This window comes from Pseudomonas sp. SDO524_S393, assembly GCF_054071875.1.
Genome location: NZ_JBSVVZ010000063.1, coordinates 1 through 41,159, shown reverse-complemented (window position 1 = coordinate 41,159; position 41,159 = coordinate 1). Strand labels below are relative to the sequence as shown.

The 41,159-nt window shown below is 61.9% G+C and carries 41 protein-coding genes; 18 read left to right on the top strand and 23 right to left on the bottom strand.

Translation table 11 applies throughout. From position 1 onward, the window contains the following. Positions 1-77: 77 nt before the first annotated feature. The 4 genes from ACW9IB_RS23395 to ACW9IB_RS23380 all read right to left on the bottom strand — a co-directional run bounded on the left by ACW9IB_RS23395 (position 78) and on the right by ACW9IB_RS23380 (position 3,297). A complete protein-coding gene (locus ACW9IB_RS23395) occupies positions 78-599 on the bottom strand; it encodes a DUF3299 domain-containing protein (RefSeq protein WP_457415677.1) in 522 nt (173 codons plus the stop codon). Positions 600-610: 11 nt separating this feature from the next. Further along, entirely contained in the window at positions 611-1,876 is a 1,266-nt protein-coding gene (locus ACW9IB_RS23390) for an ABC transporter permease (RefSeq protein WP_457415676.1), read from the bottom strand. A gap of 1 nt (position 1,877) precedes the next feature. After that, the gene (locus ACW9IB_RS23385; protein ID WP_457415675.1) at positions 1,878-2,588 is read right to left on the bottom strand and encodes an ABC transporter ATP-binding protein; all 711 of its coding nucleotides are present in this window, start codon (positions 2,586-2,588) and stop codon (positions 1,878-1,880) included. 97 nt (positions 2,589-2,685) lie between these two features. Beyond that, the gene (locus tag ACW9IB_RS23380) at positions 2,686-3,297 is read right to left on the bottom strand and encodes a DUF2796 domain-containing protein (RefSeq protein ID WP_457415674.1); all 612 of its coding nucleotides are present in this window, start codon (positions 3,295-3,297) and stop codon (positions 2,686-2,688) included. Between the two features lie 133 nt (positions 3,298-3,430). On the opposite strand from ACW9IB_RS23380, the gene ACW9IB_RS23375 reads away from it, so the two are divergent. Further along, on the top strand, positions 3,431-3,772 hold the full coding sequence (locus ACW9IB_RS23375) for a hypothetical protein (RefSeq protein WP_457415673.1): 342 nt from the start codon (positions 3,431-3,433) through the stop codon (positions 3,770-3,772). On the opposite strand, the gene trxA is transcribed toward ACW9IB_RS23375, so the two are convergent. The 3 genes from trxA to ACW9IB_RS23360 all read right to left on the bottom strand — a co-directional run bounded on the left by trxA (position 3,769) and on the right by ACW9IB_RS23360 (position 5,854). Next, the gene (gene trxA / locus ACW9IB_RS23370) at positions 3,769-4,641 is read right to left on the bottom strand and encodes a thioredoxin (protein WP_457415672.1); all 873 of its coding nucleotides are present in this window, start codon (positions 4,639-4,641) and stop codon (positions 3,769-3,771) included. The genes ACW9IB_RS23375 and trxA overlap by 4 nt on opposite strands. Before the next feature lie 104 nt (positions 4,642-4,745). Next, the gene (locus ACW9IB_RS23365) at positions 4,746-5,402 is read right to left on the bottom strand and encodes a class I SAM-dependent methyltransferase (protein WP_457415671.1); all 657 of its coding nucleotides are present in this window, start codon (positions 5,400-5,402) and stop codon (positions 4,746-4,748) included. Further along, on the bottom strand, positions 5,399-5,854 hold the full coding sequence (locus ACW9IB_RS23360; RefSeq protein ID WP_457367457.1) for a YbaY family lipoprotein: 456 nt from the start codon (positions 5,852-5,854) through the stop codon (positions 5,399-5,401). The genes ACW9IB_RS23365 and ACW9IB_RS23360 overlap by 4 nt, the downstream gene beginning before the upstream one ends. Positions 5,855-5,994: 140 nt before the next feature. On the opposite strand from ACW9IB_RS23360, the gene nrdR reads away from it, so the two are divergent. From nrdR to ACW9IB_RS23305, 11 genes are all read left to right on the top strand, one after another. Continuing rightward, positions 5,995-6,459 (top strand): transcriptional regulator NrdR, encoded by a 465-nt coding sequence (gene nrdR / locus ACW9IB_RS23355; RefSeq protein ID WP_016978538.1) that lies wholly within the window; start codon positions 5,995-5,997, stop codon positions 6,457-6,459. Beyond that, the gene (ribD, locus tag ACW9IB_RS23350) at positions 6,456-7,592 is read left to right on the top strand and encodes a bifunctional diaminohydroxyphosphoribosylaminopyrimidine deaminase/5-amino-6-(5-phosphoribosylamino)uracil reductase RibD (RefSeq protein WP_457367458.1); all 1,137 of its coding nucleotides are present in this window, start codon (positions 6,456-6,458) and stop codon (positions 7,590-7,592) included. The genes nrdR and ribD overlap by 4 nt, the downstream gene beginning before the upstream one ends. 47 nt (positions 7,593-7,639) lie before the next feature. Continuing rightward, positions 7,640-8,302, top strand: a complete 663-nt coding sequence (locus ACW9IB_RS23345) for a riboflavin synthase (protein WP_457367459.1) — start codon at positions 7,640-7,642, stop codon at positions 8,300-8,302. Positions 8,303-8,318: 16 nt separating this feature from the next. Further along, positions 8,319-9,410 carry a bifunctional 3,4-dihydroxy-2-butanone-4-phosphate synthase/GTP cyclohydrolase II gene (gene ribBA / locus ACW9IB_RS23340; RefSeq protein ID WP_457367460.1) on the top strand — a complete coding sequence of 364 codons (1,092 nt, stop codon included), beginning with the start codon at positions 8,319-8,321 and terminating at the stop codon, positions 9,408-9,410. Between the two features lie 91 nt (positions 9,411-9,501). Beyond that, entirely contained in the window at positions 9,502-9,978 is a 477-nt protein-coding gene (gene ribH / locus ACW9IB_RS23335) for a 6,7-dimethyl-8-ribityllumazine synthase (RefSeq protein WP_457367461.1), read from the top strand. Then, the gene (gene nusB, locus ACW9IB_RS23330) at positions 9,975-10,475 is read left to right on the top strand and encodes a transcription antitermination factor NusB (protein WP_457367462.1); all 501 of its coding nucleotides are present in this window, start codon (positions 9,975-9,977) and stop codon (positions 10,473-10,475) included. Before ribH ends, nusB begins: the two co-directional genes overlap by 4 nt. 18 nt (positions 10,476-10,493) lie before the next feature. After that, positions 10,494-11,459 (top strand): thiamine-phosphate kinase, encoded by a 966-nt coding sequence (thiL, locus tag ACW9IB_RS23325; RefSeq protein WP_457367463.1) that lies wholly within the window; start codon positions 10,494-10,496, stop codon positions 11,457-11,459. 66 nt (positions 11,460-11,525) lie between these two features. Further along, entirely contained in the window at positions 11,526-12,254 is a 729-nt protein-coding gene (locus ACW9IB_RS23320) for a substrate-binding periplasmic protein (RefSeq protein WP_457415670.1), read from the top strand. Between the two features lie 129 nt (positions 12,255-12,383). Continuing rightward, the gene (ribA, locus tag ACW9IB_RS23315) at positions 12,384-13,001 is read left to right on the top strand and encodes a GTP cyclohydrolase II (RefSeq protein WP_457367465.1); all 618 of its coding nucleotides are present in this window, start codon (positions 12,384-12,386) and stop codon (positions 12,999-13,001) included. Continuing rightward, a complete protein-coding gene (locus ACW9IB_RS23310; RefSeq protein WP_457367466.1) occupies positions 12,998-13,417 on the top strand; it encodes an MFS transporter in 420 nt (139 codons plus the stop codon). Before ribA ends, ACW9IB_RS23310 begins: the two co-directional genes overlap by 4 nt. After that, positions 13,414-14,202 carry a cobalamin-binding protein gene (locus ACW9IB_RS23305; protein WP_457415669.1) on the top strand — a complete coding sequence of 263 codons (789 nt, stop codon included), beginning with the start codon at positions 13,414-13,416 and terminating at the stop codon, positions 14,200-14,202. The genes ACW9IB_RS23310 and ACW9IB_RS23305 overlap by 4 nt, the downstream gene beginning before the upstream one ends. A gap of 91 nt (positions 14,203-14,293) precedes the next feature. On the opposite strand, the gene ACW9IB_RS23300 is transcribed toward ACW9IB_RS23305, so the two are convergent. From ACW9IB_RS23300 to ycaC, 7 genes are all read right to left on the bottom strand, one after another. Next, positions 14,294-16,180 carry a TonB-dependent receptor domain-containing protein gene (locus ACW9IB_RS23300; RefSeq protein WP_457415668.1) on the bottom strand — a complete coding sequence of 629 codons (1,887 nt, stop codon included), beginning with the start codon at positions 16,178-16,180 and terminating at the stop codon, positions 14,294-14,296. A 158-nt stretch (positions 16,181-16,338) separates the two neighbouring features. After that, on the bottom strand, positions 16,339-18,237 hold the full coding sequence (gene dxs, locus ACW9IB_RS23295) for a 1-deoxy-D-xylulose-5-phosphate synthase (RefSeq protein WP_457415667.1): 1,899 nt from the start codon (positions 18,235-18,237) through the stop codon (positions 16,339-16,341). A gap of 111 nt (positions 18,238-18,348) precedes the next feature. Further along, positions 18,349-19,236, bottom strand: a complete 888-nt coding sequence (gene ispA, locus ACW9IB_RS23290; RefSeq protein ID WP_457415666.1) for a (2E,6E)-farnesyl diphosphate synthase — start codon at positions 19,234-19,236, stop codon at positions 18,349-18,351. Further along, positions 19,233-19,475: an exodeoxyribonuclease VII small subunit gene (locus ACW9IB_RS23285; protein WP_003176346.1), complete on the bottom strand. Its 243-nt coding sequence runs from the start codon at positions 19,473-19,475 to the stop codon at positions 19,233-19,235. Before ACW9IB_RS23285 ends, ispA begins: the two co-directional genes overlap by 4 nt. A gap of 74 nt (positions 19,476-19,549) precedes the next feature. Further along, positions 19,550-20,689: a Fic family protein gene (locus ACW9IB_RS23280; protein WP_457415665.1), complete on the bottom strand. Its 1,140-nt coding sequence runs from the start codon at positions 20,687-20,689 to the stop codon at positions 19,550-19,552. Positions 20,690-20,779: 90 nt separating this feature from the next. Continuing rightward, positions 20,780-23,971, bottom strand: coding sequence for a hypothetical protein (locus ACW9IB_RS23275; RefSeq protein WP_457415664.1), 3,192 nt, complete (start codon positions 23,969-23,971; stop codon positions 20,780-20,782). Positions 23,972-24,304: 333 nt separating this feature from the next. Continuing rightward, positions 24,305-24,937, bottom strand: coding sequence for an isochorismate family cysteine hydrolase YcaC (gene ycaC / locus ACW9IB_RS23270; RefSeq protein ID WP_457368495.1), 633 nt, complete (start codon positions 24,935-24,937; stop codon positions 24,305-24,307). Between the two features lie 241 nt (positions 24,938-25,178). On the opposite strand from ycaC, the gene ACW9IB_RS23265 reads away from it, so the two are divergent. After that, positions 25,179-25,586: a hypothetical protein gene (locus tag ACW9IB_RS23265; protein WP_457368494.1), complete on the top strand. Its 408-nt coding sequence runs from the start codon at positions 25,179-25,181 to the stop codon at positions 25,584-25,586. 350 nt (positions 25,587-25,936) lie between these two features. Here the strand turns inward: ACW9IB_RS23265 and ACW9IB_RS23260 are convergent, their stop codons facing one another. The 9 genes from ACW9IB_RS23260 to exaC all read right to left on the bottom strand — a co-directional run bounded on the left by ACW9IB_RS23260 (position 25,937) and on the right by exaC (position 35,352). Beyond that, the gene (locus ACW9IB_RS23260; RefSeq protein ID WP_457368493.1) at positions 25,937-26,713 is read right to left on the bottom strand and encodes a LexA family transcriptional regulator; all 777 of its coding nucleotides are present in this window, start codon (positions 26,711-26,713) and stop codon (positions 25,937-25,939) included. A gap of 211 nt (positions 26,714-26,924) precedes the next feature. After that, the gene (gene ppa, locus ACW9IB_RS23255) at positions 26,925-27,452 is read right to left on the bottom strand and encodes an inorganic diphosphatase (RefSeq protein ID WP_011063696.1); all 528 of its coding nucleotides are present in this window, start codon (positions 27,450-27,452) and stop codon (positions 26,925-26,927) included. A gap of 109 nt (positions 27,453-27,561) precedes the next feature. Next, the gene (locus tag ACW9IB_RS23250) at positions 27,562-28,377 is read right to left on the bottom strand and encodes a M90 family metallopeptidase (protein ID WP_457415663.1); all 816 of its coding nucleotides are present in this window, start codon (positions 28,375-28,377) and stop codon (positions 27,562-27,564) included. Between the two features lie 6 nt (positions 28,378-28,383). After that, positions 28,384-29,040, bottom strand: a complete 657-nt coding sequence (locus ACW9IB_RS23245) for a DedA family protein (protein WP_457368491.1) — start codon at positions 29,038-29,040, stop codon at positions 28,384-28,386. 304 nt (positions 29,041-29,344) lie between these two features. Beyond that, complete coding sequence (locus ACW9IB_RS23240; RefSeq protein WP_038846327.1) at positions 29,345-29,803, bottom strand: GNAT family N-acetyltransferase; 459 nt, start codon at positions 29,801-29,803, stop codon at positions 29,345-29,347. A gap of 92 nt (positions 29,804-29,895) precedes the next feature. Then, positions 29,896-30,729 carry an ethanolamine ammonia-lyase subunit EutC gene (gene eutC, locus ACW9IB_RS23235; RefSeq protein WP_457415662.1) on the bottom strand — a complete coding sequence of 278 codons (834 nt, stop codon included), beginning with the start codon at positions 30,727-30,729 and terminating at the stop codon, positions 29,896-29,898. Continuing rightward, entirely contained in the window at positions 30,726-32,120 is a 1,395-nt protein-coding gene (locus tag ACW9IB_RS23230) for an ethanolamine ammonia-lyase subunit EutB (protein ID WP_457368489.1), read from the bottom strand. The genes eutC and ACW9IB_RS23230 overlap by 4 nt, the downstream gene beginning before the upstream one ends. A gap of 60 nt (positions 32,121-32,180) precedes the next feature. Next, positions 32,181-33,614 carry an ethanolamine permease gene (gene eat, locus ACW9IB_RS23225; RefSeq protein WP_457415661.1) on the bottom strand — a complete coding sequence of 478 codons (1,434 nt, stop codon included), beginning with the start codon at positions 33,612-33,614 and terminating at the stop codon, positions 32,181-32,183. 217 nt (positions 33,615-33,831) lie between these two features. After that, positions 33,832-35,352, bottom strand: coding sequence for an acetaldehyde dehydrogenase ExaC (exaC, locus tag ACW9IB_RS23220; RefSeq protein WP_457368487.1), 1,521 nt, complete (start codon positions 35,350-35,352; stop codon positions 33,832-33,834). 273 nt (positions 35,353-35,625) lie between these two features. Here exaC and ACW9IB_RS23215 point away from each other — a divergent pair, with 273 nt between their 5' ends. The 5 genes from ACW9IB_RS23215 (at position 35,626) to ACW9IB_RS23195 (ending at position 41,076) form a co-directional block, all read left to right on the top strand. Next, entirely contained in the window at positions 35,626-37,524 is a 1,899-nt protein-coding gene (locus ACW9IB_RS23215) for a sigma-54-dependent Fis family transcriptional regulator (RefSeq protein WP_457415660.1), read from the top strand. A 128-nt stretch (positions 37,525-37,652) separates the two neighbouring features. Further along, the gene (locus ACW9IB_RS23210; protein ID WP_457415659.1) at positions 37,653-38,726 is read left to right on the top strand and encodes a hypothetical protein; all 1,074 of its coding nucleotides are present in this window, start codon (positions 37,653-37,655) and stop codon (positions 38,724-38,726) included. Positions 38,727-38,823: 97 nt separating this feature from the next. Beyond that, positions 38,824-40,173, top strand: a complete 1,350-nt coding sequence (mpl, locus tag ACW9IB_RS23205; RefSeq protein WP_457415658.1) for a UDP-N-acetylmuramate:L-alanyl-gamma-D-glutamyl-meso-diaminopimelate ligase — start codon at positions 38,824-38,826, stop codon at positions 40,171-40,173. Further along, positions 40,170-40,799: a flavin prenyltransferase UbiX gene (gene ubiX, locus ACW9IB_RS23200; protein WP_457368483.1), complete on the top strand. Its 630-nt coding sequence runs from the start codon at positions 40,170-40,172 to the stop codon at positions 40,797-40,799. The genes mpl and ubiX overlap by 4 nt, the downstream gene beginning before the upstream one ends. Beyond that, positions 40,792-41,076 carry a YceK/YidQ family lipoprotein gene (locus ACW9IB_RS23195; RefSeq protein ID WP_457415657.1) on the top strand — a complete coding sequence of 95 codons (285 nt, stop codon included), beginning with the start codon at positions 40,792-40,794 and terminating at the stop codon, positions 41,074-41,076. The genes ubiX and ACW9IB_RS23195 overlap by 8 nt, the downstream gene beginning before the upstream one ends. The last annotated feature ends 83 nt before the right edge of the window (positions 41,077-41,159 follow it).

Below are 41,159 nucleotides of genomic sequence, written 5' to 3'. Positions count from 1 at the left end.
CTGATGAGCAGACTGATACTCCGCATTCGCGAGCAAGCCCGCTCCCACATCTGATGCTCAGTGTTCTTGAGTAAGGATTATTCCTGCAATTCGTAGATATAAATCTTCTCGGCATCCATCTGGTAACCGGCATCGGCCAGTTCGCTGGTGGACGGTTTGACCTGCATCGAACCCTCGATCCAGTACGGCTGATACAGCTCATCGAGTTTCACCCCGACTTCGCTTCTGACATGCACGATCTGGTTCGACGGCGGTGGTGGCACATGGATGCAGGCGCCGAAATACGGCACCAACAGGAACTCGGTGGTGCGACCTTCTTCGCTGACTTCCAGCGGCACGATATAGCCCGGCAAACGGATGTGCTGGCCGTCGAGGCTTTGCACCACCGGTGCGTTGGGCAAGTCCTGCTTGGCCGCGGGCGCCGACTCCACCGACAACGCATCGGCCATGCCCGACAAGTTGTGCAGCGGGGTCATGTTGGGGATTTCCGGCGGCGCGTCCGGCGGAATCATTTCCTGCCAGGACAGATCCTTGGGTTGTTCATCCGCCCAGGCGGGCACGACCGCCAGCAGTAACAGGGCAAACAGGGCACGGCGCATCGGAGCCTTCCTCATAAACGTATGGACAGGCCGTCGGCCAGGGATTGTCGATAGGCGCGCCAGGCGGGCACGCTGCCCATCAACAGCGCGGCGGCCAGGATAGCGGCGAGCAGTGTCCATTCATATTCACTGGGCCAGGCCATCGGCAGGTCCAGGCCATAGTTGGCCTGCAAGTAACCGCGCGATGCGGCGATGCAGATGTACAGCAGGCCCAGGCCCGCCACCACGCCGGACAGCGCCAGGGTGAAAGCTTCGAAGATCAGCAGGCTTGCGATATGCCAGGGGCGAGCGCCCACCGAGCGCAAGATCGCCATCTCGCGGCGGCGTTCGTTGAGGCTGGTGAGGATCGCCGTGAGCATGCCGATCAACCCGGTCAGCACCACGAACAGCGAGATCACGAACAGCGCTTTTTCGGCGGTGCCCATCATGCTCCACAGCTCTTGCAGGGCTACGCCCGGCAGGATCGCCAGCATCGGCTCGCCACGAAAATCATTGATCTCCCGTTGCAGGGCAAAGGTGGAAATCTTGTTGTTCAGGCCGAGCATGAACGCGGTGATGGCCTGCGGAGTGAGGTCCATGTTGCGTGCCTGGTCGGCGCTGATCCGGCCCTTGCCCTGGGCCGGTACGCCGTTGTGCCAGTCGATATGGATGGCTTCCATACCGCCGAGGCTGATGTGCAGCGTGCGGTCCACCGGTGTGCCGGTACGCTTGAGAATGCCGACCACGGTGAAGGGCTTGTCATCGTGCTTGACCAGGCTGACCACCGCCACGCCGTGGGCCAGCACCAGTTTGTCGCCCAGTTTGTAATGCAGCGCATCGGCCACTTCGGCGCCGAGCACCACTTCGAACGGGTCGCTGGCAAAGGCACGGCCGCTGGCCAGTTCGAGGTTTTGCTTGCGACCGTACTGGTAATGCGCGAAGTAGGCGTCGTTGGTGCCCATCACGCGGTAGCCGCGATGGGAGTCGCCGAGGGAAATCGGGATCGCCCATTTCACCTGGGGGTTGGCGGCGAAGTGCTCGAAGCTGTCCCAGCGAATGTCGTTGGTGGCGTTGCCGATGCGAAACACCGAATACAGCAGCAGGTTCACCGAGCCGGAGCGGGCGCCGACGATCAGGTCGGTGCCGCTGATGGTGCTGGCAAAACTGTTGCGCGCTTCGGTGCGCACCCGCTCCACCGCAAGCAACAAGCACACGGACAGTGCGATGGCGAACGCGGTGAGGATCGCGGTAAAGCGGCGGTTAGCCAGGCTGGCCATGGCTAGACGAAACAGATACATCTCAAACCTCTGCGGGCGCGGCGGCGCGATTGAGTTCGGCCAGCGACAGGTTGCGGTCGAACAACGGCGCCAGGCTCTGGTCATGGCTGACAAACAACAGGCTGGCGCCTGCATCACGGCATTCGGCGAACAGCAGTTGCAGGAAGGCTTCGCGGGCGTCGTAGTCCAGGGCCGAGGTGGGTTCGTCGGCGATCACCAGTTCCGGTTGGCCGATCAGCGCGCGGGCGGCAGCCACCCGCTGTTGCTGGCCGATGGACAGCGAATCGGCGCGGCGTTCCAGGATGTCCTTGTCCTTCAAGCCCAGGTGCGCGAGCAATGCGGCGGCGGCTTGATCGACACTGCCGTGGCGCTGCCTGGCCCGTTGCGCGCGCAGTGAGGAAAAGTGGCAAGGCAGCTCGACGTTCTCGCGCACCGACAGAAACGGCAGCAGGTTGAACTGCTGGAAGATGTAGCCGGTGTGGTCGACACGAAAGCGGTCGCGGGCGCCGGCCGAGAGTTCGGTCAGCTCCTGGCCGAGCAGGCGAATGCTGCCCCGGGTCGGCTTTTGCACACCGCCGAGCAGGCCCAGCAGGGTGGTCTTGCCACTGCCGCTCGGGCCTTTCAGAAACAGGGTTTCCCCCGCTTCCAGGCGGAACGCGGGGATGTCCAGCAACTGGGGGTGACCGGGCCAGTTGAAGCCCAGGTCGTGCAGTTCGATTAACGCTTGGGTCATTGGAAATCACAGATATCAAAAAATGGCGCAAAACCCGGTGGGAGCTGGCCCACCGCTATCGCAGGCAAGCCAGCTCCCACATTGACCGCATTTCAAATCAGAACTTGAGGGTCGCGGCCTGTGCGGTGGCTTCTACGCCTTGCTGGCCGCTCGGGCCGATCAGTTGTACCTGAATTTTCTGGGTGGCGGGGAAGGTCTTGAACACCTGGCTCAGATCCAGGTTGCTCAACGCTGTCGGTGTGGCGCAGGTGAACTGGTAGTGGGCGTGGATTTCACTGTGGTCGTGATGATGTTCGTGGGCAGCGTCTTTTGCGTCGTGATCGTGGTCGTCATCATCATCGTCGTCGTGGTCGGCTTCAGGCTTGTCGCCGAACAGTGGACTGTTCAGTTCCTGACTGCTCACGACGCAACCTGCGCCCTTGGGCAGGTTGAACAGCGCCAGAGGGCTCTCCAGTTGCTTGCGTGCGGCGGCCACCTTGGCTTTGTCGGCCGGGGTGGTGGCCAAGTGTTCGAAGCCCACCAGGTTCATCGCCGGGCTGTCGAGCTCAAGCTCCAGCGCCTGGCCGTCGAGCACTGCGTTGAGGCGCCCGACTCCGTGTTCATGGGCGCCGAGGCTACCGTGTTCATGGGCGTGATCATGATCATCATGGGCGTGGGCAACCGCCAGTGGCAGCAGGGCGATCGGCAAGGCAAGCAACAGACGGCGCATTGAGCAGACTCCGAAACATGAAGGTTTTGTTATGTGATCTTATAACAATAGTGCCGAGAGTTTGACCGCCCGCTTGGCGTTGCGCAAGCCGCGTGGGAGCATGCCCGTCAGAAAAAGTGCAGGAGTAAGGACGATGTTGCGAATTCGTGGAACCGTCGGCGACTTGACGGTGGACTTGACCCTGGAACTGGACGACGGCGATTGGGCACGCCTGGGGGCGCAGTTGCAGGCTGCCCCGGTGCCCGCCGCAGAGGCTGCGGCACCGGTGAGGCAGAACGACGAGCTGTGGCAGAGCGCTCAGGATTTATTGCGCAAGGCCGGGCAACTCAGTGGCCTGGAATTGCTCGACCAACTGGAAGGACTGGCCGGCGATGCCGCGTCCGGCAAGCGCCTGTTGGTGCGCCTGCGCCACAGTTCAAACGTGAAGGTGGCCAGCGGCGCCGATACGCCGCTGTACAGCTGGATCGGCGATTAGTACAGCGCGGCAAACAGCTTGCGACGGTACACGCTCACCAGCGGGTGGTCATTGCCCAGCAGTTCGAACACTTGCAGCAAGGTCTTGTGCGGCAGGCCTTCGCTGTAACTGCGGTTGCGGGTAAACAGCTTGAGCAGCCCTTCCAGCGCGGCATCGTACTGCTGGCGCGCCAGTTGCTGGATGGCCAGTTGGTAGGCGGCTTCATCGTCCTGCGGGTTTTGCGCCAGGCGGCTTTTCAGGTCGGCGGCGTCGGGCAGGTCGGCGGCCTGGCGCAGGAAGGTGATCTGCGCCTTGGCGCCCGCAAGGGCGGCCTTGTGCTCGTCGCTTTTCACGGCGTCCAGCACGGTTTGCGCCTCACCCAGCTCGCCGCGCTCGGCCAGGCAACGTGCGTACAGGATCAGCGCGCCGGCGTTGGTATTGTCCTCGCCCAGCAGCGCGACCAGCACCGCCTCGGCGTCGCTGATACGACCGTCGGCAAACAGCGCCTGGGCCTGCTCCAGCGGATCCGCCACCGCCGGTGGCGGCATCTGCACATGGGGTTCCAGCATCGCCCGCACCGCCGACTCCGGCTGCGCCCCGGCAAAGCCGTCCACCGGCTGGCCATCCTTGAACAGCACCACCGTCGGCAGGCTGCGAATACCAAACCGCGCGACGATATCCTGCTCCGCGTCGCAATCGACCTTGGCCAGCAGCAACGCCCCCTGATAACTCTCGGCGATCTGCGCCAGCATCGGCATCAGCGCCTTGCAGGGCGCGCACCATTCAGCCCAGAAATCCACCAGCACGGGTTTGTGGAACGAGTTTTCGATCACCGCCTGGTCGAAGGTGGCGGTGGTTGCATCGAAGATGTACGGCGTGGGCTCACTCATGGGGCGTCTCGAACAAAGCGGGAATGGGGGGAACTATAAGGGCTGGGGCGATTGGCTGAAAGCTCTCCAGGTCAAGTGTGGGAGCGGGCTTGCCCGCGATGGCCTCAAGGCCGCCGCGAATGGTACAGACTCACCTTGCGAAACTCCCAGGGCTCGGCCAGGTCCGGCAGGGTCAGGGCTTCAAGGATTTCCAGCCGTCGATAATCCGGGTGCTGAAAGTCCCGCACCCGTGAGTCCGCCACCAGTGTTTCACGGCCTCGGCTCAGGAACTGGTCCAGCAACGGCAGGTTGGCGCGGTCGTAGAGCACGTCGGCTACCAGGATCAGGTCGAAGCGGTCGGTTTCGGCGAAAAAGTCGCTTGAATAATTAAGCGCCACACCGTTGAGCGCGGCATTCACCCGGCACGCAGCCAAGGCCAGCGGGTCTAGGTCACAAACCACCACTTCCAGTGCGCCGGCCTTCGCGGCCGCAATGCCTGCCACGCCGGAGCCGGCACCAAAATCCAGCACGCGTCTGCCCGCGACCCACGCCGGGTTCGCCGCCAGGTAGCGGGCCAACGCCAGGCCGCTGGCCCAGCAAAAGCTCCAGTAGGGCGGTTCATGCAGGATGCGCCGGGTTTCCTCGGGGCTGAAGGCGCGGTCCATGTTGTCGGCGTCGAGCAGCCATAACGACAACTCGGTGCCTGGCAAGGGGCGCGGTATCAGCCGAGCGTCGCCGATCAGCTCGCTCAGCGCCCGTTGCAGGTCCAGCGGTGGCGTCATGGTGCCTTGACGAGTTGCAGGGGGCCGGTGGTCTGGGTGATCGCCTGGGTGATGCGCACGGCGGGCAGGTGCAGGATCAATTGTCCGGACTGGCTGGCACGCCCACGCAACTCCACGCGCGCGCCGGCGGGGAAGGCATCGGGGTTGAAGCGCAGGCGGAAGGCCACGGGCTGGCCGTTGCCGGTCAACACGCTGCTGGCGAGCAATTGTTGCGGGCGCGAGCGGTCGTCGATCACCAGCAGGGCCAGCTCGACTTCGGCGCCGGCCGGCACGCCGTTGAGGGTGCCGCTGATTTCACGCTGATAGGCCGGCAAGGGACCGAGGTCCTCGATGCCCGGGACTTTTTTCTCTTGCACCGGCGTGGGCTGAGGAGCCGCCGGCTTGGGGGCTTCGCTGCTGCAGGCGACCAGGAAACTGAACAAGGTGACTAAAACAAAGGGTCGAAACTGCATGTACGGCTCCAGAAAGGACAACATCCGTGGCTTAAAAAATATGAAACATAATAGTCAGCCTATATACCGCAAAGGCTATGGCTTGTCTTGCCACGGGGATGCGCTACCATGGCCCTCCCATTTTTTGTTGCCTGCCAACCATGCACTGTCCCTTCTGCGGTGCCAACGACACCAAGGTCATTGACTCGCGTCTGGTCGCCGAGGGCGATCAAGTGCGTCGCCGGCGCGAATGCCTGGCCTGCGGTGAACGTTTCACCACCTTCGAAACCGCCGAACTGGTGTTGCCGCGCCTGATCAAATCCGACGGCAGCCGCCAGCCCTTCGACGAAGAAAAACTGCGCGCCGGTATGCAGCGCGCCCTGGAAAAACGCCCGGTGAGTGTCGAGCGGCTGGAGGCGGCGCTGGTGCATATCAAGCACAAGCTGCGAGCGACCGGCGAACGCGAGGTCAAGAGCCTGGTGGTGGGAGAGCTGGTGATGGGCGAGCTGCAAAAGCTCGACGAAGTCGCCTATATCCGTTTCGCCTCGGTGTATCGACGCTTCCAGGACCTCAACGAGTTCCGCGAAGAGATCGACCGCCTGGCCCGTGAGCCGGTCAAAGAATGAATTCACTGTCTGCTGAACAAGCCGTACTCGACGCCCATTACATGGCCCGTGCCCTGGAACTGGCGCGCAAGGGCCTGTACACCACGCACCCCAACCCTCGGGTCGGTTGCGTGATCGTGCGGGACGGGCAGATCGTCGGCGAGGGCTGGCACGAACGCACCGGCGAGCCCCATGCCGAGCCCAACGCCCTGCGCGCCGCCGGCGACAAGGCCCGGGGCGCCACGGTGTACGTGACCCTTGAGCCGTGCAGTCACCACGGGCGTACGCCGCCCTGTGCCGACGCGCTGGTCAGTGCGGGCGTGGCGCGGGTGGTGGCGGGCATGCAGGACCCCAACCCGGAAGTGGCGGGGCGTGGCATGCAGCGCCTGGCCCAGGCCGGCATCGAAGTGCGCAGCGGCGTGCTGGAAAACGAAGCGCGAGCCCTGAACCCCGGTTTCCTCAAACGCATGGAACACGGCTTGCCGTTCGTGCGGGTCAAGCTGGCGATGAGCCTGGACGGTCGCACCGCGATGGCCAGCGGTGAAAGCCAATGGATCACCGGCCCGGCCGCCCGCGCTGCCGTGCAGCGTCTGCGCGCCCGGGCCAGCGTCGTGCTGACCGGTGCCGACACCGTATTGGCTGATGGTGCACGCCTGACGGTGCGCGCTGATGAACTCGGCCTGGACGACGCCACCACCGCGCTCGCCCTATCGCGTCCGCCGTTGCGCGTGCTGATCGATGGCCGCCTGCGGGTGCCGCTCGATGCGCCGTTCTTCAAAGCCGGTCCGGCGTTGGTCATCACCTGCGTTGCCCCGGAAAACCAGTACAGCCGCGGCCCCGAATGCCTGGTGGTACCGGGCGTGGACGGCCAGGTCGATCTACGCTCGGCCCTGGTCGCCCTGGCGGCGCGGGGTGTCAACGAAGTGTTGGTGGAGGCCGGCCCGAGCCTGGCCGGCGCGTTTGCCCAGCAGGGCCTGGTGGATGAATACGTGATTTTCATCGCCGGCAAGTTCCTTGGCTCCGCTGCCCGTCCCTTGCTGGACTGGCCGCTTGAGAAACTGGCCGACGGCCCCCAACTCAAGATCACTGAAATGCGCGCGGTAGGCGACGACTGGCGAGTCACTGCCGTCCCGCTACCCGCCGCACGCGTATAATTCTGACCGGGCGCTCAAGTGCCCGTACCGTTTTCCAGGAGTAGGCCATGTTCACCGGCATCATCGAATCCATCGGCAGCATCCGCGCAATGACCCCCAAAGGTGGCGACGTACGCCTGCTGGTTGAAACCGGCAAGCTGGACCTGGGCGACGTCAAGCTGGGCGACAGCATCGCCGTCAGCGGCGTGTGCCTCACGGTCATCGAACTGCCAGGCAATGGTTTTGCCGCCGACGTCAGCCGGGAAACCCTGGACTGCACCGCGATGAACGATCTCAAGCCCGGCAGCCCGGTCAACCTGGAAAAAGCCCTGACCCCGACCACCCGCCTGGGCGGTCACCTGGTCAGCGGCCATGTCGATGGCGTCGGCGAAGTCGTGTCCCGCAGCGAGAACGCACGTGCCGTGGAGTTCCGCATTCGCGCGCCGAAGGAGCTGGCCAAGTACATCGCACACAAAGGCTCGATCACCGTGGATGGCACCAGCCTCACCGTGAACGCCGTGAACGGCGCCGAGTTCGAGCTGACCATCATTCCGCACACCCTGAGCGAAACCATCATGGCCTCCTACCAGCCAGGTCGCCGGGTGAATCTGGAAGTGGACTTGCTGGCCCGTTACCTGGAACGCCTGCTGCTGGGCGAAAAGGCCGCAGAGCCTGCATCCGGTAACATCACTGAAAGTTTTTTGGCCGCTAACGGCTACCTGAAATCCTGACCGAAGGGGGTGCCGCGTGGCGCTCAATAGCATCGAAGAACTGGTTGAAGACATCCGCCAAGGCAAGATGGTCATCCTGATGGATGACGAAGACCGCGAAAACGAAGGCGACATCATCATGGCCGCCGAGTTGTGCCAGGCCGAGCACATCAACTTCATGGCCAAGCACGCCCGTGGCCTGATCTGCATGCCGATGACCCGCGAGCGCTGCGAGCTGCTCAAGCTGCCGCTGATGGCACCGCGCAATGGCTCGGGCTTTGGCACCAAGTTCACGGTGTCCATCGAGGCCACCACCGGCGTGACCACCGGCATCTCCGCGGCCGACCGCGCCCGCACCGTGCAAGCGGCTGCGGCCCGGGACGCCAAGGCCGACGATATCGTCAGCCCCGGCCACATCTTCCCGCTGATGGCTCAGCCGGGCGGTACCCTGGCCCGTGCCGGCCACACTGAAGCTGCCTGCGACCTGGCGCGCATGGCCGGTTTCGAGCCTAGTGGCGTGATCTGTGAAGTGATGAACGACGACGGCACCATGGCCCGTCGCCCGGAACTGGAAGCCTTTGCTGCCGAACACGGTATCAAGATCGGCACCATCGCCGACCTGATCCACTACCGGATGATCCACGAACGTACCATTCAGCGGATTTCCGAACAGCCGCTGGACAGCGAGCTGGGCCATTTCAACCTGGTCACCTACCGTGATTCGGTGGAAGGCGACGTGCACATGGCCCTGACCCTGGGCAACATCTGCGCCGAAGAACCGACCTTGGTGCGCGTGCACAACATGGACCCGCTGCGTGACCTGCTGCACGTCAAGCAGCCTGGGCGCTGGAGCCTGCGGGCCGCGATGTCCGCGGTGTCCGAGGCGGGCAGCGGCGTGGTGCTGTTGCTTGGCCATCCGCTGGACGGCGATGTCCTGCTGGCGCATATCCGCGAAACCGCCGACCAGGCCGTGGCGAAAAAACCGACCACCTACAGCATCGTCGGCGCCGGCTCGCAGATCCTTCGGGACCTGGGCGTGCGCAAAATGCGCTTGATGAGCGCACCGATGAAATTTAATGCGATATCCGGTTTCGACCTGGAAGTTGTAGAATACGTGCCCTCCGAATAAAGGCAGGCGGTTTTTTGCCCCTTGTTCGCGGTTCAAATATCACCAAGGGGCGAGTACGAGACGCGTCCCGGCTCTTTAAGAGATTTGTCGAATGACCCTGAAGACCATCGAAGGTACCTTCATCGCCCCCAAAGGCCGCTACGCCCTGGTGGTTGGCCGCTTCAACAGCTTCGTGGTTGAAAGCCTGGTAAGCGGTGCCGTGGACGCCCTGGTTCGCCACGGTGTGAGCGAGAGCGACATCACCATCATCCGTGCCCCTGGCGCCTTCGAAATCCCACTGGTTGCGCAGAAAGTCGCCCAGCGTGGCGAATATGCAGCGATCATCGCCCTGGGCGCGGTCATTCGTGGTGGCACTCCGCACTTCGAATACGTCGCCGGCGAATGCACCAAGGGCCTGGCCCAGGTATCCATGGAGTTCGGCGTGCCGGTGTCTTTCGGCGTGCTGACCGTGGATTCCATCGAGCAAGCCATCGAGCGTTCCGGCACCAAGGCCGGTAACAAAGGTGCTGAAGCGGCCCTGTCGGCCCTGGAAATGGTCAGCCTGCTGTCGCAGTTGGAGGCCAAGTGATTTCCGACGAGAGCGATCGTTTCAACCCGCGCGACCCACGTCCTGCGGACGCCGGCAAGCCATCGAAGAACGAGAAGCGTCGCGCGGCTCGTCAGTTGGCGACCCAGGCGCTGTATCAGCGCCACCTGGCTGGCGCGTCGTTGAACGAGATCGAAGCGCAGTTTCGCGTCGACAACGATTTTTCCCTGGCCGACCAGAGCTACTTCCACGACATCCTGCACGGCGTGCACGCGCACCTGAGCGAGATCGACGCGGCCCTGGCGCCCTGCCTGGACCTGACCCTCGAAGAGCTGGACCCGGTTGAATTGGCCGTGCTGCGCCTGTCCACCTGGGAATTGCTGTATCGCGTCGACGTGCCTTACCGCGTGGTGATCAACGAAGGTATCGAACTGGCGAAAGTCTATGGTTCGACCGACGGCCACAAGTTCGTCAACGGTGTACTCGACAAGCTGGCCCCGCGCCTGCGCGAAGCTGAAGTCAAGGAACACAAGCGCTGATACGCGCTTGAGTTTCCCATGGGTGAGTTTGAGCTGATCCGCAACTACTTCGCCGCCGCGCCTTGTGCGCAAGGCGGCGAGGGCATTGCGCTGGGGATTGGCGACGACTGCGCCTTGCTGGCGCTCCCCGCCGGGGAGCAGTTGGCCGTCTCCACCGATACCCTGGTGGCCGGCGTGCACTTCGCCGACCCCTGTGACCCGTTTCTGCTGGGCCAGCGTTCGTTGGCCGTGGCCGTGAGCGATCTGGCCGCCATGGGCGCCCATCCCCTTGCCTTTACCCTTGCCTTGACCACGCCGACGGTGGACGCCGATTGGTTGCAGCGTTATGCCCAGGGTTTGAACACCATGGCGCAAAACTGCGGTGTGACGCTGGTGGGCGGCGATACCACGCGCGGTCCGCTGAGCCTGACTCTGACCGTCTTTGGCCGCGTGCCGACCGGGCAAGCGTTGACCCGCAGCGGCGCACGGCCAGGTGACCTGCTGTGCGTAGGCGGCGAACTGGGCAATGCCGCGGGCGCCTTGCCGCTGGTGCTCGGGCAGCGTAGCGCAGAGGCGGCCATCGCCGAGCCACTGCTGGCGCATTACTGGTCGCCACAACCGCAACTGGCGCTGGGGTTGGCGTTACGGGGCAAGGCGACCTCCGCGATGGATATCTCCGACGGGCTTCTGGCCGATTGCGGGCATATCGCCAAGGCATCGGCTGTCAGTCTGTTGATCGAGCGCGAACGCTTGCCGCTGTCCCCGGCGTTGCTGGCGTTTGCCGGGGCGCAAGGCGCCTGTGTGGCCGCCTTGAGCGGCGGCGACGACTACGTGCTGGTGTTCACCCTGCCCAGCAGCGAATTGGCGCCGCTGCTGGCCGCAGGCTGGCCGGTCCAGGTGATCGGCCGGGTCGAAGCGGGGCAGGGTGTGACCCTGCTCGACGCCCATGGGCAGGACATCACCCCGGTCGTGCGTGGCTATCAGCATTTCAACGACGCGCCCTAAGTCGCCTCCCTGCGCTACCCTCTATAGCGAAATCACGGATGCAAGGCCTTGTAGGAGGTTGTCCCAATGGATGTGCGTCGCTGGCTACTGATACTGCTGTGTGTCGGTGCGACCCTGGCGCAGGCGCAGGACGTGCCGGGGGTGCCCGGCAAGGTGATGCTGGCGAGTGAGGACTGGGATGACTACACCAACGCCGATGGTACGGGGCTGGCCTGGGATGTATTGCGCCAGGTCTTCGAGCCTGCCGGAGTCAAGCTGCTGACCCGCACCGTGCCCTACACGCGTTCAGTCGGCCTTGCCCAGCGGGGCGAGGTGGATGGCTGGGTCGGCTCCTACCGTGACGAGGCCAAGGGCGTGCTGTACCCGCACTGGCACTTCGATTCCGACCACATCTACGCCCTCGGCCTTGCGAGTACGCCGGTTCCGACAGCGGCTACCCTGGGTGATTACCGTCTGGCCTGGGTACGTGGTTACAAGTACGAGGCGTACCTGCCCAATGTGCACCGTTTCAACCAGATCGAGCGGCGCGACGGCATTCTGCCGATGCTGGAACATGCCCGCGCCGACTTCTACATCGATGCCTTGACCGAAGTCACCGTCGTGCTCGATCAGGCGCAGGACCGGTCGCAATTCAGGCTGACTCACATCGCCGAGCTGCCGCTCTACGTGGGTTTCGCCGACAACGAGCGGGGGCGTGCCCTGATGGCGGTCTTCGACCAGCGAATGGCGGTGCTGGTGAAAAACGGCGAGCTGAAGCGGATTTTCGAACGCTGGAAACAGCCGTATCCATTCTGACCAGCATAGAACCGGCATGAAGGCCAATCGAACCGATTGATCTTTATCAGCGATAATTCAGCTTAAGCGTCTGTAGGAACCTGCTGTTACAATGGCCGCCTTTGTAGAAATTGAATTCAGGAGCACACGGTGCCCGTCGTTTTCGTCGCTGCTTCCAAGCTGCCTACCCCATTTGCCACGTTCACCATGAACGGCTTTCTCGAAGAAGCCACGGGCCGCGAGCACGTTGTGCTCAGCCTGGGCGATATTGCCGACGGCGCCCCTGTCCTGGGCCGTGTGCACTCCGAGTGCCTGACCGGTGATGCATTGTTCAGCCAGCGTTGCGACTGCGGTTCGCAACTGGAAGCTGCATTGCGTGCCATCGCCCGTGAAGGCCGTGGCGTGTTGCTGTACTTGCGTCAGGAAGGCCGTGGCATCGGCTTGATGAACAAGATCCGCGCCTACGAACTGCAAGACGGCGGCGCCGACACGGTCGAGGCCAACGAGCGCCTGGGCTTTGCCGCCGACCAGCGTGACTACGCGATCTGCCTGCCGATGCTCGAGCATCTGGGCGTGAAGTCGCTGCGCCTGATGACCAACAACCCGCGCAAGGTCAAAGCCTTGACCGACATGGGCATCACCGTGGCCGAGCGCGTGCCGCTGCATACTGGCCATAACCCGCACAACAAGCTCTACCTGGCCACCAAGGCCAGCAAGCTCGACCACATGATGGGCAACGAGCATCAGGGCGAGGTCGACCGCGCGTGACCCGAGGCCAGGTGAAACGGCGACTGTCCTTCAACTGGTGGCAGTACCTGGCCCTGGCGCTGCTTCCCCTGTTCGTGCTCAACCTGGTCTTTGGCCAGGCTGAGTCCTTGCTTCCTGTATTGGCCATGCCGTTCTTCATCGCCGGCGTGGCCTCGATGTTTCTTAGCCTGCGCTACTTCAACGGCTATAAACACGCCCTGATCGCCACCTCCAAAGCCCTGGATACCCCCGAAGAACCGGCGGCCTGGATCACCCTGGCGGCGCGTCGGCGGATTGCCTTGCTGGTGGCGGCCATCCCGGCCTGGATCGGCGCGTTGTCGGTGTTTGTCGGCCTGGAAGCGGTGCCGTTGTTTCTGCTGGCGCTGTCGACCCTGGTGCTGTTTTACCTCTACCGCATTCCCCGCCAACTGGGATGATGCGCCATTGGCTAGCGGTTCTGCTGCTGGCATTCGGTGCCCAGGCGTGGGCGGTCGAGCGTGTGGTCAGCCTGGCGCCGTCCCTGTCTGAAATCGTCGTCGAACTGGGCGCTGCCGATCTGCTGGTGGGCGTGCTCGATGGCGGTGACCGGCCGGCGGCACTGGCGAAGGTACCCTCGGTGGGGCGCTATGGTCAGTTGGATATGGAGCGCCTGCTCAGTCTCAAACCGGACTTGATCCTGCTCTGGCCTGGCAGCGTCGGTCCGGTCCAGCGCGAACAGTTACAACGCCTCGATATCCCGATGTACGTCGCCGAACCCCATAGCCTTGAACAACTGGCTGCCCAGGTCCAGGCCATCGCCAAGCAATTGGGACGCCCGGAGGCTGGCCGGCAACTCGCCGCGCAGTTGCGCCAACGCCTGGCTAAGTTGCGCCAGCGTTATCAGCGTGCCGAGCCGTTGCGGGTGTTTTACCAGGTGTGGAACCAGCCGCTGTACACCGTTGGAGGTGGGCAGATCATCAGCGATGCGCTGGGCGTGTGCGGCGCGCGCAATGTGTTCGACGACCTGAAACTGCCGGCGCCACAGGTGAGTATCGAAGCGGTATTGCAGCGTGATCCCGAGATGATTCTGGTGGGGGATCAGGCGCAGAAAACAGCCTGGCAGGTTTGGCCGGCGATGGCTGGGCGGGTACGCGTGGTGCCGGACAAGGGCCTGGAGCGGCCCAGCGGGCAGATGCTGGAAGCGGTGGGGCGGTTGTGTCAGGTGATTGCGCCGAACCCGTGAGACCGCTTTCGCGAGCAAGCCCGCTCCCACATTTGGAATGCGTTTCCCCTGTGGGAGCTGGCTTGCCTGCGATGAGGCCGGACCTGCCAATTCAGATATCGGGGGTCCAAGTCACCCCCAACATCCACACCCGGCCTTCTTCGCGATAATCCTGATTATTCTCGAAGTTCGGGTCCTGGTAGCTGTACATGGCCCGTGCATAGGTCTTGTCCAGCACGTTATCCACCTTCACCGACAACAACACCTCGCGGTTCAGCGCCCAACTGCTGCGCAACCCCAGCAGGGCATACCCGCCGAGGCGATTGCGGTTCTCTTCATCGTCGTAGCTGTTGCTGACCGCTTGCCAACTGGCGCCCACGCCCAGTTTGTCGAACTGCCGGTCCAGGTCCAGGCTCAGTGTGCGGCGGGCGCGACGGGCCAGGGTATGGCCGCTGTCACGGTCGCGCGGGTCGATGATCGATAGCCCGAGGTTGCCTTGCCAGCCGAACAGCTCCTGTTTGAGCGCGGCTTCAAAGCCGTTGATACGTGCGGATGCCACGTTATGCGGGATGTAGAAATCCACCGGCTGCGCGACGATGGCGTCCTTGAGGTCGGTGCGGTACAGCGAGGTTTCCAGGCGTGTGCTGTCGCTCAACTGGCTGCGCCATTGCAGCTCGTAGCTTTTCGAGTGCTCGGGCTTGAGGTTGGGGTTGCTGCTGCCGGGGTAGTACAAATCGTTGAAACTGGGCGCCCGGAACCCCTCGCTGTAGGACAGCAGCACATCGTTGTCGGGGTTGAGCGGTACCGTCAGGGTGCCGCTCCAGGTGTTCTGGCTGCCGAACTGCTGGTTGGTGTCGTGCCGTAGGCCCAGCTCGGTGGAGAACCGCTCTGCCGCGAAGCGATGCTGGATAAACAGCGCGCGGTTCCAGCGGCTGTCCTGATCGAAATCAGTGCTGGCGTGTACACGGTCTTCATACCAGTCGCCGCCCAGAATCAGGCGGTTGCGGTCGTCCAGGGTCACGTCGTTTTGCCAGTTCACCGAATCGCGGTAGGTGTTGAAGGCGCTGCCGTCGTTGCTCAGGTAATCGCGCTTCTTGTCGCGGTTTTCGCTGTGGCCCATTTCCAGGCGGGTTTGCCAGCGTTCGTTGAGCCGGGCATCGACGTAACCGCTGGCGCTGCTGACGGTGTAATCGGTGTAGGGCTTCTGGCCGACGGTTTCGGAAAAGCTGATAAAGCGGCCGAACGGGTTGTCGTACTCCGACTTGCCCCGGCCATCCAACAGGTTGAAGCCGACTTCGAGGTCGTCGTTCAGCGAGTGGCTGAGGTTCAGGCTGATGGACTTGTTGCGGTAGGCATCGTGATCACCATCGCTGGCGAACGATTCGTGGGTCCAGTTGATGCCTTGGGTTTCATCCAGGCTGGCGCCAAGGTTGAAGCGTGTGCGTTCGTCGCCGCCCGACAGCCCCAGGCTGCGCTCCCAGGTCTGGTTGCTGCCAAACCCCAGGTGCAGGCGCGGATGCACGCCGGCCTGGGCGTTGCGCCGGGTGAAAATCTGGATGACTCCGCCGATGGCGTCGCTGCCATAGATCACCGAGCGCGAGCCGCGCAGCACTTCCACCCGCTCGATCTGGTCGACACTCAGGAATTGCAACCCGCTGTCGCCAGAGGTGGCATTGGCAATGCGCTGGCCGTCCACCAGCACCAGGCTCTGGGCGGACTTGGTGCCCCGGATGAAAATCCCCGGCAGGCTGCCGCGCCCGCCGGTTCGCGCCACTTGCACACCGGGGACGCGGCTGAGCAGGTCGGTCACGCTGGTGGGTTGCAGGCGGTCGATGTCATCGCGGGTAAACACGGTATTGGCGGCGCTGCTGTCGTTGCGCGCCTGGACCTGGCGGTTGGTGCTGATGACCACGTCGGGAAGGCTCAGTGCCTGGTCGCGGGTGTCGGCGAGCAGATCGGGAGTGGGCAGGAGCAGCAGGGCCAGGTGCAGGCGTTTCATGGTCTGTCCATCGTTTTGAAAGTTGACACAAAACCAATGTGGGAGCGGGCTTGCCCGCGAAAACAGTGTGTCAGCCAGCCTATGAAGTGACTGACCCACCGCTTTCGCGGGCAAGCCCGCTCCCACATTTTAGTCTCTGTTTTTTCCGGGAAACCGGGTTACAGACCGAGCAGCGCCAGGCGTTCGCGAACCGAAGCCTCGATACCGGCCTCATCCAGGCCGCATTCGGCCAGCATCTGCGCCGGCTTGGCGTGTTCCACGTATACATCCGGCAAGCCCAGGTGCAGCACTGACTTGAGGATATTCTCCCGCGCCAGGAATTCGCTGACCGCCGCACCGGCTCCGCCCATGATGGCGTTTTCTTCGACGGTCACCAGCAACGCGTGGTTGCCGGCGATCTCGCGCACCAGCGCTTCATCCAGTGGCTTGACGAAGCGCATGTCGACCACCGTGGCATCGAGCGTCTCGGCGACTTTCAGGGCTTCGGCCAATTGCACGCCGAATACCAGGAATGCGGTGTTGCGGCCTTGGCGACGCACGATGCCCTTGCCAATTTCGATGGGCTCAAGGTCCTTCTTGATCACCGCATTCGGGCCGTTGCCGCGCGGGTAACGCACGGCGGCGGGGCCGTTGTACAGGTGGCCGGTGCTGAGCATCTTGCGCAGTTCGTTTTCGTCGCTCGGGGTCATCACCAGCATGCCGGGGATGCAGCGCAGGTAGGACAAGTCAAAGCTGCCGGCGTGGGTCGGGCCGTCTTCGCCCACCAAACCGGCGCGGTCGATGGCGAACAGCACGTCGAGGTTCTGCACCGCCACGTCATGAACAAGCTGGTCATAACCCCGTTGCAGGAAGGTGGAGTAGATCGCCACCACTGGCTTGGCGCCTTCACAGGCCATGCCGGCGGCGAAGGTCACCGCGTGTTGCTCGGCAATCGCCACGTCAAAATAGCGCAGCGGGAAACGTTCGCTGAACGCCACCAGGTCAGAGCCTTCCTTCATCGCCGGGGTGATGCCCACCAGGCGCGGATCGGCGGCGGCCATGTCGCACAGCCATTCGCCGAACACACCGGAGTACTTCGGCCCGCCGGCTTTTTTCGGCGCAGCGGCAGGCGCGTCCAGTGGTTCCAGCTTGGTGATGGCGTGGTAACCGATCGGGTCGACTTCCGCCGGGGCGAAGCCTTTGCCTTTTTTGGTCACGATATGCAGGAATTGCGGGCCCTTGAGGTCACGCATGTTGCGCAAGGTGGCGATCAGGGTCGGCAGGTCATGGCCGTCGATCGGACCGATGTAGTTCCAGCCCAGTTCTTCGAACAAGGTGCCGGGTACCAGCATGCCCTTGGCATATTCTTCGGTGCGGCGGGCAATCTCCCACGCGCCGGGCAGGCGCGAGAGCACCTTCTTGCTGCCTTCGCGCATGCTGGCGTAGGTGCGGCTGGAGAGGATCTTGGCCAGGTAGTTCGACAGGCCGCCGACATTGCGCGAGATCGACATGTCATTGTCGTTGAGGATCACCAGCATGTTGGCGTCCACTTCCGGCGCATGGTTCAGCGCTTCGAAGGCCATGCCGGCGGTCAGTGCACCATCGCCGATCACGGCGATGGCCTTGCGATCGCTGTGTTGCAGGCGGGCGGCAATGGCCATGCCCAGCGCGGCACTGATGGACGTGCTGGAGTGGCCAACGCCAAAGGTGTCGTACTCACTCTCGGAACGGCGCGGGAAGGCGGCGACGCCGTCCTTCTGACGCAAGGTGTGCATGCGCTCGCGGCGGCCGGTGAGGATCTTGTGCGGATACGCCTGATGGCCCACGTCCCACACCAGCCGGTCGTCCGGGGTGTCGAACACGTAGTGCAAGGCGATGGTCAGCTCGATGACGCCCAGCCCGGCACCGAAATGCCCACCGGTCTGACCGACCGTGTAGAGCAATTCGAGGCGCAACTCATCGGCCAGGGTTTCCAGCTCGGCTTCACCCAGTCGACGCAGGCCGTCCGGCGTGGCAGCACGGTCGAGCAGGGGCGTGGACGGGCGCTTGCGGGGAATCTCTTGGAACGTCGTGGGCATCAGGCGAATCGTTATAGGTATAGAAAGAGGCGGCAGTTTACCTCAAGCATCGCAAACTGCCCACGCAGAGCGCCGAACTTGGCCGATATGCGGCCGCAATGGCCGCTGTTGTCAGTGCCGGCGTTCGACGATATACCGCGCCAGGTCGCGCAGGGGCTCGGCCGCCGCGTCGAAAGGTCGCAGGGCGTCCAGGGCCTGGTCGCGCAGTTCCTGGGCGTAGGCCTTGGCGGCGTCCAGCCCGAGCAGCGCGGGGTAGGTCGGCTTGTCCCGGGCGATGTCTGCACCCTGGCGCTTGCCCAGGGTGGCGGTGTCACTTTCCACGTCGAGGATGTCGTCCTGCACCTGGAAGGCCAGGCCGATGGCGCGGGAGTAGGTCTTCAGCGCGGCCAGTTGCGCAGCGTCGGCACGACCGCTGGCCAGGGCACCCAGGTGCACGGAGGCCTCGATCAAGGCGCCGGTCTTGTGACGGTGCATATATTCCAGCGCGTGCTGGTCAAGCTTCTGGCCGACCGAACCGAGGTCGATGGCCTGGCCACCCACCATACCGGCAGGGCCCGCCGCCAACGCCAGGGCGCTGACCATGCGCAAGCGAATCTCGGCGCTCGCGTCGCTCAAGGTCGGGTCCAGCAGGGCGCTGAACGCCAGGCTTTGCAGGCCGTCGCCGGCGAGGATCGCGCAGGCTTCATCAAAGGCTTTGTGGGTGGTGGGCTGGCCGCGGCGCAGATCATCGTCGTCCATCGCCGGCAAATCGTCATGCACCAGGGAGTACGCGTGGATCAATTCCACCGCACAGGCCGCGCCATTGGCTTGCTCGGCGGGTGTGCCCAGTGCTTCGCAGGCCGCATAGGCCAGCAACGGACGTACGCGCTTGCCGCCATTCATCACGCTGTAGCGCATGGCTTCATACAAGCGCTTGAGCTCAGGGCTTGGCGCCACGAACAAGGGTTCCAGCGCCGCGTTGACCCGGGCCTGGCTGCTGGCCTGATACGCGTCGATCATTCGGGCTGTTCCGCATCGAAGGGCTCTTCGGCCAATTCGCCGTCGCGTTCGAGCAGCACCTGCACTTTCTGCTCCGCCTGTGCCAATGCGCTCTGGCAGTCACGGGTCAGGCCGATGCCTTGTTCAAACGCGGTCAGCGAGTCTTCCAGCGACAACTCGCCGTTCTCCAGACGCTCGACCAGGGTTTGCAGGTCGGCGAGGGATTGTTCGAAATCGAGTGCTACTTTTTTGCGGGCCATGGCGGCTATTCCGGTAGACGGTAAACCGGCGCGACACTAGCAGACATGGGGGGGCGGGGCAAATGAGCGGGTTGTTATACCGCCGCCGTATTGACCTGATAACGGGTGCTGCGACCACCTCCAGAGAGACGAATCAGGCAGTTTTTTTCCAGCAGATCGGCCAGATGACGTGTCGCCGTGGCTTTGGAAACCTTCGCCACCGCTTGATACTGCGCAGCGCTGATCCCGTGTTCAAAGCCTTTTTCGCCACCGTCCAGCAAGCGATTGAGGACCTTGACCTGTTCGACGGACAACGAGAGGTCACGGTGCTGTTGCCAGAACCGGCTCTTGTCCAGCACTCGTTCAATCCGGACGATTGCCTGTTGCAGGCTGCGCAGCAGGGTCTTGAGGAACCATTCCAGCCAGTCGGTAATGTCCAGTGTGGCCTTTTGGCTCGACTCCAGGGCCTGATAGTAGCCGGCGCGGTCCTCGAGGATACTGGCCGACATGGCATAGAACCGTATGGCCTGATGTTCGCCCTGAGCCAGCGCGAGGTCCGTAATGGCGCGTGTCAGGCGGCCATTACCGTCATCGAAGGGGTGCAGGGTCACAAACCAGAAATGCGCGACCGCTGCCCTCACCAACGGGTCGAGTTCCGGTTGATGGCGGCTGGTTTCGAACCATTCGAGGAAATCATCCAGTGCCTGCTCCAGTCCCAGGCGTGGCGGTGCCTCAAAATGCACATTTGGCCGTTCGAGTCGCCCCGACACCACCTGCATCGGCTCATCCCCTCTCAATGCGCCGACATTGACCGTGCGTACGGCGTATTCGGCTTGCGGCGCCGGGAACAGCCAGTGGTGCCAATTGAGCAGGCGCACAAGGGTGAACGGTTGGGCGAATTGCAGGGTGGCGTCCATCATCAGTTCGGCGAGGCCTTCGCTGCGCCGGCTGATCTGGCCGTCGGCCTGAATCTCCAAGCCCATCCGGCGCGCCAGAGATGAGCGCACCGAGCCGACGTTCAACTGCTCGCCCTCGATTGCCGAGGAAGTCAGGATGTTCTGCAACAACGCATCCAGCTCATGCTGCGCATTGACTGCCTGACTGACGGAGCCGAGCATGCCCAATAGTTTGCCTTGGGTGTGCCCGCACTCGCGCAGCAAGGCCGCCAGGCGGCCAGGTTGCCAATGAAAATGCGGCCAGTCTGTGTGTTGCCAGATCCAGAGCGGTTGGTCCATGGGGGCTACCTGAAGCGAGTGAGCCGAATAGGAGGATTATTCGGCTCATTTAATGAGCCGATTGTGCAATCTATTCGGCTCATCGTCCACTCAGGCTTTTTTCTTGCTCCCCGCGTCCATGTCCGTGCTGCCCCAGGGGCGCCAGTCATCGGTGTGGCGCTCGCTGCCGTGGGGGCCGCTGGAACTGGTGGCGCCCGACAGGTGCTTCTCCCACAGGTTCTTGCTGTCGGGGTCGCCGTCCTTGTGCAGGTAAGGCGCAAGCCGGGCCAGCGAACTGCCTTTTTTGTCTTCGGTCTGCTGGAAGTGTTTCCATTCGTCCGACTGGTAGTCGAACATCGACTTATCGTCCGGCGTGTCCCGTCCGCCATACATATAAGAGGCATAGCGGGCGTATTCGAGCTTGTCGCCCCAGTCTTCCTTGGTCACGCCGGCGTCGGCCAGGTCCTTGAAGAACTTGCCTTGCGAGTCCGTCAGTTTCTGCATCTTGGCGTGTTCCACCGCCTCGGCGATCAAGGTACCGGCCACGCCGAAGACCAGGCCGGCCACGGCAAACACCGGGCCAGCCACGCGCGCGCCGATGGCCAGGCCGCGCACGACGGTGGAGGCCACGTCACCGGCCAGCTTGGCGGCGAGGTGCGCGCCTTTGGGGGCAAACATCGCAACGGTGTTGGAGATCGCCATCCCGGTACCGGAGGCGCCGGCGCCGAGGGAGAAGGCCGCGTCGACCTTTTCCAGTGCGGTCTTGGCTTTCTTGAGTTTGCGCGCGCCGGACACGATGTCCATGACCCCGCCGGTGATGTCCAGGCCCGAGCCACCCATGAAGCGCAGGAAGGAACGCCCGGCCGCCACGGCGGTATTCGGCTTGGTGCCGTCAGGGATACCGGGTTTGCCCGGCACGTCTTTCACGCCCATCGCCTCGCCAATGGACTTGATGGTCTTTTCGTATTCCTTGAGTTCATCCGGGGTGAACTGGGTCACGTCATAGGACTTGAGGCTCTCGGAGGACTTGGCGATGCGGTCATTGATCTCGGTGGAGAGTTTGTCCGCCTTGGTGTCTTTGTTGCCCCAGATATCCGGGAAGTTCTCGTCCAGAAGGCCGAGCCAGGCCGTGGCCTTGACCTTGGGTTGCGGCTTGCCGTCCGGGCCGGCAGCCGGGTCCATTTTCTGCGTGCCGCCCAGGGTTTCGACGATGTTCGACCCAAACTTGAGGAAGTCGTTGGTCCAGCTCAACCCGCCGACCAGGTCACGCACGGCGGCGATTTGCTGGTCGGTGGTCATGTTTTTCCAGCCGCCACCGTTGGCCAGTTGAAGCGCACCGCTGACCAGGCTCATGGTGCCCGACATCGCCCCCAGGGTCCCGGTGGAACTGGCCGAGTGCAGCAGTTTTTTCAGTGAGCCGGCGGTTTCTTCGCGGTTGGTCGACAGGCCCTTGAGCTGGGCGTCCACGACCTTGTCGATGGTTGCGGCGTCGCCACTGGCTGCCGCCTGGCGGATCGCGGCGGCGATCTTGCTGTTTTCTTCCGGCTTCAGCCCGGAAATGTGGCCGTCGAGGATGTCGAATTCATCCTTCATTTTTTTGTACATGTCGTAGGTTTTATCGCCCTTGTCGAGCGAACCCAGCAGGGTGTTGATGCCACTCTTGACCATGGTGAACGTTGCGCGCAGGCCGCTTTCGGCATTTTCCGGCGAAACCTTGTCAGGATTTTCCATGTAGGTGTTGAGCTGGTGCGTCATCATGTTCTGGTCGAAGGTCTGACGACGGGCGGTATAACTGTCCGGCTCAAGGATGCGCAGGGACTCGAAATAGCGGTCCACGTCCAATTCGGCCATTTCCGACTTTTTCGGATCGCCCGAGTCGTTCATGGCGATCACATAGTCTTCGAAGTCCAAATTGGCTTCGCGAGTGCCTTCTTTAAAGAGTGCCGGGAAAACTTGTTCGCGAACTTCGTCCAGACGCTCTTTCGAGAGGCTGCCGACACTTTTCTTAAGTTCAGTGTCGTAACGGTCTTTAATACCTTCCTTGCTCATCAGCGTGGAAATTTCTTTCGCGAGTTTTTCTTCGTCGACCATCTCCTTGACGTCTTTGCCATTGAGTTTGGTCGGGCTCTTATCCGATTCACGGTAAGTACCGCTGCCCAAGTTGATACTTTCTGCGTAGCCATACAGGTCATAGCCGTTATCCAGCGCGGCCTGAGCGTCCATCAACTTGACGATCTTCGCTTCGTCCGAGTCTTCGGCCAGCTTGCCGCTCTTGATGTCGTCGCGAATGCCCTGCACAAAATTCTCGGCGGTCTGGCCGCCCACGGTCTTGTCGTTGGGCAACTCCATGTCCATCAACCCTTCGGCGCCGAAGCTCGGGATGTGGTACTTGTCGCGCAGGGCCTGTACGTCTTTGGGCTCGTCGGCCGGTGCGGCCTTGTCGGTGTGGGTCTTGTCCTTGACGTGAACCAGGTCGCCCTTGAGGCTTGAATAGCCGTACTTGCCGAAGTCCTGCAGGCGCCCGGCTTCAGTGCCATGGCGGGCTTCCTTGTCTTTGGTGAAGCCGTCGATGCTGTCGTTGTCTTTGTTGCGGGCGTCATAGCCGGTCAACAACTTGCCGTTTTCATCGAGGCTGACCACGTGCTCCAGCACCTGGGTGGCGCGGTAGGCGGCGTCGGCGTCGTTCTCGAAGTCACCCACTTGTTTCTTCAGGTTGTCCTTCACATGGCTCTGGTTGCCCAGGTTGCGCAGCAGCGGCGTGGCGTCGATGATTTCCTTGGCGGTGCGGTTGTCACCCGCCGGGCGCTTCTGCTTCTCGCCCAAGTCCGATTTCACCACCTCGCCGCGCAGGCTCGAGTAGCCGTATTTGCCGAAGTCCTGCAGGCGCCCGGCCTCGGTGCCATGGCGGGCCTCGCCGTCTTTGGTGAAACCGTCGATGCTCTTGTTGCCGACATCCTTACCGTCGGTCAATTTGCCGTTTTCGTCGATGTACTCGACGTGTTCCAGCACTTTGGACGCACGGTAGGCGGCGTCGGCGTCCTTGTCGAAATCGCCGACCTGTTTCTTGAGGTTGTCTTTCACGCCACTCTGGTTGCCCAGGTACTTGAGCAGCGGGGTGTCATCGATGATTTGCTGGGCGGTGCGGTTGTCGCCTTCGGGGCGTTTCTGGCCCTTGCCGAGTTCATCCGGTGGTGTGGGCTTGGGCGTCGTAGAGGCATTCTTGACAGACTTTTCCCAGGCCGCATTGGTAGTTTTATCTGGGCCCGGGGCGTCCTTGGGGGTGGGTTCTACCTTCGCTACCATGGTCATTCTCCGAATGTAATTGCTACGCCGAAAGTTCCATCGGCACCGGTTTAAAAGTCCCTGCTTTTTTAAAACGCGCAGGGCTCTACAACTTCCAGGGCAAATGCCCGAAACTTTTAGTTGGTATCAAGGGTGCGCCGCTAGTTCGCTGGTAAATCGGTGAAGGCGGTGAATTAGAGTGATTTGGAACCTATCACGGGAAATTCATCATTTCGCAAAGTCTTCACAACAATTCACAGCGACTTGATTTTTCCAAGCCTCGAACGCGTCCGGCGAACGGACGCAAAAAAGCCTGCGGTTTCAGCGCAGGCTTGTTGTAGAGGGTGATAACGCTTAGCGCGCGTGGGCGGTGAGCGCCGCGTAACCGTTCATCAGGTTGCGGTAGTTCGGAATGCGTTGGGACAGCAGATTGCCCAGGCCTTCGATGTCGTTGCGCCAGTCGCGGTGCAACTCACAGGCCACCGAAAACCAGTTCATCATCTGTGCGCCGGCTTGGGTCATGCGGCTCCAGGCGGCCTGTTGCACGGTAGTGTTGAAGGTGCCCGAAGCATCCGTCACCACAAACACCTCAAACCCTTCCGCCAGCGCCGACAAGGTCGGGAACGCGACGCACACATCCGTGACCACACCGGCAATGATGATCTGCTTGCGGCCCGTGGCCTTGATCGCCTTGACGAAATCTTCGTTATCCCAGGCATTGATCTGACCGGGGCGGGCGATGTACGGCGCGTCCGGGAACATTTCCTTGAGCTCCGGCACCAGCGGACCATTGGGGCCTTGTTCGAAGCTGGTGGTGAGGATGGTCGGCAGTTCGAAGAACTTGGCCAGGTCAGCCAGGGCGAGCACGTTGTTCTTGAACTCGTTGGGCGAGAAGTCCTGCACCAGGGAAATCAGGCCGGTCTGGTGGTCGACCAGCAACACGATGGCGTCGTCTTTGTTCAAGCGGTTGTAAGTTGGAGTGCTCATGGTTGGATCCTTTTTTGTTTAGGTAGGTTAGGCGTTGCGTTCAACATGGGCACAGATTAATGGGTGGATGAGTGGGGATAAATCGGCTAGAAAGCGTTTAACTGTCAACTGGAGGGGGACAGTTGTCGAAGGCGCCTTTACAAAAATAAAACAAACCGATTTGGTAGGTATTCTACCAAATCGGTTATATTTCTTCGGGTGCGTCCTGTATCTAACCCAAAAATTTCGGAGAATAAAAAACGTGAAGGGATTGTTTGTGCTGTTTCCCCTGCTGCTGCTTTCGGCATGTGTGACCGACCAACTGGACAACGGCTTCGCTCGCCTGCGGGGGCAACCTGTGTCCGTGGCGATCGACAGGCTGGGCGTCCCGACCAGCGAGCGAACGTTGGCCGGCCGCCACGTCTACACCTGGACCACCTCGCAAATGGTGTCCACCTATCAGCCAAGCAGCAGCGTCTCCACCGGTAAAGTGCCGACCGGTACCGGTAAATCCACCTATTCGGGGACCAGCATCGGCGGGACCACCGTGCAGATGAATGCGACGTGCAAGATTGATGTCGAAGTGGATGGCCAGGAGATCATTCGCAATGCGTCGTATGACGGTGATGTCGGGGCATGTGGGAAGTATGCGCAGGCGTTGAGCCGTTGAGCGAAGCGCCCTCTAGAACGGAACGTAAATCAAGCGACTTATGCTTTACGTGCCGCTCAGGAGTGAAAGCGCGTGTGCGGGACGTGTCGCTATGGGCTGGTGTAAGCAATGCTTTGTTAAGGCCATGTTTCCTGGGGAGGGGGCATTAAAAAGCCGGCTTGTGGCCGGCTTCTCGGGGACTGCTTCAGCTTGTTTTTGACAAACCTCACCAGCCTTCAAATCGCTCAGCCCACATTGCGTCGGGCTGACTGGTCGAGGCATCTGCGGGAACTCCTCCGCATCGCCAGACAGGGTGGATAGCGTTAAGCCACCCCCTGCCAAAGGTGGGCCGCATGATACCCACATTCACCTCAAATGCCCACCTCTGGATCCGATTTAGAGCCTTCCCAGCCCAGTAGATGTTCGTCCAGCGGTACGGGTGGGCGGCGGTTGTTGAGGGTGGACCACCAGAACACCCAACCCAGGATCTGGAAGTTTTGTTCGAAGCGTTGATCGAAGGTCAGGTATTCGTCCGGGTGTTCGCTGGCGTTGTGGCTGCGCATGCGTAAACCACCGCCCGGGCGGTTGTAGAGGTACTTGATGCGCAGCATGCCGTCGTGTTCGACGGCGTAGATTTCGCCGTCGATGATCTGGGTGCGGCCACGGTCGATGGCGAGAGTGGCGCCTTGCTGGATGATCTCGATCATGCTGTTGTCGACCATGTACGCACCCAGGGCACGGTCGGGGTTTACGTTGAGTGCTTCGAGGGTGTGCAGGGCGACGCGAATGCGTTCGGTCGAAGCGAAGGTGGTGTGGAGCGGCAGTTCCACGTCGATTTTTTCCGGGGTGCAGGCGGGGGCTGTGAGGTACTTGCCGTTGTCTTCGCGGGTGGGTTGGAGTCCTTGTCTTGATCCCGGGCCTTCCAGTAGAAAGTTGGCCGGTGGGTGTTTGGGACCTTCGCCAGTGCGCAGCCAGCGACTGGAGATGCATAGCAGCTCCGCGATCTCGTTGAGTCGGCCCATGGGGACACCGCGTTTGAACCAGTTGTTCACGTGTTGAGGCGTGACGCCACGGTTCTTGGCGAAGTCCGAAGCGGAAAGATGAACTTCCCGTAATAGTGCTTTTAAGCGATCACCTGATGTATTCATAAACGCTGAGTTTACTGGCGGAGACAACAGATCAAATAAACCATGCGTTGAGTTGCGCATGTAGGTTTTTACCGGTTTGTGGCCTGATCCTTCGGATGTTGTATTCGAGTAAACACAAGTTGTTTGCAGCTGAACTTGTCGTTTAGTTGCGCCCATAAAAAAGCCCCGAACAGTCGGGGCTTTTCGATTGCCGAAGCAATGAGGTGCGGTATCAGCCTTTGTAGGCAGCGACCGACTTGAGGATCTCGGCGCGGGCGGCGTCTGCGTTGCCCCAACCGTCGATCTTCACCCATTTGCCTTTTTCGAGGTCTTTGTAGTTCTCGAAGAAGTGTTTGATCTGTTCCAGCAGCAGTGCTGGCAGGTCGGTGTATTCCTTCACGTCCACGTACAGTTGAGACAACTTGTCGTGGGGCACCGCGATTACTTTGGCATCGCCGCCGCCGTCGTCGGTCATGTTCAGGATGCCGACTGGGCGCGCGCGGATCACCGAGCCTGGCGCAACCGGGTAAGGGGTCACGACCAGCACGTCGAGGGGGTCACCGTCGTCCGCCAGGGTGTTGGGGATGAAACCGTAGTTGGCCGGGTAGAACATCGGGGTGGCCATGAAACGGTCAACGAACAGGCAGTCGCTGTCTTTGTCGATTTCGTATTTGATCGGCGCGTGGTTGGCCGGAATCTCGATGGCGACGTAGATGTCGTTCGGCAGGTCTTTGCCAGCCGGAATCTTGCTGTAGCTCATTGGGCGTTGCCCCCGTTAGTTGGCCAAGAAACTTGGCCGGATTGGCCTAAAAGTGGCGGCGATTATAGGCACATTCTGCCGCCGATGCCATGCGCCAGACGTCGTACGGTCATTCGTCGCGAGGCTGATAACGCGGGTCGCCGGCTTGCAGTTGGTGCAGGCGGGCCAGAGGATCCTGGCGATAAAAGCGGCCGAGCTGGGCATACACCTGTGGATAGCAACTGACCAGTAAATCCGGGGCGCTGAAAAAATATTCGCTGGTGACGGCAAAGAATTCCGCGGGGTTTTCGGCGGCGTAGGGGTCGATCCCGGTCTCTGCCTCCGGGTCGGCGTCCAGCTGACGGTTGAGGTCATCAAAGGCGCTCTGCATTACGCTGGCCCACTCTTGCACGCGCATATCGCTGTGCAGCGGCGGCAGGCCGTTGGCGTCGCCGTTGAGCATGTCGAGCTTGTGAGCCAGTTCGTGGATCACCAGGTTGTAGCCTTCCCATTTGCCACTGGCCAGCACCCCGGGCCAAGCCAGAATCACCGGGCCCTGTTGCCAGGCTTCCCCGCTGTGCTCGCCGTCCCACTCGTGTTCCACGCCGCTGGCATCGCGATGGCGCTGGGGGCTGAGGAAGTCGTCAGGGTAGAGCACGATCTCGTGAAAACCCTGGTACCAGTCGAGATCACCCAGGTTCATCAGCGGCAGTTGGGCCTGGGCGGCGAGCAGCAGGCGTTGTTCCTGGTGCAGTTCGACGCCGGGCAGGGCGGTGAGGTGTTTTTCATCGAGAAAAACCACGCAGGCTTCGCGCAACCATTGGTCCTGCTCGGCGCTGATGCCATCGAGAAAAGTCAGGTGGTGGCGCACCCGCTGCCAGGTGTCATCGGCAATCGGGTGCCGGGCCAGCAGGCGCTTGCGGCGCCAGGCACTGAGGGACCACATCAGCGGTTACTGTGGCTTGGCTTCGGACGACGCGCGGCCAAACCGGCTGCGGAATACACCGATGATCATCGGGACCAGCGACAGCAGGATGATGAATACCACCAGCAGCGACAGGTGCTTCTTGATGAACGGCACATTGCCGAAGAAATAGCCCAGGGTCACCAGGCCGCCGACCCAGAGGATGGTACCGAGCACACTGAAGCCGAAGAAGCGCGCGTAAGGCATCTTGGCGATACCGGCCACGAAGGGCGCAAAGGTGCGCAGGATCGGCAGAAAACGCGCCAGGGTCACGGTCTTGCCGCCATGGCGGTCGTAGAAGTCATGGGTTTTTTGCAGGTAGTCGCGGCGGAATATTTTCGAGTTCGGGTTGTTGAACAAGCGCTCGCCCGCCGTTCGCCCGATCACATAGTTGGTGCTGTCACCCAGAATCGCCGCCAGCATCAAAAGACCGCCCAGCAGTACCGGGTCCATGCCGCCGCCTGCGGCCACTGCGCCGGCGATGAACAGCAGGGAGTCGCCCGGCAGGAACGGCATGACCACCAGGCCGGTTTCGCAAAAGATCACCATAAACAGAATGGCGTAGATCCACGGACCGTAGTTGGTTACCAGCAGGTCGAGGTACATGTCGAGATGCAGGATAAGGTCAAGCGGGTTGAAATCCATGGATGGCACCTGTGTGAATGGCCCGGCTCAGCAGGCCTGTGCGGTAGCTCGGGTAATAAGGCTACAAGTGTAAGTCGAGATTCTTACAACCCTGAAAGGTCCGCATTATACGGATCGAGAGGTGAAAAGCGTGTTGGTTTTGTAGCGGGGGATGTCGTGCAGGGACTTGGCGCACGCGATCCAAATGTGGGAGCTGGCTTGCTCGCGAATGCGGTGGGTCGGCACCAGGTGTGTCGACTGACACTCAGCTTTCGCGAGCAAGCCCGCTCCCACAGGGGGATTCGCGGTATTTGGGCGATTGGGGTCAGTCTTCGCTGATCGGCAATGTGTAGTTCTTGAATTCGGTGTCTTCGCGAAACCCGATCGACTCATAGGTCTTCTGCGCGACTTCGTTGTCGCTGCTGGTGGACACCCGCAGCCGGACCGCGTGGGTCTCCTTGGCCATTTTCTTCGCGGTGCGCATCAGGTTGTCCGCCACCAGTTGCCGGCGGGCGTCTTCAGCGACGTAGATGTCATTGAGGATCCACACCCGCTTGAGCGACAGCGACGAAAAGCTCGGGTACAGCTGGCAAAATCCGAGCAGTTTCTTGTCGTCATCGTCCGCCAGGGCCAGGTAAATCACAGACTCCTTGCGTCGCAGGCGCTTTTCCAGAAAGTCCCGCGACGAATCCGGGAAGGGCAGCGCTCCGTAGAACTCACGGTATTTGACGAACAGCGGGGTCAACAGGTCCAAGTGTTCCAGGGTCGCTTGAGTAATCCGCATGCCAGGCCTCAACTTCCAAAGGGGGGATGACCACACAAGCGGCCGTGACTCGATGCTGCCTAATGGCGCCAAAAAGCGCAATCGTGCAGCAATCAGTCATCCGGTGAGCTGAGCAGGAAATTGCCTTTCATCAGGTCCGGATCATCCGATTCGATGGTCTGCACCTGCGCCTCGTCCTTGAGGTTGACCCCCGACAGCTGCCGGCGACACGCCTCTCGCATCAAGTAAAGCAGGCGATGGGCCGCCATGCCGTAGCTCAGGCCTTCCAGGCGTACGTTGGAGATGCAATTGCGGTACGCATCGGTCAGGCCGACCTTGGGGTTGTAGGTGAAGTACAAGCCCAGGCTGTCCGGTGAGCTGAGGCCTGGCCGTTCGCCGATCAGGATCACCACCATTTTGGCGCCCAGCAACTGGCCCACTTCATCGGCCACCGCTACGCGGCCCTGTTCCACGAGGATCACCGGCGACAGGGACCAGCCTTCGGCGTGGGTCTGTTCCTCCATGCGCGTCAGAAACGGCAAGGTGTGTTTGTGCACCGCCAGCGCCGACAGACCATCAGCGACGACCACCGCCAAGTCCACGCCGCCGGGATTGGCCGACGCATGATCGCGCAGCAACCGGGCCGACTCATCGCTCAAGCGTCGCCCCAGGTCCGGACGTTGCAGATAGCTGTGACGGTCGGTGGCGGCGCTGTGCAGCAACAGGCTGTCACGCCCAAGCTCAGCCAGTTGGCGGCTCAGGCCGGCATGGTCGAAGGGCAGGTGTACCGCATCGCGTGCCTGGGCATGGGCGAACTGAAAGTCCAGTTGCGCGCGGGTCGGGATGCTGGTGCCGGTGCGGCCCAGGGCAATGCGCGCCGGCGTCAGGCGGCGCAGTTCCAGCCACGGGTTGTCGGGCAGGTCGAGTTCCACGGGCGGCTCCTTCATCCCAATTGCGCCAGGGCTTGGCGAAACGCCGGTGGCAGGCTGTTGCCGAAATGCACCTTGCCGTCGGCTTGCGTGAAGATGCCCATTTTCGCCAGCCACTGTTCGAACTCCGGCGCCGGTTTCAAACCCAGTGTTTGCCGGGCGTAGAGGGCGTCGTGAAACGAGGTGGTCTGGTAGTTGAGCATGATGTCGTCGGAACCGGGGATGCCCATGATGAAGTTGATCCCGGCCACGCCCAGCAGGGTCAGCAGGGTGTCCATGTCGTCTTGGTCGGCTTCGGCGTGGTTGGTGTAGCAGATGTCGCAACCCATGGGCACGCCCAGCAACTTGCCGCAGAAGTGGTCTTCGAGGCCGGCGCGGATGATTTGCTTGCCGTTGTACAGGTATTCGGGGCCGATGAAGCCAACCACGGTGTTCACCAGAAACGGCTTGAAGTGCCGGGCCACCGCATAGGCACGGGTTTCGCAGGTTTGCTGGTCGACACCGAAGTGCGCGTTGGCCGACAAGGCGCTGCCCTGGCCGGTTTCGAAATACATCAGGTTCTGGCCCAGGGTGCCGCGCTTCAGGCTCAGGCCGGCGTCGTAACCTTCCTGCAACACGCTCAGGCTGATGCCGAAGCTGGCGTTGGCCGCCTCGGTGCCGGCGATCGACTGGAACACCAGGTCCAGCGGCACGCCCCGGTTAATTGCTTCAATCGAGGTGGTGACGTGGGTGAGCACACAGGCCTGGGTAGGGATTTCGTAGCGCTGGATGATCGCATCGAGCATTTCCAGCATGGCGCAGATCGAGGCGATGCTGTCGGTGGCCGGGTTGATGCCGATCATGGCGTCGCCGTTGCCATAGAGCAGGCCGTCGAGAATGCTCGCGGCAATGCCCGCCGGTTCGTCGGTGGGGTGGTTGGGTTGCAGGCGGGTCGACAGACGCCCGCGCAGGCCCAGGGTGCCGCGAAACTGCGTGACCACGCGGATCTTCTGCGACACCAGCACCAAGTCCTGCACGCGCATGATCTTGGACACGGCGGCGGCCATTTCCGGTGTCAGACCGGGCGCCAAGGCACGCAGGGAGTGTTCGTCGGCGGCGTCACTGAGCAGCCAGTCGCGCAGGCCGCCGACGGTCAGGTGGCTGACCGGGGCAAATGCCTGCTGGTCGTGGGTGTCGATGATCAGCCGGGTGACTTCGTCGTTTTCGTAGGGGATCAGCGCTTCTTGCAGAAAGTGCTTGAGCGGAATGTCCGCCAGGGCCATTTGCGCGGCCACTCGCTCGCCGTCGTTTTGCGCCGCTACGCCCGCGAGGAAGTCCCCGGAGCGCGCCGGGCTGGCCTTGGCCATCACGTCCTTGAGGCTGTCAAAGCGGTAGGTTTGTGTACCCACCGCGTGGGAAAAACTTGCCATACAGTGTCTCCTTGGCGACGCGGGCAGCGTGAGACAAAGCTCCCGCGTCGAGGTTTACGGCTAGTGCAAGGCGGCCTCTGCGGCCTGGATCGCCGCGAATTCCTCCTCGGGCGTGCCTGCTACCAAGTGATGCCGGCTGTAGAAAGCAAAGTAAGCAATTAATACTCCATAGATGATCGCCGCGCCAATCACCACCCGTGGATCCACCAGAAAGCCCGCCACCACGGCCACGCAGGCCAGTACCAGGGCAACTCCAGAGGTGAAGATGCCGCCCGGTGTGCGGTACGGACGCTCCATCTTGGGGCGCCGGATGCGCAGGGTGATGTGCGCGGCCATCATCAGCACGTAGGAAATGGTCGCGCCGAACACGGCCACCAGGATCAGCAAATCACCCTGGCCGGTCAGTGACAGCCCGAAACCGATGATGCCGGGAATCACCAGCGCCAGCACCGGCGCCTTGCTTTTGTTGGTCTGGGACAACTTGCGCGGCAGGTAACCGGCGCGGGACAAGGCAAAAATCTGTCGCGAATAGGCGTAGATGATCGAGAAAAAGCTGGCGATCAGCCCGGCCAGGCCCACCAGGTTGACGAAGCCGCCCATCCACGTTGAGCCGCCGTAGGACAGCGCCAGCGCTTCCACCAGCGGGTTGCCGGATTTGATCAGCGCGTAAGTGCCCGCTCCGCCCGGTGCGATCACCAGAATCAGCAGGGCGAAACTGGTCAACACCACAATGGCACCGATCAGGCCGCGGGGCAGGTCGCGCTTGGGGTTCTTGGTTTCTTCGGCAGCCAGGGGCACGCCTTCCACCGCGAGGAAAAACCAGATGGCATAGGGAATCGCTGCCCATACGCCCACGTAGCCGAACGGCAGGAAAGTACTGGCGCCCTTGGCCTCAGTCACTGGAATGTCCAGCAGGTTGGTCACGCTGAAGTGCGGCACCATCGACACCAGGAACACACCGAGGGCGATGGCGGCGATGGCGGTGATCACGAACATCAGCTTCAAGGCTTCGCCCACACCGAAGATGTGGATGCCGATAAACAGCACGTAGAACGCCAGGTAAATCATCCAGCCGCCGATGCCGAACAGCGACTCGCAATAGGCGCCGATAAACACCGCGATGGCGGCGGGGGCGATGGCGTATTCGATCAGGATGGCGGTGCCTGTGAGGAACCCGCCCCAAGGGCCAAAGGCGCTGCGGGCAAAGCCGTAGCCGCCACCGGCGGTCGGAATCATGGAAGACAGCTCGGCCAACGAAAAGCACATGCACAGGTACATGGTGGCCATCAATAATGTGGCAAGGAACATCCCGCCCCAGCCACCCTGGGCCAGGCCGAAGTTCCAGCCGGCGTAGTCGCCGGAGATCACATAAGCCACGCCAAGGCCAACCAGTAACACCCAGCCGGCGGCGCCTTTTTTCAGTTCGCGTTGTTGGAAGTAGTGGGAGTCGACTTTTTCGAAGTCGACCGATGAACTTGCAGGTTCGCTAGGCATGGGGAAGTACCTTCCATTCTTATTGTTTTAACTCGGCCTGCTTGCGCCGGATGAGGTAGCAGCTATTTGCGAAGTTCAAATGTGGGAGCTGGCTTGCCTGCGATAGCGTTCTGTCAGCCAACACACATTGGGCTGACCCACTGCATTCGCAGGCAAGCCAGCTCCCACACTTGATCGCATTTCAAGTCGGAAGCTGGTCACCTGTCAGCAGGGGAGGTTAGAAGAAGCCCAATGGATTAATGTCGTAGCTCACCAGCAGGTTCTTGGTCTGCTGGTAGTGATCCAACATCATCTTGTGCGTCTCGCGCCCCACACCGGACTTCTTGTAACCGCCGAACGCGGCGTGTGCCGGGTACAGGTGGTAGCAGTTGGTCCACACTCGGCCCGCCTTGATCGCTCGGCCCATGCGGTAGGCGCGGTTGATGTCGCGGGTCCACACGCCGGCGCCGAGGCCGAACTCGGTGTCGTTGGCGATGGCCAGGGCTTCGGCTTCGTCCTTGAAGGTGGTGATGCTTACCACCGGGCCGAAGATTTCTTCCTGGAACACGCGCATCTCGTTGGTGCCCTTGAGCAGGGTCGGCTGGATGTAATAACCGCCGGCCATATCCCCGCTGAGTTTCTCGACCTTGCCGCCGGTCAGCAGTTGCGCGCCTTCGCCCTTGGCGATTTCCAGGTACGACAGGATCTTGTCGAACTGCTGCTCGGACGCCTGCGCGCCGACCATGGTGTCGGTGTCCAGCGGGTCACCGCGCTTGATCGACTCGATCTTCTTCATCACCACTTTCATGAATTCCGGATAGATCGACTCCTGCACCAGCGCACGGGACGGACAGGTGCACACTTCGCCCTGGTTGAAGAACGCCAGCACCAGGCCTTCGGCAGCTTTTTCAATAAAGGACGGTTCGGCCTTCATGATGTCGTCGAAGAAAATGTTCGGCGACTTGCCGCCCAGCTCGACGGTGGACGGAATGATGTTCTCGGCCGCCGCATGCATGATGTGCGAACCCACCGGGGTGGAGCCGGTGAAGGCGATCTTGGCGATGCGTTTGCTGGTGGCCAATGCTTCACCTGCTTCCTTGCCGAAACCGTGCACAACGTTCAGCACGCCCGGTGGCAGCAGGTCGCCGATGACTTCCAGCAGCACGTTGATGCCCAGCGGGGTCTGCTCGGCGGGCTTGAGCACCACGCAGTTGCCGGCGGCCAGGGCCGGGGCGAGTTTCCACGCGGCCATCAGCAGCGGGAAGTTCCACGGGATGATCTGGCCGACCACGCCCAGCGGTTCATGGAAGTGGTAGGAGGCCGTGTGTTCGTTGATCTCGGCGCTGGTGCCTTCCTGGGCGCGGATGCAGCCAGCGAAGTAACGGAAGTGATCGGCGGCCAGCGGGATGTCGGCGTTGAGGGTTTCACGCACGGCCTTGCCGTTGTCCCAGGTTTCGGTGATGGCCAGCAGTTCGAGGTTCTGTTCGATGCGGTCGGCGATTTTCAACAGGACCAGCGAGCGGTCCTGGGCCGAGGTCTTGCCCCAGGCGTCGGCGGCGGCATGGGCGGCGTCCAGCGCCTTGTCGATGTCCTTGGCGGTGGAGCGGGGGAATTCGGCGATGGGCTTGCCGTTGACCGGCGAGGTGTTGGTGAAATAGTTGCCGTCGACCGGCGCAACGAATTCGCCACCGATGTAGTTGCCGTACTTGGCCTTGAACGAAACGATCGCGCCTTCAGTACCGGGGTGTGCGTAACGCATGGTGGGTATCTCCTGGCTCTTGTGTTTATTGGGAGTGCAGCGCATCGAGCGCGTTATGAAGCGTAGAGCAAAGGTTGGGCCACTGCTTTGCAGGCCAGATAAATCAATAGGTTAGGGTTTGTTGCAAGGCGTTGCTGTGGCACGGCTGACACAGTGGGTGTGACAGTTTGTGCCACCTGCGGTACAGCCGGTGACCGGTGGGTCCGCCCGGGATTGCAATGGCGGGGTGGCTGGAGGATGCTGGCCGTTCTCACGCCGGGAGAATAATAAGAAATGCACAACGATCATTTCAGTCGCCATGCCCAGCAAGTCCTCACCGTGGCCCATGGCCGCGATCCGTCCAGCGATCCGTCCATCGCGCGCTCCTGGCTGCGTTGCCTGGAGGACTACCACCTCGACCCTGCATTGACCATTGCACCCACTGTGTTGGAACACGGTCGTCTGCTCGAGAGCCGGGAGCGCCTGCAGCAAGTGCTGCACATTGCCGGTAGCGAGATGAACAGCCTGCACCAGCAACTTTCGGGCGCAGGTCATGCGGTGCTGCTGACCGATGCGCGCGGGGTGATCCTCAACTGTGTCACCGCGCCGTCCGAGCGCCGGATCTTCGAACGCGCCGGGTTGTGGCTGGGGGCCGACTGGAGCGAAGCCTGCGAGGGCACCAATGGCATCGGCACCTGCCTGGTGGAGCGCCAGTCCCTGACTATTCACCGCGATGAGCACTTTCGAGGCCGGCATACCGGGCTGACCTGCTCGGCCAGCCCGGTGTTCGACCCCCATGGCGAACTGCTCGCGGTGCTGGATGTGTCATCGGCCCGGGAGGCGGTCTCGCGCCAAAGCCAGTTCCACACCATGGCGCTGGTCAACCTGTCGGCAAAAATGATCGAAAGCTGTTACTTCCTGCGGCATTTCGATAACCAGTGGCTGCTGCGTTTCCATCTGCAGGCCGAGTCCGTGGGCCTGTTCAGTGAGGGCCTGCTGGCGTTCGATGGCGAAGGCCGCATCTGTGCGGTCAACCAGAGCGCGTTGAACCTGCTGGGGCAGGTGCGTGGTGGCCTGTTGGGGCACCCGGTGGAGGCATTCTTCGAGTGTTCGCTCGACCAACTGCTCGGCCGCGCCAGTGCCAATGCCACCGCCAGTTGGCCGTTGCGCACCCGCGATGGCCGGCCTTTGTTCGCTGCGCTGCGTGGCCAGGTGCGCAGTGTTCCGCCCCGGCTGGCCAGGCCGCAACCGCCCCGGTCGCCGGGCATCTGCCTGGACGATCCGGCGCTGCAAGTCGATTTTGGCAAGGCGCTGCGAGTGTTCGAACGTGATGTGCCGCTGTTGATCAACGGCGAGACCGGCTCCGGCAAGGAGGCCTTCGCCAAGGCCGTGCACCAGGCCAGCCAGCGTGCAGACAAACCGTTCATCGCACTCAATTGCGCGGCCATTCCGGAAAGCCTGATCGAGAGTGAACTGTTCGGCTATCGAGGCGGCAGTTTTACCGGTGCCCGCAAAGAGGGCATGCACGGCAAGCTGCATCAAGCGGATGGTGGCACCTTGTTCCTGGATGAAATCGGGGATATGCCGCTGGCGTTGCAGACGCGTCTGCTCAGAGTGCTGGAGGACCGTCAGGTGGTGCCCATTGGCGGCGAGCCTATGGCGGTCGACGTCAGAATCATCAGCGCGACCCATCGCAACTTGTCGACACGGGTGCAGGACGGCAGCTTCCGCGAGGATTTGTACTACCGACTCAATGGCCTGGAGATTCCCTTGCCGGCCCTGCGGGATCGCGCCGATAAATCGCAGTTGCTGGATTTCTTGCTGAACCAGGAGGCGCAGGATCAATCGATCGTGCTCGATCCGACGGTACGCCAGGCACTGTTGGCGTTCGCCTGGCCGGGAAATGTGCGGCAGTTGCGCATGGTGTTGCGCACATTGGTGGCATTGTGCACGGATGGCAGGGTATGGCTTGAGGATTTGCCGGCGTCTATTCGCCATTCGCCCTTTGGTACGGCAAGCGCAGCACCGCCGGCCGACTCATCGCTGGATGCCGCCGAGCGCGGTGCATTGCTCACCGCCTTGACGCAGCAGCACTGGCATATGAGCCATACGGCGGTCGCACTGGGGGTCAGTCGCAATACGCTCTATAGAAAATTACGTAAATACGGAATCGCACGGCAAATTCACTCATAGCCTGGTTTCTTCATAAAGGCTTGTAAGTTCATCGCGACCCTCGCAGTACGATCCTTCGGGATTAGTGTGAGGCGCTGATTTTCTGGAACCGGATAGGCATTTTCAAGGACGCACTGAGTAAGGCCGAGGTGCAATTCGGCTTTGCTTGCGTCATCAACCTGTCTGTATCAGAAGTCATCAAGGTGAAGATTATGCGAATTACCGATCTGCGTCCGTTGACCCCCTTTCAATTTGAACAACCGCCTGTCCAGGCGTCCAAAGTGCCGGCTGCTCCGGCCGACACGCTTGCCGGTGATGAGCCGCAGAATGATCACGTCCGTTCCAAGCGTGGCATTTTCAACAACGTCTTCAGGCGTACGCCGCCTGTCCTGCCACGTGCGCCCAGTGTTGTCTCGACGTTGCCCCATGCGCCGGCTGCGTTGCCATCAAGCCCGAAGCTGCCTGCCAGAACTGCGAAGGATAATTTTCGTGAGATAGCGGCTACGATTACCGGCCGGCCAGCCGCTGCGGTTTTACCCTCTCAGAGCCATATAGCGCCGAAGAGCTTGGCTGAGGTCACGCAAAACCTGATGGTCGCTGACCGTTTGCACAAGGCCGGCGTTTTTTCCAACGAGCCCAAGCTGGGCATCGTGGCTCGAGATGCCTTCGTCAATGCGGGTATCAACGGTATCGTGAGTGCCCCGATGAGCATTGCGACCTACGCCGGCTCGGCCTGGACCGGGGAGGCCATCAAAGGCCAATATGCTGCGCAGACGCCTATCCTGCCGCCGATTCACCAGCCGGCCACCGGCCCCCAGACTGCGGCAGCCAGTACCGTGGGAGCAGCGCAGGCTGACATCGTGTCGCGCTTGCAACTGGCCGAACTGCGCATTGAAGTGATGGCCAACAACATCATGGCGATTCGCGAAGGAACGGATGCACTGGCGCTCAAGATGGTTGAGCGTGCAACAGAGTCGGCGAGTGTTCGGCTGACGTCGCTTGAGCAGCTCTACGACGTAGCCGAGAAGCAGCTCAAATTGATCGGCGATGAAAACGACATGATTTTCCGCCCCTACAGTGCACCTTCCGGCGCATCCGTGGTTGCCGAGAGCAGTCGGCTGGAGCAACTGGACAAACGTTTTGACGCGGCCAATAAATTCATCGGCAAGCTCATCCTGCTCAAAGGCACCGAACTCCCCGCTGAAACAACCACGTTGGCCTGAGCCTGAAAGCGGCCCTTCGGGGCCGCCGCCCGACAGCTAAAGAGTGCGATTTACCCCGCCCTGCGCTAACCTGCCTCGATGTTTTACGAGGTCGACTATGCACATTCATATTCTCGGTATCTGCGGTACGTTCATGGGGTCGATGGCGGTGCTGGCCAAAGAGTTGGGGCATCACGTCACGGGCTCCGATGCCAACGTTTACCCGCCGATGAGCACGCAGCTCGAGGCCCAGGGCATTGCACTGACCCAGGGTTATGACCCGTCCCAGTTCGACCCGGTCCCGGACCTGGTGGTGATCGGTAATGCCATGTCCCGTGGCAATCCGGCGGTCGAATACGTACTCAATAAAGGTTTGCCGTATGTGTCGGGCCCGCAATGGCTGGCGGACCATGTGCTGCAAGGTCGCTGGGTGCTGGCGGTTGCCGGTACCCATGGCAAGACCACCACCAGCAGCATGCTGGCCTGGGTGCTGGAGCATGCCGGCATGAGCCCGGGTTTCCTGATCGGTGGTGTGCCGCAGAACTTCTCGGTGTCGGCGCGCCTGGGCGATACGCCGTTCTTCGTGATCGAGGCGGACGAATACGACAGCGCCTTTTTCGACAAGCGCTCCAAGTTCGTCCACTACCGTCCGCGTACGGCGATCCTCAATAACCTGGAATTCGATCACGCGGATATTTTCCCGGACCTCGCAGCCATCGAACGGCAGTTTCACCATCTGGTGCGCACTATTCCGAGTGAAGGCCTGGTGGTTCATCCCACTACCGAACCCGCCTTGCAACGCGTGATCGACATGGGCTGCTGGACCCCGGTGCAAACCACCGGTGCTGGCGGGCAGTGGCAGGTCCGGTTGCTCAGTGACGACGGTTCCAGATTCGAGGTGCTGTTCGAGGGCGAAGCCCAAGGCGTTGTCGATTGGGGCATGACCGGCCAGCACAACGTCGCCAATGCGTTGGTGACCCTGGCGGCTGCGCGGCATGTTGGCGTGGTGCCGTCGATGGGCATTGCCGCATTGAGTGCCTTCAAGAGCGTGAAGCGGCGCATGGAAAAAGTCGCCGAGGTGAATGGCGTCACGATCTACGACGACTTCGCCCACCACCCGACGGCGATTGCGACTACCCTGGACGGCTTGCGCAAGCAGGTCGGTGACGCGCCGATCATTGCGATCATCGAGCCGCGCTCCAATTCCATGAAGCTGGGCGCGCACCGCGACGGCTTGCCGGAAAGCGTGAACGATGCCGATGAGGCGGTCTGGTACGCGCCGGCCAATCTGGGCTGGGACCTGCCCGGCATTGCCGCGCTGTGCACGGTGCCGTCCACCGTGCGTGACTCCATCGAAGGCATCATCGACCACGTCAAGCGCCAGGCCAAGCCCGGTACCCACGTGGTGGTCATGAGCAACGGTGGCTTCGGTGGCCTGCACGGCAAACTGGCCGAGGCGCTGAAATGAGCGGCCCGGAACGCGTCACCCTGGCGATGACCGGCGCATCGGGCGCGCCTTATGGCTTGCGCCTGCTCGACTGCCTGGTGCGCGAAGACCGCGAGGTGCATTTCTTGATTTCCAAGGCCGCGCAGTTGGTGTTGGCCACCGAGACCGATGTGGCGCTGCCGGCCAAGGTGCAGACGATGCAAGCGTTCCTCACCGAATACACCGGCGCGGCGGCGGGGCAGATCAAGGTGTATGGCAAGGAAGACTGGATGTCGCCGGTCGCTTCGGGCTCTGGTGCGCCGGCGGCGATGGTGGTGGTGCCGTGTTCCACCGGCACCCTGTCGGCGATTGCCACGGGCGCCTGCAACAACTTGATCGAACGCGCGGCGGACGTGACCTTGAAGGAGCGTCGCCAACTGATCCTGGTACCGCGCGAAGCGCCGTATTCGAGCATTCACCTGGAACACATGCTCAAGTTGTCGAACCTGGGCGTGACCATTTTGCCGGCATCGCCTGGCTTCTATCACCAGCCGCAGACCATCGATGACCTGGTGGACTTTGTGGTGGCGCGCATTCTCAACCTGCTCAATATCCCTCAGGACATGCTGCCGCGTTGGGGCGAACACCATTTGAGCAGCGATGAATAAGGCGCTGATGGTGGTGCTCGCAGTGCAGCTTGCGGGCTGCGCTACTGCGCGCACGCTGGACGCGGCGAAACCGAACGCGCCGGTGGTGTATGCCGGCACGCGGTTGAATTTATATGCAATGAATGGCGGCTGCTGCGCCAAGGACAGGTTTGGCGCCGAGGCGCCGGCTCATCCCGGTGTGGATCTGCCGGCGAGTGCGTTGCTCGATACGTTGTTGTTGCCGTTGTCGGTATTGACGGTGTTGGGCGTGGGATTCAACGCCACTGGTGGTCTCTAACTGGGTATTGAAGGCAATACAAAAGCAATGTGGGAGCGGGCTTGCTCGCGAATGCGGCGTGTCAGTCCACAAACCCACCAACT

Bases quoted from the DNA above. Each gene is read 5' to 3' on its own strand.
- ACW9IB_RS23395 (WP_457415677.1), bottom strand. From the start codon at position 599: ATGCGCCGTGCCCTGTTTGCCCTGTTACTGCTGGCGGTCGTGCCCGCC.
- ACW9IB_RS23390 (WP_457415676.1), bottom strand. From the start codon at position 1,876: ATGTATCTGTTTCGTCTAGCCATGGCCAGCCTGGCTAACCGCCGCTTT.
- ACW9IB_RS23385 (WP_457415675.1), bottom strand. From the start codon at position 2,588: ATGACCCAAGCGTTAATCGAACTGCACGACCTGGGCTTCAACTGGCCC.
- ACW9IB_RS23380 (WP_457415674.1), bottom strand. From the start codon at position 3,297: ATGCGCCGTCTGTTGCTTGCCTTGCCGATCGCCCTGCTGCCACTGGCG.
- ACW9IB_RS23375 (WP_457415673.1), top strand. From the start codon at position 3,431: ATGTTGCGAATTCGTGGAACCGTCGGCGACTTGACGGTGGACTTGACC.
- trxA (WP_457415672.1), bottom strand. From the start codon at position 4,641: ATGAGTGAGCCCACGCCGTACATCTTCGATGCAACCACCGCCACCTTC.
- ACW9IB_RS23365 (WP_457415671.1), bottom strand. From the start codon at position 5,402: ATGACGCCACCGCTGGACCTGCAACGGGCGCTGAGCGAGCTGATCGGC.
- ACW9IB_RS23360 (WP_457367457.1), bottom strand. From the start codon at position 5,854: ATGCAGTTTCGACCCTTTGTTTTAGTCACCTTGTTCAGTTTCCTGGTC.
- nrdR (WP_016978538.1), top strand. From the start codon at position 5,995: ATGCACTGTCCCTTCTGCGGTGCCAACGACACCAAGGTCATTGACTCG.
- ribD (WP_457367458.1), top strand. From the start codon at position 6,456: ATGAATTCACTGTCTGCTGAACAAGCCGTACTCGACGCCCATTACATG.
- ACW9IB_RS23345 (WP_457367459.1), top strand. From the start codon at position 7,640: ATGTTCACCGGCATCATCGAATCCATCGGCAGCATCCGCGCAATGACC.
- ribH (WP_457367461.1), top strand. From the start codon at position 9,502: ATGACCCTGAAGACCATCGAAGGTACCTTCATCGCCCCCAAAGGCCGC.
- thiL (WP_457367463.1), top strand. From the start codon at position 10,494: ATGGGTGAGTTTGAGCTGATCCGCAACTACTTCGCCGCCGCGCCTTGT.
- ACW9IB_RS23320 (WP_457415670.1), top strand. From the start codon at position 11,526: ATGGATGTGCGTCGCTGGCTACTGATACTGCTGTGTGTCGGTGCGACC.
- ACW9IB_RS23305 (WP_457415669.1), top strand. From the start codon at position 13,414: ATGATGCGCCATTGGCTAGCGGTTCTGCTGCTGGCATTCGGTGCCCAG.
- ACW9IB_RS23300 (WP_457415668.1), bottom strand. From the start codon at position 16,180: ATGAAACGCCTGCACCTGGCCCTGCTGCTCCTGCCCACTCCCGATCTG.
- dxs (WP_457415667.1), bottom strand. From the start codon at position 18,237: ATGCCCACGACGTTCCAAGAGATTCCCCGCAAGCGCCCGTCCACGCCC.
- ispA (WP_457415666.1), bottom strand. From the start codon at position 19,236: ATGATCGACGCGTATCAGGCCAGCAGCCAGGCCCGGGTCAACGCGGCG.
- ACW9IB_RS23285 (WP_003176346.1), bottom strand. From the start codon at position 19,475: ATGGCCCGCAAAAAAGTAGCACTCGATTTCGAACAATCCCTCGCCGAC.
- ACW9IB_RS23280 (WP_457415665.1), bottom strand. From the start codon at position 20,689: ATGGACCAACCGCTCTGGATCTGGCAACACACAGACTGGCCGCATTTT.
- ACW9IB_RS23275 (WP_457415664.1), bottom strand. From the start codon at position 23,971: ATGGTAGCGAAGGTAGAACCCACCCCCAAGGACGCCCCGGGCCCAGAT.
- ycaC (WP_457368495.1), bottom strand. From the start codon at position 24,937: ATGAGCACTCCAACTTACAACCGCTTGAACAAAGACGACGCCATCGTG.
- ACW9IB_RS23260 (WP_457368493.1), bottom strand. From the start codon at position 26,713: ATGAATACATCAGGTGATCGCTTAAAAGCACTATTACGGGAAGTTCAT.
- ppa (WP_011063696.1), bottom strand. From the start codon at position 27,452: ATGAGCTACAGCAAGATTCCGGCTGGCAAAGACCTGCCGAACGACATC.
- ACW9IB_RS23250 (WP_457415663.1), bottom strand. From the start codon at position 28,377: ATGTGGTCCCTCAGTGCCTGGCGCCGCAAGCGCCTGCTGGCCCGGCAC.
- ACW9IB_RS23245 (WP_457368491.1), bottom strand. From the start codon at position 29,040: ATGGATTTCAACCCGCTTGACCTTATCCTGCATCTCGACATGTACCTC.
- ACW9IB_RS23240 (WP_038846327.1), bottom strand. From the start codon at position 29,803: ATGCGGATTACTCAAGCGACCCTGGAACACTTGGACCTGTTGACCCCG.
- eutC (WP_457415662.1), bottom strand. From the start codon at position 30,729: ATGAAGGAGCCGCCCGTGGAACTCGACCTGCCCGACAACCCGTGGCTG.
- ACW9IB_RS23230 (WP_457368489.1), bottom strand. From the start codon at position 32,120: ATGGCAAGTTTTTCCCACGCGGTGGGTACACAAACCTACCGCTTTGAC.
- eat (WP_457415661.1), bottom strand. From the start codon at position 33,614: ATGCCTAGCGAACCTGCAAGTTCATCGGTCGACTTCGAAAAAGTCGAC.
- exaC (WP_457368487.1), bottom strand. From the start codon at position 35,352: ATGCGTTACGCACACCCCGGTACTGAAGGCGCGATCGTTTCGTTCAAG.
- ACW9IB_RS23215 (WP_457415660.1), top strand. From the start codon at position 35,626: ATGCACAACGATCATTTCAGTCGCCATGCCCAGCAAGTCCTCACCGTG.
- mpl (WP_457415658.1), top strand. From the start codon at position 38,824: ATGCACATTCATATTCTCGGTATCTGCGGTACGTTCATGGGGTCGATG.
- ubiX (WP_457368483.1), top strand. From the start codon at position 40,170: ATGAGCGGCCCGGAACGCGTCACCCTGGCGATGACCGGCGCATCGGGC.
- ACW9IB_RS23195 (WP_457415657.1), top strand. From the start codon at position 40,792: ATGAATAAGGCGCTGATGGTGGTGCTCGCAGTGCAGCTTGCGGGCTGC.